The organism is Providencia sp. PROV255 (assembly GCF_028478065.1).
Classification (GTDB): Bacteria; Pseudomonadota; Gammaproteobacteria; order Enterobacterales; family Enterobacteriaceae; genus Providencia; species Providencia rettgeri.
The window spans coordinates 57,672-115,342 of sequence record NZ_JAMPMI010000003.1; the positions used below are offsets into that span (position 1 = coordinate 57,672).

The 57,671-nt window shown below is 39.5% G+C and carries 56 protein-coding genes (1 of these 56 only partly in view); 17 read left to right on the forward strand and 39 right to left on the reverse strand.

The annotated features are described in order from the left end of the window. From PR725_RS01690 to PR725_RS01720, 7 genes are all read right to left on the reverse strand, one after another. On the reverse strand, positions 1-515 hold the 5' portion of the coding sequence (locus PR725_RS01690; protein ID WP_004907996.1) for a fimbrial protein. It extends 19 nt beyond the left edge of the window; 515 of the gene's 534 nt are visible here — the first part of the coding sequence; its start codon is at positions 513-515; the stop codon falls past the left edge of the window. Positions 516-724: 209 nt separating this feature from the next. Further along, positions 725-1,027 carry a helix-turn-helix domain-containing protein gene (locus tag PR725_RS01695; RefSeq protein WP_109912636.1) on the reverse strand — a complete coding sequence of 101 codons (303 nt, stop codon included), beginning with the start codon at positions 1,025-1,027 and terminating at the stop codon, positions 725-727. 508 nt (positions 1,028-1,535) lie between these two features. Continuing rightward, complete coding sequence (locus PR725_RS01700) at positions 1,536-2,522, reverse strand: fimbrial protein (protein WP_272567305.1); 987 nt, start codon at positions 2,520-2,522, stop codon at positions 1,536-1,538. Further along, positions 2,523-3,257: a fimbrial biogenesis chaperone gene (locus tag PR725_RS01705; RefSeq protein ID WP_109912638.1), complete on the reverse strand. Its 735-nt coding sequence runs from the start codon at positions 3,255-3,257 to the stop codon at positions 2,523-2,525. It abuts the gene before it with no gap. Positions 3,258-3,280: 23 nt separating this feature from the next. Then, on the reverse strand, positions 3,281-5,755 hold the full coding sequence (locus PR725_RS01710) for a fimbria/pilus outer membrane usher protein (RefSeq protein WP_210850704.1): 2,475 nt from the start codon (positions 5,753-5,755) through the stop codon (positions 3,281-3,283). An 86-nt stretch (positions 5,756-5,841) separates the two neighbouring features. Continuing rightward, positions 5,842-6,372 (reverse strand): fimbrial protein, encoded by a 531-nt coding sequence (locus PR725_RS01715; protein WP_109912640.1) that lies wholly within the window; start codon positions 6,370-6,372, stop codon positions 5,842-5,844. A 674-nt stretch (positions 6,373-7,046) separates the two neighbouring features. Further along, entirely contained in the window at positions 7,047-8,618 is a 1,572-nt protein-coding gene (locus tag PR725_RS01720; RefSeq protein ID WP_238563408.1) for an AbgT family transporter, read from the reverse strand. Between the two features lie 457 nt (positions 8,619-9,075). On the opposite strand from PR725_RS01720, the gene PR725_RS01725 reads away from it, so the two are divergent. Together PR725_RS01725 and PR725_RS01730 are read left to right on the forward strand one after the other, a co-directional pair. Then, complete coding sequence (locus tag PR725_RS01725) at positions 9,076-9,456, forward strand: DUF1992 domain-containing protein (protein WP_004907989.1); 381 nt, start codon at positions 9,076-9,078, stop codon at positions 9,454-9,456. A 219-nt stretch (positions 9,457-9,675) separates the two neighbouring features. Continuing rightward, positions 9,676-10,083, forward strand: a complete 408-nt coding sequence (locus tag PR725_RS01730; RefSeq protein WP_115167987.1) for a DUF2628 domain-containing protein — start codon at positions 9,676-9,678, stop codon at positions 10,081-10,083. Positions 10,084-10,157: 74 nt separating this feature from the next. On the opposite strand, the gene PR725_RS01735 is transcribed toward PR725_RS01730, so the two are convergent. From PR725_RS01735 to PR725_RS01830, 20 genes are all read right to left on the reverse strand, one after another. Continuing rightward, positions 10,158-10,859, reverse strand: a complete 702-nt coding sequence (locus PR725_RS01735) for a helix-turn-helix domain-containing protein (protein ID WP_123382246.1) — start codon at positions 10,857-10,859, stop codon at positions 10,158-10,160. A gap of 80 nt (positions 10,860-10,939) precedes the next feature. Continuing rightward, positions 10,940-11,245 (reverse strand): type II toxin-antitoxin system RelE/ParE family toxin, encoded by a 306-nt coding sequence (locus tag PR725_RS01740; RefSeq protein ID WP_123382245.1) that lies wholly within the window; start codon positions 11,243-11,245, stop codon positions 10,940-10,942. Next, complete coding sequence (locus PR725_RS01745; protein ID WP_004907981.1) at positions 11,238-11,480, reverse strand: type II toxin-antitoxin system ParD family antitoxin; 243 nt, start codon at positions 11,478-11,480, stop codon at positions 11,238-11,240. The genes PR725_RS01740 and PR725_RS01745 overlap by 8 nt, the downstream gene beginning before the upstream one ends. Positions 11,481-11,554: 74 nt before the next feature. Then, the gene (locus tag PR725_RS01750) at positions 11,555-11,890 is read right to left on the reverse strand and encodes a tRNA-binding protein (protein WP_115167990.1); all 336 of its coding nucleotides are present in this window, start codon (positions 11,888-11,890) and stop codon (positions 11,555-11,557) included. A gap of 195 nt (positions 11,891-12,085) precedes the next feature. Then, on the reverse strand, positions 12,086-12,412 hold the full coding sequence (locus tag PR725_RS01755; RefSeq protein WP_004907976.1) for a DMT family transporter: 327 nt from the start codon (positions 12,410-12,412) through the stop codon (positions 12,086-12,088). Between the two features lie 20 nt (positions 12,413-12,432). Beyond that, positions 12,433-12,861 (reverse strand): DMT family transporter, encoded by a 429-nt coding sequence (locus PR725_RS01760; RefSeq protein ID WP_210850706.1) that lies wholly within the window; start codon positions 12,859-12,861, stop codon positions 12,433-12,435. A 61-nt stretch (positions 12,862-12,922) separates the two neighbouring features. Continuing rightward, positions 12,923-13,615 (reverse strand): hypothetical protein, encoded by a 693-nt coding sequence (locus PR725_RS01765; RefSeq protein ID WP_196719645.1) that lies wholly within the window; start codon positions 13,613-13,615, stop codon positions 12,923-12,925. A 14-nt stretch (positions 13,616-13,629) separates the two neighbouring features. Continuing rightward, entirely contained in the window at positions 13,630-14,274 is a 645-nt protein-coding gene (locus tag PR725_RS01770; RefSeq protein ID WP_004907971.1) for a phosphate propanoyltransferase, read from the reverse strand. After that, entirely contained in the window at positions 14,271-14,708 is a 438-nt protein-coding gene (locus PR725_RS01775) for a BMC domain-containing protein (RefSeq protein WP_004907968.1), read from the reverse strand. The genes PR725_RS01770 and PR725_RS01775 overlap by 4 nt, the downstream gene beginning before the upstream one ends. A gap of 13 nt (positions 14,709-14,721) precedes the next feature. Further along, the gene (gene cutD / locus PR725_RS01780) at positions 14,722-15,672 is read right to left on the reverse strand and encodes a choline TMA-lyase-activating enzyme (protein ID WP_042851506.1); all 951 of its coding nucleotides are present in this window, start codon (positions 15,670-15,672) and stop codon (positions 14,722-14,724) included. Positions 15,673-15,765: 93 nt separating this feature from the next. Further along, positions 15,766-19,197 carry a choline trimethylamine-lyase gene (gene cutC, locus PR725_RS01785; RefSeq protein WP_109912645.1) on the reverse strand — a complete coding sequence of 1,144 codons (3,432 nt, stop codon included), beginning with the start codon at positions 19,195-19,197 and terminating at the stop codon, positions 15,766-15,768. Between the two features lie 58 nt (positions 19,198-19,255). Next, positions 19,256-20,386 carry a 1-propanol dehydrogenase PduQ gene (locus PR725_RS01790; RefSeq protein ID WP_110731649.1) on the reverse strand — a complete coding sequence of 377 codons (1,131 nt, stop codon included), beginning with the start codon at positions 20,384-20,386 and terminating at the stop codon, positions 19,256-19,258. 7 nt (positions 20,387-20,393) lie between these two features. Further along, positions 20,394-20,651 (reverse strand): EutN/CcmL family microcompartment protein, encoded by a 258-nt coding sequence (locus tag PR725_RS01795; protein ID WP_004259057.1) that lies wholly within the window; start codon positions 20,649-20,651, stop codon positions 20,394-20,396. Positions 20,652-20,677: 26 nt separating this feature from the next. Beyond that, the gene (locus PR725_RS01800; RefSeq protein WP_004907960.1) at positions 20,678-22,312 is read right to left on the reverse strand and encodes an acetaldehyde dehydrogenase (acetylating); all 1,635 of its coding nucleotides are present in this window, start codon (positions 22,310-22,312) and stop codon (positions 20,678-20,680) included. Between the two features lie 70 nt (positions 22,313-22,382). Next, positions 22,383-22,661: a BMC domain-containing protein gene (locus PR725_RS01805; RefSeq protein ID WP_004259063.1), complete on the reverse strand. Its 279-nt coding sequence runs from the start codon at positions 22,659-22,661 to the stop codon at positions 22,383-22,385. Positions 22,662-22,676: 15 nt separating this feature from the next. Then, positions 22,677-22,961, reverse strand: a complete 285-nt coding sequence (locus tag PR725_RS01810) for a BMC domain-containing protein (RefSeq protein WP_004907958.1) — start codon at positions 22,959-22,961, stop codon at positions 22,677-22,679. Between the two features lie 20 nt (positions 22,962-22,981). Beyond that, complete coding sequence (locus PR725_RS01815; protein WP_004249182.1) at positions 22,982-23,260, reverse strand: BMC domain-containing protein; 279 nt, start codon at positions 23,258-23,260, stop codon at positions 22,982-22,984. A 714-nt stretch (positions 23,261-23,974) separates the two neighbouring features. After that, positions 23,975-24,493 (reverse strand): FidL-like protein, encoded by a 519-nt coding sequence (locus PR725_RS01820; protein ID WP_004907954.1) that lies wholly within the window; start codon positions 24,491-24,493, stop codon positions 23,975-23,977. Further along, a complete protein-coding gene (locus PR725_RS01825) occupies positions 24,490-25,332 on the reverse strand; it encodes a transcriptional regulator (protein ID WP_110731647.1) in 843 nt (280 codons plus the stop codon). The genes PR725_RS01820 and PR725_RS01825 overlap by 4 nt, the downstream gene beginning before the upstream one ends. 79 nt (positions 25,333-25,411) lie before the next feature. Then, positions 25,412-25,984 (reverse strand): TetR/AcrR family transcriptional regulator, encoded by a 573-nt coding sequence (locus tag PR725_RS01830; protein WP_109912693.1) that lies wholly within the window; start codon positions 25,982-25,984, stop codon positions 25,412-25,414. A gap of 302 nt (positions 25,985-26,286) precedes the next feature. On the opposite strand from PR725_RS01830, the gene PR725_RS01835 reads away from it, so the two are divergent. Next, entirely contained in the window at positions 26,287-26,844 is a 558-nt protein-coding gene (locus PR725_RS01835; protein ID WP_272513239.1) for an NADPH-dependent FMN reductase, read from the forward strand. A gap of 241 nt (positions 26,845-27,085) precedes the next feature. Here PR725_RS01835 and potD read toward each other — a convergent pair whose 3' ends face one another. The 4 genes from potD to potA form a co-directional block, all read right to left on the reverse strand. Continuing rightward, positions 27,086-28,135, reverse strand: coding sequence for a spermidine/putrescine ABC transporter substrate-binding protein PotD (gene potD / locus PR725_RS01840; protein WP_004907947.1), 1,050 nt, complete (start codon positions 28,133-28,135; stop codon positions 27,086-27,088). Between the two features lie 159 nt (positions 28,136-28,294). Next, positions 28,295-29,083: a spermidine/putrescine ABC transporter permease PotC gene (gene potC, locus PR725_RS01845; RefSeq protein ID WP_004907946.1), complete on the reverse strand. Its 789-nt coding sequence runs from the start codon at positions 29,081-29,083 to the stop codon at positions 28,295-28,297. Continuing rightward, on the reverse strand, positions 29,080-29,943 hold the full coding sequence (gene potB / locus PR725_RS01850; protein ID WP_004907944.1) for a spermidine/putrescine ABC transporter permease PotB: 864 nt from the start codon (positions 29,941-29,943) through the stop codon (positions 29,080-29,082). Before potB ends, potC begins: the two co-directional genes overlap by 4 nt. Continuing rightward, entirely contained in the window at positions 29,930-31,039 is a 1,110-nt protein-coding gene (potA, locus tag PR725_RS01855; RefSeq protein WP_004907942.1) for a spermidine/putrescine ABC transporter ATP-binding protein PotA, read from the reverse strand. Before potA ends, potB begins: the two co-directional genes overlap by 14 nt. A gap of 859 nt (positions 31,040-31,898) precedes the next feature. Between potA and PR725_RS01860 the strand changes: the two genes are divergently transcribed. Further along, positions 31,899-33,545 carry a fumarate hydratase gene (locus tag PR725_RS01860; protein WP_109912651.1) on the forward strand — a complete coding sequence of 549 codons (1,647 nt, stop codon included), beginning with the start codon at positions 31,899-31,901 and terminating at the stop codon, positions 33,543-33,545. Between the two features lie 141 nt (positions 33,546-33,686). On the opposite strand, the gene PR725_RS01865 is transcribed toward PR725_RS01860, so the two are convergent. The 6 genes from PR725_RS01865 to PR725_RS01890 form a co-directional block, all read right to left on the reverse strand. Then, positions 33,687-34,652 (reverse strand): fimbrial protein, encoded by a 966-nt coding sequence (locus PR725_RS01865; RefSeq protein ID WP_109912652.1) that lies wholly within the window; start codon positions 34,650-34,652, stop codon positions 33,687-33,689. 12 nt (positions 34,653-34,664) lie between these two features. After that, complete coding sequence (locus PR725_RS01870; RefSeq protein ID WP_004907936.1) at positions 34,665-35,141, reverse strand: fimbrial protein; 477 nt, start codon at positions 35,139-35,141, stop codon at positions 34,665-34,667. An 88-nt stretch (positions 35,142-35,229) separates the two neighbouring features. Continuing rightward, entirely contained in the window at positions 35,230-35,955 is a 726-nt protein-coding gene (locus tag PR725_RS01875; RefSeq protein WP_272567325.1) for a fimbrial biogenesis chaperone, read from the reverse strand. Between the two features lie 11 nt (positions 35,956-35,966). Continuing rightward, positions 35,967-38,462, reverse strand: a complete 2,496-nt coding sequence (locus tag PR725_RS01880) for a fimbria/pilus outer membrane usher protein (RefSeq protein ID WP_004907932.1) — start codon at positions 38,460-38,462, stop codon at positions 35,967-35,969. A gap of 77 nt (positions 38,463-38,539) precedes the next feature. After that, positions 38,540-39,097, reverse strand: a complete 558-nt coding sequence (locus PR725_RS01885; RefSeq protein WP_004907930.1) for a fimbrial protein — start codon at positions 39,095-39,097, stop codon at positions 38,540-38,542. Between the two features lie 239 nt (positions 39,098-39,336). Further along, complete coding sequence (locus PR725_RS01890) at positions 39,337-39,573, reverse strand: helix-turn-helix domain-containing protein (protein WP_004907928.1); 237 nt, start codon at positions 39,571-39,573, stop codon at positions 39,337-39,339. Positions 39,574-40,862: 1,289 nt separating this feature from the next. Between PR725_RS01890 and PR725_RS01895 the strand changes: the two genes are divergently transcribed. From PR725_RS01895 to PR725_RS01935, 9 genes are all read left to right on the forward strand, one after another. After that, a complete protein-coding gene (locus tag PR725_RS01895; RefSeq protein WP_272567616.1) occupies positions 40,863-41,858 on the forward strand; it encodes a nitrilase family protein in 996 nt (331 codons plus the stop codon). An 81-nt stretch (positions 41,859-41,939) separates the two neighbouring features. Continuing rightward, positions 41,940-42,845, forward strand: a complete 906-nt coding sequence (locus PR725_RS01900) for a LysR family transcriptional regulator (RefSeq protein ID WP_109912654.1) — start codon at positions 41,940-41,942, stop codon at positions 42,843-42,845. A 78-nt stretch (positions 42,846-42,923) separates the two neighbouring features. Then, positions 42,924-43,922, forward strand: a complete 999-nt coding sequence (locus PR725_RS01905; RefSeq protein ID WP_004907922.1) for a 3-oxoacyl-[acyl-carrier-protein] synthase III C-terminal domain-containing protein — start codon at positions 42,924-42,926, stop codon at positions 43,920-43,922. Next, positions 43,919-44,926 (forward strand): NAD-dependent epimerase/dehydratase family protein, encoded by a 1,008-nt coding sequence (locus tag PR725_RS01910; protein ID WP_115168003.1) that lies wholly within the window; start codon positions 43,919-43,921, stop codon positions 44,924-44,926. The genes PR725_RS01905 and PR725_RS01910 overlap by 4 nt, the downstream gene beginning before the upstream one ends. Continuing rightward, positions 44,920-45,723 (forward strand): MBL fold metallo-hydrolase, encoded by an 804-nt coding sequence (locus PR725_RS01915; protein WP_004907913.1) that lies wholly within the window; start codon positions 44,920-44,922, stop codon positions 45,721-45,723. The genes PR725_RS01910 and PR725_RS01915 overlap by 7 nt, the downstream gene beginning before the upstream one ends. Continuing rightward, the gene (locus tag PR725_RS01920) at positions 45,717-46,997 is read left to right on the forward strand and encodes a F390 synthetase-related protein (protein WP_204163275.1); all 1,281 of its coding nucleotides are present in this window, start codon (positions 45,717-45,719) and stop codon (positions 46,995-46,997) included. The genes PR725_RS01915 and PR725_RS01920 overlap by 7 nt, the downstream gene beginning before the upstream one ends. Then, positions 46,994-47,608 (forward strand): phosphatase PAP2 family protein, encoded by a 615-nt coding sequence (locus tag PR725_RS01925; protein WP_110731645.1) that lies wholly within the window; start codon positions 46,994-46,996, stop codon positions 47,606-47,608. Before PR725_RS01920 ends, PR725_RS01925 begins: the two co-directional genes overlap by 4 nt. Next, positions 47,601-48,725 carry a sterol desaturase family protein gene (locus tag PR725_RS01930; protein ID WP_109912659.1) on the forward strand — a complete coding sequence of 375 codons (1,125 nt, stop codon included), beginning with the start codon at positions 47,601-47,603 and terminating at the stop codon, positions 48,723-48,725. The genes PR725_RS01925 and PR725_RS01930 overlap by 8 nt, the downstream gene beginning before the upstream one ends. Beyond that, positions 48,715-49,818 (forward strand): fatty acid desaturase family protein, encoded by a 1,104-nt coding sequence (locus PR725_RS01935; protein ID WP_110731644.1) that lies wholly within the window; start codon positions 48,715-48,717, stop codon positions 49,816-49,818. The genes PR725_RS01930 and PR725_RS01935 overlap by 11 nt, the downstream gene beginning before the upstream one ends. A gap of 34 nt (positions 49,819-49,852) precedes the next feature. Here the strand turns inward: PR725_RS01935 and PR725_RS01940 are convergent, their stop codons facing one another. Continuing rightward, on the reverse strand, positions 49,853-51,172 hold the full coding sequence (locus PR725_RS01940; protein ID WP_004907902.1) for a polysaccharide deacetylase family protein: 1,320 nt from the start codon (positions 51,170-51,172) through the stop codon (positions 49,853-49,855). Between the two features lie 328 nt (positions 51,173-51,500). Between PR725_RS01940 and PR725_RS01945 the strand changes: the two genes are divergently transcribed. The 3 genes from PR725_RS01945 (at position 51,501) to PR725_RS01955 (ending at position 55,073) form a co-directional block, all read left to right on the forward strand. Next, positions 51,501-52,613, forward strand: a complete 1,113-nt coding sequence (locus PR725_RS01945; RefSeq protein WP_272567336.1) for a mandelate racemase/muconate lactonizing enzyme family protein — start codon at positions 51,501-51,503, stop codon at positions 52,611-52,613. Positions 52,614-52,862: 249 nt separating this feature from the next. After that, the gene (locus PR725_RS01950) at positions 52,863-54,173 is read left to right on the forward strand and encodes an MFS transporter (RefSeq protein WP_042851501.1); all 1,311 of its coding nucleotides are present in this window, start codon (positions 52,863-52,865) and stop codon (positions 54,171-54,173) included. Between the two features lie 165 nt (positions 54,174-54,338). Further along, positions 54,339-55,073 carry a Crp/Fnr family transcriptional regulator gene (locus PR725_RS01955; protein ID WP_227024198.1) on the forward strand — a complete coding sequence of 245 codons (735 nt, stop codon included), beginning with the start codon at positions 54,339-54,341 and terminating at the stop codon, positions 55,071-55,073. Here the strand turns inward: PR725_RS01955 and exuR are convergent, their stop codons facing one another. Continuing rightward, positions 55,074-55,835 (reverse strand): transcriptional regulator ExuR, encoded by a 762-nt coding sequence (gene exuR, locus PR725_RS01960; protein WP_004907894.1) that lies wholly within the window; start codon positions 55,833-55,835, stop codon positions 55,074-55,076. Positions 55,836-56,072: 237 nt separating this feature from the next. Between exuR and PR725_RS01965 the strand changes: the two genes are divergently transcribed. Next, on the forward strand, positions 56,073-57,566 hold the full coding sequence (locus PR725_RS01965; RefSeq protein ID WP_164529193.1) for a UxaA family hydrolase: 1,494 nt from the start codon (positions 56,073-56,075) through the stop codon (positions 57,564-57,566). Positions 57,567-57,671: the final 105 nt, after the last annotated feature.

Genomic DNA, 57,671 nt, shown 5'->3' on the forward strand with positions numbered 1-57,671 from the left:
TAAGCGACTGTAGATTTAACAGAACCGGCTGTAGCTGCACCTAATGCCTGCATACGAGCAGATAAATTAATAACATTTGTCCCTGCATTTAAGCTTTGCTCAACAGTATCATTTGTTTTTAAATTTGTTCCACTTGCATTTTGGAATAACACACCAACATTGGTAGCAGTACCAGTATTTGCCCATAAGGTGCCTGCAGCATCCATTTGGCCCGTGAATTTAACTGTTACCTTAGAATAATCAGTACCACTTGCAGTAGGGTCCAAAATACAATCTGTTAATTCTAATGTAAAATCAACATTTGGACCTTGTGAACCAGCTGTTTGTAATGATGCCGCTGGAACAGAACCTAATTGAACTTCTTTATTAACAGAAGAAGGTGCAATAGTACAAGCACCAGTATTCACTGTACCATTAAATTCAATAGTACCACTTCCTACATCCGCAGCGAATGAAGTTGATGCAGCAGTGAATGTTAATGCGATAATTGAAGATGCTAATAGCGTCTTTTTCATTTTAAACCCTTATTTCATGATATTATTAATATATACTAAGGAAATACCTTAGTTGGTACACAGCCATACCAATAGTATTATTGATATAACTAGAATTCAGTTAACTTTATTCATATCATTATTTTAATGACTTGAGATGTCCGATAACATGTGAAGTAATATAACTACTAACATGAACCGTAAATATAAGGAGATCCTTAAAACAAGCACTAACCTTCGTTTTTTTTATTTTTTGAATAAAAACCATGACTCAATAATGAATTATATTCAGAGGTCCAGCTATTTGATTGTTCTATATCTTCAAGGAAATAATGAACACTGACTTTAAGGAAGTCTGCAATCATAACTAATGAATCGATATCTATTCTGTTAATACCTCGTTCATAGCGAGAAAACTGTTGTTGACTAACATTCAAAGCCATTGCCACTTCAGTTCCCGTTAGCCCATACTCCCTTCTAAGCTTCTTTATTCTGCTCCCTACTATTTTGGCAATAGGATATCTAGCTGCCATTTTTATTTCCTTTCTGAAAAATACAAAGTAGATACTGAATAACATAAGAATAACTAACTGCGAGCAATACTAATTAAATAAAATAAAAATAACAAACTCACATACGAGTAATAAATAAAACCAAACATTAATTTTATTTATTAAAATCTCTGATTTTTGACTATTAATATATGATTTACCCTTAATATAAGTAAGGTTTATGAAACATTATCTAGCGAACTCGTCATTTTTCGGGTAAACACCATCACTAAATATAGTTACTTATCTCATATATTTTAAAAATACAGTTTTTTTATCTAAAAAATCTTCAATGTAAAATGTTATTAATTAACCTGACGTTAACATTTTCTTTTTAATGGAATTTTATATCCCCAAGATAGAGTGAAACATACATCTATAAAATAATAAGACTTAAAGCTATAAATGACTAAATTGATTGAAAGCATGAAAACAAAAAAGCCCATCATATTCAATATGATGAGCTTTCATGAAATAAAATGAGGTAACGTTAACGGTATGAAAATAATACATTTACAGTATTACTAAATTGTCCTGATTTAATTGGATCATTACTTTTATTCGATAATTCAGCAGTATATTGGTAGTTTCCAGGTCGTTGCTGAGAAATTTGACCTTTATAGTAATACTGGTCAAAGTTGATTTCCTGTCCTAAATTTTTATCCGTAATTGCAATTTGTAACCCATTGTCAAACATCAAATATTTTTTATTCACAACACCACTGTTACTTTGAAAAGCCACGCTAACTTCAAGTGCCGCTTCACAAGTAGAAATAGGCGTTAACGTGATATTAAAATTCTCTTTAACCGTTTTACCATTATTGAATTGCTCAGGAGTAAGCTCTTTAAAATCAACGACTTTATCGCTCATTGTTACTATCGGAGTGGGACAATAATTAACCAACTTCCCAACTAGACGGATAGTATATAAGTCTCCTATACGTTTCCCTACTCCATCTGTATGATAACCAATAACAAAATTTCCTGTATCAAAAGATTTTAGCTCACCATATCCTCTTTTTAGCGTAAACACATGCCATAACCCAATATTTTGCGTACCTACCCCCCAATAACCTACTTCTAAACGCGGTGTGTTCGGTGCCGTGATCTCAACAACCTTGCTAAGGCTATAAGAATGTTGATAAACCTGAATACCACTAGATAAGAGATATGCCTTAGTCTGGGCTGGCGTTTGGTTATAAAACCAAATCGTTCTATCAGCTACAGACCCCGAAAAATTACATTCCCATGCCATCATCGAGCGTCCACTGCCTAACTCAGTGCCTGTAGGAATAGGACCAGGAGTTGTATTCATATCAATCGATATCAAAGGTAGAGGAAACCAGGCATTCCCGCTGCCAGGTTTACAATTTACCCCCGCATAAGACGACACTCCTGAGAGTAATAATAAAGACCCTAATATGCCTTTAATCAGTCTTTTCTTGTGATCTTTTTTTGTATGATTAAAGCTTTTCATTTATTTTTTCGCCTGTGGCAATAACTGGCAAGATTGTGATGAATCACATTGGTATTTATTAAATTTTAATCCGCCAAAGTCATCAATATAAGCAACCTCAAAACTGTTTAAAGATGCGTTTTTTAATGTGACAACTGCATCACTGAAAGGCGCAACAACAGTTTCTGGAAATTGGTTATCCTTGCTTCTATCCACATTAATATTCGTAACAATAATATTAAATGGTGTTGGATTAGTTAATTTTAAGCTTCCCCCTTGCTTAGCGACTTTAAGATCCTGTTGAAAATCTTTATCGGCAGATAATGGGTAATTAATTCCTTTTGGGCGATAGAACAGTTTCAACCGTGATTGGATGGTAAACTGCACCACATTCGCTTCTTTGCCTTGTGGTGGGATTCCAAGAACATTGAAATATAATAAACTTTCTCTATCTTGCGGTAAGGTGTTCAGCCCTTCCATATGCGTAATTTTAATTTGTTTTTTCTGTAGCGGCCCTATTTTCTGTAAAAAGGGTAGTGCCACTAAAGAGTTTGTTAATTTATCGCCTTTGGCGGTTTCTATCCATGTCTGCGCTAAAAATGATGATGTTTTATCTTGGTTATCAACAACTACACTCGTACCGCCATCCGCTTGATTCAAAATAATACGAGTCCGGTCAAGCCCTAATACTGCGTGGGCTTGCGTCATTACGCCAGATAATAAAACAACCGAAATTACCTTTTTAAAGAATGTCATTTTTCACCCATTTTTTCGTTATTTTACTGATTGCACATGATGGCATCACTGCTTTTTACCAGAATACTGTCGGCAGAGAAGCTGCATGACTTTCCTTCTCCCCAGTTGATACTTAACTGGTCGCCCATATTTAACCCTGTTAAGTAAACAATACCGGATTCTGCAATGATCCCAGAAACTTTATTATTCGAGGTATTTGTCACCACTGCGCCTAGTGGTGGGTATTGGCCATTCGCCAATTTAATCCGTGAAATTAATGATTTGCCGATGTCAGCATCCATTTTGATATAACCAATAGCGCCATCCGTCAGTGCCGTTTCTAAAACGTTATCTTCAACGTTAACAGTATCCGGCAAGTTGTTAACATCCACTTTATATTCCATATTGTAATAAGTCGGTACATTACTGATGGTCGCTAACCCAAGGTCATTGGTGATGGCATGGCTATTTTCAATGATGACACCTTTCGCTTTAGGGACATCAACCACTAAGCGAGATTGGTCACGATATGTTAATCGATGCGCGGAAATACCATGTTGAGTCGCTGTGATTGAACCACTCACCATAATACTCGCTGAATTCATTGAGTCGGATAATGCCCCACTCATTTGCAACTGCCCTGTATCACCACTGTGTGAAATAAACGCATTCACACTTCCTTGAGATAAACCGTCTTGAGTTGATGCTGTCAGGTTATAGTTTGTATCTTTATTCACATAATTACTGTAGTTGACATTATTAGTATAGCGCTTATCTTGATCACTATAAGAAGCAAAGTAAGAGATTGAGGCATTTTGGCTTTCAGTCTGTAATGGCCGACTTACCGATAAATAAATTTGATTATCTGTTTTATCACGGGAGTTACGCGATTGATTTAAAGATAAAGAAACGCTCCCTCCTTTCATAATTCCTTCATCAAAGAATTTATTTAATCCAATGCTAAAATAGTTATTTTGTTTGCCGTTCCAATAGGTTTTGCGTGATGCTGTAATATTCGCACTCGCATTCATAAAATGTAATTGCTGTGCATATGACAGTGAAAATACATGTTTATCTTTATCCAATTCACCTTGCGAGTTATCACTAAAGTTCTTTTCAACAAAATTAGATAATGAATTAAATGTACGGTCAGCAAAGCGGTAACCAGTTAAAGTTAATTGCCCATCAATACTCGGTAAATTTTTAGCGTAATTAATACGATAGCTCTTTCCTGTTTCTCTTGTACCCACATCGGCATATGATTGAGTTACATCAATAGAAAGAGCACCTAAGAAACCTAAGTTTTGACCAACACCAAGGTTGATTGCTCGATATTGATTGTTTGATGTAGCAACCAAGCCACCAAACACTGAAGTGTTGTTGAGAACCCCGATAGAACTTTCAACTGTTATAAAATTCTTATCGATATTTTCATTATTTTCTGGCGAAAGTTGCCCTAAATTCATGGTATAGCGCACTTGGCCTTTACGGGTCAAAAATGGAATATTCGTGGTAGTGTATTGGAACCTGGTTTCTTTACCATTATCTTCAATCACAGTAACATCAATTGTACCCATCACAGACTGGCTCAAATCTTTAATAACAAAAGGCCCTGCGGGTACTTTAATTTGGCTAATAATTCGCCCATTTTGAGATAAAGTCACGGTCGCATTCGATGCTGCAACACCAGTTATTTGCGGTGCATACCCTCGGAGGTTAGGTGGCATCATACTTTCGTCAGTAAAGACACTGATCCCTTTAAAGCGTACACTATCAAACAAATCAGATTTAATATAAATCTCGCCGACAAATAATTTTGCCGATAAACTCGCCATATCTCTGAATGCATAAATTTGCTCCCATTCAAAGCGGCTTTTTTTATCATTACTGCTGTCAACTAGCTTATTTTCATATTGATAATTCGCACGTAAACGCCACTCAGCAAGGTTAGCACCCACATTACCAAATGCGCTGAGGTTATTACGATTACCAGAATCTTTTCGGTAAAAATTATTATCACTAACCGTATAATCTAAAATTAAACCAGCAATACCGTAGTCACGTAGCTCAGGACTAATCCAAGATGAATACACCGCTACAAGGTATTTTTGTGGAATAGAGATTGTCAGAACTTGATCGCTGTCATTAAAATCGACAGTGACATTTTTATCCAACGCACTAATATTGATACAATGGTCTTCTTCCGAAGATAGTAATATTTCTTTTGCATCTTCAGTTAATGGAAAGCGTTTAATAACACTCGCTGTAATACAAGGTTCAATTATTCCATCATGGCTAATAAATTTAATTTTTTCGCCACGTAAAATTCTCTTTCCATTTAAAACAATATCTGTTTCATACAAACCTTCACTAAAGTTATTTTTTTCAAAATAGCTTAAGTCAATATTATCATCAACAGATAAATTCAGTGCATTTATATTAAATGTTTCTGCATTAGAGTATCCACCACATACAAGAAGTGAAATGATATAACAAATATTTTTTTTCTTAAAATACATGATTTCACTCTTTTAATTAAAAAATGCAGAGAAAATGCTTTACGCCAAAACGGCGTAAAGCAATTAGCAAGTAAATAAAGATGATATTACTCGTAGCTTAATACATAGTTCGCAACAGAATTAATACTACCGGCTGTCGCTGCACCTGTTGATTCTACTTGGGCAGATAAAATAATTGTTGTTTCTGCTTCTTTTAATTTTTGCTCTAAAACATCACCAGGTTTGATTGCTTTTCCATCATTATTAAAGAATGCTACGGCAATATTATCTGCACTACCTGTATTTGCCCATAAAGTTGATTTAGTTGCATCTGGTTGTCCATTAAATGCAATTTTAACTTTAGAATAAGGCGTTCCTGGTGTACCTGAATCTAACTGGCAATCTTGTAATTTTAATTCAAAAGCATTTAGTGGACCTGTTTTACCTGCAGCTCCTAAGTTTGCAGCTGAAATACTACCTAATTGAACTTCTTTATTTATATCTGAAGGTGCGATAGTACATGCACCACTATTAACTGTACCTTTAAATGTAATTTTACCTGAACCAGCATCCGCAGCCATTGTAGAAATAGAAGTTGTTGTTAGTGCCAAGAAAACTGCGATTAATGTTTTATTCATCTTGCATACCTTATTAGTTAATAATTAATTTCTAGGGATTTATTTAATTTCTGAACGAGATGAATAATACTCAGCATTCGAGTTAAACGATACAACTGAAATGTGTATTTAACTTGTAGAGTGTAACCAAACATAACCACCATAACTAATTGAAATTTAATAAATAATGAATTTACCCCCTTCCAATTTAAAGTTAAAATCCTGATGGTCACATAAAAAAACACGAATAACCCAGAATTAAAAACTGAGAGATTAAAAATAAAAGGAATTAAATGTTGATATAAATAAAAACAAAAGAATTTAAATAAAAAAAAGAAAAAACACAAACTAAAACATCATAAATACTCTTAAAATGCACTTATAGAGACATTTATTTACATCCATTCAAGGTTCTGTTACCAATTCAATAAAAAATAAAGTATCAATCCATCCACATATAAATAAATCATTTATAAAACAATAAGCTAAATTATTATTAAATATTTCAATACACCCTCTTTTATAATTTACTTTAAGCTATTTTCGCAAAAAAACTCGTTCATCCTCTTTTTTATGTGAAAATAAAAGTAAAAAATCAATTAATAGAATGAGATACTGACATTTTATCTTAATCATAAAAAAAGCTGCCTTAATAAGCAGCTTTTTTAGTTTTATATAAAGAAAATAAACTGTACTTAACTTCCCGGCGTGAAATAAATTGGTGAGCCAGGGCCGACAGGGATGCCCAACACAAATACCCAGACAATAAAGAATAATGACCAGCCGATCAGGAAAATAATTGAATATGGCAACATTATTGAAACTAATGTTCCTATTCCTGCATCCTTCTTATATTTCACAACAATCGCCATAATTAAGCCAAAGTAACTCATCATCGGCGTAATAATGTTCGTGACCGAGTCACCGATACGATACGCGGCTTGAATAGTTTCTGGCGCGTAGCCCGCCAACATCAACATAGGTACGAAGATAGGTGCTGTGACAGCCCATTGTGCGGATGCAGAGCCAATCATTAAGTTAATAAATGCGCAGATAAGAATAAAGCCAATAAACAGTACACCACCATGAAGGTCAATACTATTTAAGAAGTTGGCACCTTTAACCGCAATAACTTGCCCGATGTTTGTCCAACCAAAGAAAGCCACAAATTGCGCAGCAAAGAAAATAATAACCAAATATAAGCCAAGCGTGCTCATTGCGCCAGCCATTGCATCCACGATATCCTTATCAGAGCGCATGGTTTTAGCAATATAGCCATACACAATACCGGGGACAGCAAAGAAGACAAAAATAAAGACCACTATCCCTTTTAAGAACGGCGAGTTACTCACTAACCCAGTGTCTTGGTTACGTAATATTCCATTTTCTGGTACTACCATTAACGCCAAAAGTGCTGCCAATCCCCAAAAAGTCACAGATGCCCAAAATAAGGCTTTTTTCTCTAACGGAGTGACATTTGCCGAGGCATAGAGGCTATTTTCATCATCATCTACTGCACCGCCGGTGTATGGGCCAAGTTGTGGCTCAACAATTTTTTCAGTGATCAAATAACCTAAAATAGTGATTAAAAACGTACTGGCAAACATAAAGTACCAGTTTGCTTCTGCACCCACGATATAAGTTGGATCAATGATTTGTGCGGCTTGTTGAGTGATACCCGACAATAACGGGTCAACCGTGCCTAATAATAAGTTTGCTGAATAACCTCCGGAAACACCAGCAAATGCCGCAGCAAGGCCGGCTAAAGGGTGACGACCTAATGAATGAAAAATGATAGCTGCGAGCGGAATAAGTACCACATAACCTAACTCTGCCGCGGTATTTGACATGATCCCAGCAAACACGATCGCCATTGTGGTTAATTTTCGAGGGGCTTTGGTGACAACCAAACGCATGGCAGCGGAAAGTAAACCTGCTCGTTCAGCAATCCCCACCCCTAATAATGCGACGAGTACCGTTCCTAACGGTGCAAAGCCTGTAAAATTAGTGACGACATTCGCAATAATTTTTCGGATCCCTTCGGCATCCAATAAACTCACAATATGAATAATACCATCTTCTGCGCGCCCTTTTGCACCTTCGGGACGAGGGTCTGGCACGCTGACACCGAAGTACTGACCAATTGCCGAGGAAACTAATAAAATCGCAATTAAAATAATAAATAAAATAACAGGATGTGGTAGAGCATTGCCTAGCCACTCAACCGTTCTTAAAAAACGGCTTCCCTCTTGCTTTTTTTGTTCCATATTTTCTCCTTATAAACAAGAAAAACGGACATTACACAATGTTTTTGCTTTTTGCTATTTACAAATAGATAATTCTAAATTAACAAAATACACACAAATCAGACATAAAATTCAACATAATTCGGACTAACTCCATTTTATCAGCTATTAATATTATTAATTTAGCTAAAGAAGATAATTACAACCAAAATAGTTTTAGTAAATTAATTTCGATAAGTGTGGTCAACATAACAATTTTCATATTATCTATGGCTTTTTTTCGTCATTTATCACTAATTAAATATCATTTTTTAGCGGTTTTATTTTATATAAATCGGAAAACCCTTATTTATCAATACTCGATAAAACCTTACTTATAACTCGAAATAACAAACCTAATAAAGCATAATATGCCAACTTTATTTACACTGTCATGGAAGGTTATAATGTCAGAAAATTAACTCATGGAGCCTCTATAATGTCAGTTATCGACCTTTGGGCTGAACGCCACATACAAGAAGCACTAAGCAGAGGAGAACTTACAAATTTAGCAGGGGAAGGTAAAGCTTTGCAGCTTGAAGATGATAGCCTGGTTCCGCCTGAACTCAGGGCTGGATATCGGATATTGAAAAATTCAGGTTATTTACCCGCAGAATTACAGCAAAGAAAAGATGCACTGACACTTAGCCACATGTTACAAAGCCTATCAGTGGATGACCCAAATTATACATCAATGAGTAAACAGCTGGCTTTGCTTGAATTAAAGCTCAAGCAAGCCAATGTCAATACCGATTTTTTACATGGTAATTATGCAGATTCAATTTCTGAACAAATAAATAATAAACCAAATAGCAAATAGCAAATAGCAAATAGCAAATAGCAAATAGCAAATAGCAAATAAACTTATGTCAAATAGTAACCGAGTAAATATACGAGTAATTTGCCATTTTCTATAGTTTCTTAACACTTTTTTAAGAAAGCTCCGCAATAATCATATTAAGACTATTTCCCCCTATATTTATGTGAACATCTCAGTATTATCAACCTCGACTTTATTATTAATAGACAAGGGATAAAGATGGAACAGAAACAATATTCTAGTAAATGGCAAAAACGTTTTGATTTCTTTGATAAGTATGGTGCACCTAATACACCTGAATTCAAAGCAGCGTTAAAAGCCGCCTCTTTCGGTGAGCGTATTCTCATTAACATGAACATTTTTGCTTTCTTCTTCGGTATTATTTATTTCCTGATTTTAGGACTTTGGAAAAAAGGGTTAGTGATGCTTGGTATCACTATTGGGGTTGGTCTGGTTTTGAATATTATTGATTTTATGATTGGTGGAACTATCCCAAATGCAGTTTATACCGGGGTATCTGTCGGTATGTCCGCAATGTGGGCAATGATTGCTAACTATGCTTATTATATTAAAGAAACCAAAGGATTGGATAATTGGAATCCGTTTGAAGGGATCCGAATGCTTTAAGTGACGATCAAATCAAAGTTGGCTGCTGGCAAGGCAGCTAATTTTTACCGTAAAATAAAATTTAGAATAAATAGCTACTCTAAATTAACACTCTGCAAACGATATTCATTCGGCGTTTTGCCATAAAATTGGCGAAATGCGTGACTAAATGAGGAATGTGAGTCATAACCCACTGCTAATGCAATTTGTTCTATTGATGTGTTGGTTAATAACAAGCTCCCTGCCGCTTCCATACGTTTTTGTAATAAAAATTGCATCGCTGTTAATTGTGCTTCTGCCTTTATTTTTCGTTGAAGCGTACTCACTGACATACAAAAAGCGGTCGCCATATCTTCACAACTAATAGGATGATGTAAACGCAGCTCCACCCATTGAGAAACTTCATCAATCCATTTTTTTTCAGGTTTTAACTGGGCCAATAACAAACGGGCAACAGTAAAATTATGTTCGGGAGCTTGTGGAAAACTTTGCAGCCAATTCAAAAAACCGACTGCGGCAGGTGTCAGAGTAAATTCCGTCATTTTTTCACTTAATGCCCATTGTGCTGTGGCTGGCATTTCTAATACATAATTTTGATTGCCGACCTGTCCACTAAAAGCGTGATTAACACTTGGCGGGATCACCATCCCCTTGCCTGCATTGAGTAAAAAATGCTGGCGATACATATTGATTTCCATTTGCCCAGATAACGACAGAATAACTTGCCACTGCCCATCATGTTGATGAGAAATGACTTCGTTCGAATATTGGCGAAAATGAAGCTCAGGCAATCGCAAAGGGTTATACTCCCACAGTCAATGAATAGTAAGAGTATAGGGCTATTGGCAGCAATATAGCTATAGAAGAAGTGACCAGCCTATTTAGCAAATTCATCAAAATAGAAGTGTTTCAGCGGTTCCATTTGCTGGTGAAGAACACGTATAACAAAGATATCGTTGGTTCTATGTCGATAAAAAATGACATGCTTAGAATGATTATAACGTCTAATTTCCACTGAAATTTCCGCACACTCCAGTCCTATCAAAGGATTGGAGCTAAGCATTTCTAATACGCAATGTAAACTTTTTGTATACTCATCCGCTTTCCTGACACCAAAATTGATTAAAGTATATTCAAATATTCCTTCAAAATCTTTAGCGGCTAAGTTAGAAAGTTTATACATTATGTGCATTCTTCACTTTCTTGGCGATATCGTGGAGTGTTAATGATGATTCACCGCTTTTTTCACCGGCATCAATTAGCATCTTTAATGCTGCCGTTTGTTTTTCTTGAGCTTCAAGTAAACGCAGTGCGGAGCGAACAACTTCACTTGTTGAGCCATACCTTCCAGACGAAATCAGTTGATTTACAAATTCATCTAATTGCGCTCCGATTGTCACACTTGTGGTACGAGCCATAGGATCACCTTTGTGTTAATTATTAACACAAATATTTTAGTGGGTTATCGCTATAAAATCAATCCATGTAGTCATTAGGCTAGAAGCGCACCATTCGGCAAAGGTAAGTTAAACTCTGCAAGAACAATAGCCCCTGTTTCATCGGGAGCCCCTGTAATTAATACTTCAGACTTGATCCCCGCGATTCGCTTAACCTCGAAGTTGCATACACATAGCACTCGCTTACCAATCAAATCTTCTGGCGTATAATTGACGGTGATCTGTGCGCTTGAGCACTTGATACCCAATTCACCTAGGTCGACTTCCATCACATAAGCTGGTTTTTTGGCTTTACTGTTAATTTGTGCACTAACAATGGTACCCACACGCATTTCAACACGAGTAAAATCATCCCATTCAATAATTTGCATAAATTTATTCCTGAATTAAATTGCTTATGTGTAATAAATTAACATATAACAGATTTAGCTTTTTATCGCCAAAACGTCATTTTATGTAGCCAGACCATCATGAGTTAAGAAGATAAGCAAAAAATAGCCCTCATTAGAAATTGAGGGCAAAAGATACAAGACAGGAAATAGGTTGAAATAAAAATTTCTTGTTAATTACATTGTTGAAAATGTATTCATAATGATCCCACCAGAGATAATTAATCCCATCGCAAATACCGCTGGAAAATCCGGTTTTTGTTTATATAAAATCATAGAAACTAAAGTTACACCGACAATACCAAACCCACACCACAGTGAATACGCAACACCGACTGGGATATAACCCATTGCACGAGTTAAGGCAAAATAGCATAAACAATAAGCAATAATAACTAATACCGATGGACCTAATTTGCTAAAGCTATTAGTCTTTTTAATCATTGAGGTGCCCGTTATTTCAGAGCCAATAGAAAGCGCTAACCATAAAAATCCAGTAAACATAATATTCCCCTTAGCGTGAATTAATGAGCAGTGTTATTTTTTGCGGATATTAATGAAGACTCAGTTTCATCTTTCGATAATTCTGTTTCTTCCGGATCATCTGAGCCCATCTTAGAGAATAGATTCATGATCACAATACCACTTGCAATCACCACCATTCCAATTATGGCCGCAGTATCTGGATGTTGACCATAAAACAACATGCCCAGCGTAGAAACCATTAAAATTCCTGTACCTGACCATGTAGCATAAGCTAAACCAACTGGAATATATTTTACTGCGCGAGAGAGTGAGTAGTAACAAATAACATACAACACAACGATTAATGCCAATAATAATGATTTGGTCATGCCTTCACTGTTATCAAACATTTTTAAGGTCGATGTGGCTGAGGTTTCAGAAATAATAACCGCCAGCATCCAAAGCCATGACTTTGCTTTAGGGGACATAGATAATACTCCTACGATAAATAGAAAGATTAAAATTAATTTTTAATTTGATTAAATAGCTTTATTTTTTAAGAGACTTTAAATAATCGATTGCTGAATCCGTTAATTTATTTTCATTCGCACAGTACCCCCTAGGGTTATTCATTACTTCTTTTAAAGTAATATAGCGACTTGGGTGTTCATTATTTATTTCAGGTTTTAAACATTCAGAAAGTTCATTCGTTGATATTTTCTTTTCTATTTCATTTAATGAATCGAAATGAATACCTAACTTGATAGCCTTACTAATATTTTCTTTAATCAGACGATTATAATTTTCATTTTTATTTAAACCTAAAACCTGACTTAATTCACTTTCAGGGCAGCAATGGTATTTCAATGCCAATATAGGCATGTTTTGTGATAAGGCACACAAGACTAATTCACTTTCTTCACTGGCAAACAAACCATTGGCTATCTCACCAACTACTTTTGCATCAATAAAAGGTAAAAACAGGCTGTCATAATGACTTAACCCATTTATTGATAAGGTGTGTTTATTTATAACACTTCCCAGTTCAGCCCATTTTTCAACTTGGGAAGACTGAAGCATGGATGCGGTGGCATAAAAGGAAAAAGCCACAGACTCTAGCTGTGCCAGCCTTTGGTAAATGGCTTGCTGGTACCCCTCAACTGGCGATAGCACAACCAAAACTTGTCGCTTTAACTGACGTAAAACTTGCTGCACAATTTGTTCAATCAGTTTTTCGTTCATTTTGCCACCATCCCTTAACCCGCGATGAATACGCTATCGTTATTACGTAATCCCGCAGCATTCGCCTCATCAGTATCGATATGAAACTCAAGGGAAAATCGCTCATCAACCCTCACGACAACCTCATCGAACACCAAGCGACGCTCACCTTCTGTACGGATATTCACTTTTTGCCCATTCACCACATTTAAGGCTCTCGCATCCATCACACTCATATGAATATGGCGCTGAGCACAAATGACTTGTGATTCAAGATTGACATGCCCTGCGGGGCCAATCAGTAAAGCATTGCCTGAACCTGCCATGTCACCAGACTCTCTTACCGGCGCTTTTATACCAAGGGCAAAGCAGTCGGCCTTAGACACTTCGAGCTGCGTTTTTGGGCGAACGGGTCCCAATACTCTGACTTTGCTAATCGACCCTTTTGGCCCCACCACCATGACGCATTCTTTCGCAGCAAATTGCCCCGGCTGTTTTAAATCTTTGAATGGCGTTAGCTGATAACCTTGGCCAAACAAGGCTTCAACGTCCTGCTGTGAAAGATGAACATGGCGGTTAGATATTCCGACAGGGATAGCAATGTTAGCGACACCTGCTTGTGCTGGTGTGTAAGCTGAAAGCCGAGCCAGTATTTTCCCCATCAATTGCTCATTCATCATGATTTTTTCCCTTTACGCGGGTCATTTTTGACGTCTTTCGCATTGATGTCGGTTTTGACTTCAGCCACTGGTGCTTCCGTTTTAGTTTCAACGACCACTTTTTCCACTAGTTTTTCGGCTTTCACTTCCGGCTGAATACTTTTCTCTAATTCGCCTTTTTTGCTTTTCACGGTAAGCAGTTTGCTGATAACACTTTCTTCTGGGCGAGCAATGACTAATGAGCCGACTAATAGTTGGCTATTCGCGATGACCTCAATGCCGTGGTCAACCGCAGTACGAACCGCACTGATTTCCCCTTGAAAACAAACGGATACCAGTCCAGAACCTATTTTTCGATAACCTACAATTTCTACGCTGGCTGCTTTGCATGCCGCATCTGCAGCCTGTATAGCGGATGTCAGTCCCCGAGTTTCAATTACGCCTAAACTTTTCATCTGTCTCTCCTACTTAGTGACGAACCAGTCGAATATCGAAATCAAATTGTTTGAAGAATGCTTCAAGTTGGTCTAATTCTTCTGCACTATAGGTTGGGTCTTGCTTAACGGGATAAATCATATCCAGCTTGTCGTATTTACCACGCCCCAACTGGTGATAAGGCAGAATATCGATGCGTTTTACATTGCCGCGTTTGGACAATTCCATCGCATAGTGAATCGCCCCCGTGATGGCATCAAAGGAGTCGTTATAACCACGAACGAGTGGCATTCTGACGACGACGTTCGCACCGAGATCAACCAGTCTTTCGAGGTTGCGGCGAACATTTTCATTACCAATGCCGAATAGGTTTTTATGCTGAACAGTATCAATGTGCTTAATGTCATAGAGGAACAGGTCGACAACTTCAGATAACTTTTCATAATTTTCTAATGATGTCGTCCCTTGGGTTTCTATCGCCGTATTGATCATCATTTTTTTACACTCCCGCAGCAGCGCGACGGCAAAATCGGTTTGTAGGCTCATTTCGCCACCACCGATTGTTACGCCACCACCAGAAGAAATATAAAAATCATAATCTTGCATAATGATGTCCATCATTTCAGCTACCGTGACATCTTTCCCCATGATGTCTAACGCGCCACCAATACACACCTCTTCGCATTTACGACAACCAATGCAGTCAATACTGCGATTCACACGGTGAATTTGTTCACCTTGGTCATTAATGGTTTTGTAGTGGATCCCTGTAGGGCAGACATCAACACATTTCCCACAATTGACGCATTTATCGTGGGAAAACATCACTTGGAACTGGCTGCTTAACCCTTCAGGGTTAGCACACCACGGGCAACGAATATTGCACCCTTTTAAGAAAATCAGCGTCCGAATACCGTCGCCATCATAAATCGAGTATTTTTGGATATTAAATATCCGACCTTTAATTTCTGCCGCGCTCATCATTGCACCTCTAAAATCAGTTCAAAATTTATTATTGTTGTTATTAAATAGCCGGTATGACATGGCAGGTATGAAGCCATACCTGCCAGCGTTGATTTAGAACTTCTCAATCACAGTACGGCTAATAATTTCATCTTGAACTTCTTTACAAAGTTCGACGAAGTAGGCACTGTAACCTGCAACACGAACGATTAAATCACGATATTTTTCAGGCTCTTGCTGGGCTTTTTTCAGCATTTCGTTATCGACATAGCTGAACTGCATTTGGCCATTGCCTAAGATAGACGCGGTTCTCAACAAGGTGATTAAACCGTGACGACCTTCTGGTGTGTCCAATAAGCCTTTTAAGAACTTAAAGTTATGCACCATGCCAATGTTCATCGTTTCAACATTCATTTTACTGATTGATTTAATGATGGCAGTTGGGCCTTGTTTATCCGCACCTTGTGTCGGGCTGATACCATCTGATAACGGCATCCAAGCCAAGCGACCGTTGGCACTCGCGGCGGTTAACTCACCAATCGGCGTGTTGTTAGAGATGGATAAGGTTCCGTGGCTCAGTGTTGAATACAACATGTCGTACTTCCGGCACTCACGCTCTGTCCACTCCGTAATATCCAGCGCATATTGGTCAACGTAGTCATCATCGTTACCAAATTTAGGTGCATTTAAGCAGTCACGGCGTAGTTCGTCGTAGCCTTCAAAGTTTGCTAATAAGCCATCACGAATTTGCTCAAGTGTGTAGCGGCCATCTTCGTAAACCAATTTGCGAATAGCGACAATCGAGTCAACATAGGTCGCCAGACCAGAGAAAATCAGCCCTGGGCCGTGGTTGATCATCGCCCCACCTGCCGCAACGTCCTTGCCTTTTTCCATACAGCCTTCCACCAGCAAGGACATTAATGGTTTTGGTGCCACATCACGGTGAACACGTTGGCTGATGACGGTACCGATAGCTGATAAGCGAACAATATGAGCTATCTGCGCTTTCACAGCATTATCAAAGTCTTCGAATGTTTTTAGCTCACGTAAGTCACCGGTATCTAAACCTTGATAGCTATCGAATAACACCATGCGGCCACGGTTTAATACGAATTCAATCGCAATTGGCCATTGGGTGTAACCCGTTGAAGTCCATTGATAAATACGGCCAGATTTCTGTGGCTCTACACAGCCCATCAAGCAGTAATCACGCGCATCTTCAAAGTCAAAACCTTTACGCAGCATCATTTTGATGTGGGAATCATCGAAGTGACAGGCAGGGAAGCCCATACCGGCTTTCACCACATCAACGATTTTTTCCATGTATTTCTGTGGTGATTGGTTATGAATACGGCAAGCCAGAGATGGCTGATACACTTTAACAAAGCGAACCGCATCCATAATTAAGTAGGTTAAGTCGTTACATGCATCGCCACCTGAACGTTTTTGTCCACCCACTGTTAAGTTGATAAATGGCTGATAACCTGCGAAATATTTCGCGCCTAATTCGCTCGACATCCACATTAATTCCGCACATTTGATAATAAATGCCTGCATCATTTCTAATGCTTGGTCTTGGGTTAAGCGGCCTGTTTTGATGTCGTTTTCGTACATTGGTAAGCAATATTGGTCAAGACGTCCCAAAGAAAGGCCAGTTTGGTTTTCTTCGATTTCAAACAGTGACTCAACTGTCCAAATGCTTTGTAATGCTTCTTGTAACGTCACCGGCGGATTCGCTGGCACGTTTTCGTTGACTTGTGCGATAGTCAGCAATTCTTCACGGCGTTTTTGGTCTGACTCCAGCACCGCTAATTCGCGAGCATGGGCAGCAATGCGGTGTGAATACGCAATCACCCCTTCACAGGTTTCAATTGACGCTTTATAGAAATAAATGCGATCAATATCATCAGGGTTTTCCATGCTTAATTCAGCCAGTTTCGCCTGAGCATCTGCTTTGATGCCATTCATTCCTTTGGTGAATAACAACACGTCATAACCGGGGCAAGTATCCCCACCGCCATTGATTTGGTGATAAGACAAGTCACTGACGAAAGTTTCACCACTGAATTCCCAGACTCCCGCTTCACGGTATTGAGCTTCACAAATTTCATCCAGTGAACGGCCTTCCCAGAATGGAGCGATTTCCTCGCGGATCACTTTTTTATCTTCTTCAGAGATAACAAACGGATCTTGTGGACGTGTGCTCATTGTATCGAGTTCTTCGACTACCCAGCGCCATGCGATATCCGGTGAGAATGCACCTGCGCGGGCTTTACCACATGGATGCCCCACAATCAGCTCTTCAGGTTGAATTAAGATTGGTGCAGTTTCACAAGCACGGCGGAATGCTTTCGCACGCAATAAAATTGGCGGTAAACCTGGGTTATTTTTGACAACTTCAGTAAAAGCGAGTGCGCGGTAGATAGACACGCTTGGACGCGCTTCTAAGTAACGGTTACGCAAGCGCTGTAAGCGAGGCGTTAAACCTTCCATGACTTTGAATTCAGTTTCAGCTTGAGCTGCCGGCGCAACATAGCTGGCATTTGGTGCTGCATATTGCGGCTGAACGCTATTTTTTCCACAATATAAACGGACTTTCAATCCATTATTGATAGCGCTGATGTTTTCATGTGCGGATAACATCATGGCTGATAATTCGTTAAGGCATACGCGTGGGTCATTCAGATAAATGCCGTCTTTCAATGCATCAAACATTGGGTAGCCATCAACTTGCTTGGTTGAGCGAACTTCAGAGAGTTCAGCCAGTTTCAACCATAAGCTTTCTACAATTTCATAAGCTTGTGCTTGGGTCAAACGGCCTTGTTCAATATCACGTTGGTAGAATGGATAGACCGCTTTATCGAATCCCATTGGGTTAACGGCATAGCTACCATTTTCTAAATGCAGGATTAATTGAAGTAAGTAGAAAGCTTGGCACGCTTCTTTAAAAGTTTGCGCCGGTTTTGCCGGTACATTGCGTAAAATCGCTGCACTTTCTTGTAATTCTGCACGACGGTATTGATTAGATTCTGCCGCTGCCATGCTCTCTGCTTTAGAAGCTAAAGCTTGTGCAAAATGAATGGCCGCATCACATGCGTAAATTGCCGAACGGCAGTTATTTGCCTCATCAATACTATTGCGACTGACCGCACTACCAATGTTTCTAACTTTGTTCTCTAACTGTGCTTTGATAGCTAAAAAGCCGATGTTTAATACCGCTAAGTAATCTGGCGCATCGATGGTGCTATCGCCAGCTAAAAAGGTATAAATACTGTGGCTATTGATTTCATTTTCAGTATGAAAAATCGCTCCGCGAGGGGTCGATGATTGGCTACCAATAATCAGCTCATCTTGAGCAATAAATGCCGGAAAATGACGGATAAATTCATAAAAACGTTGGGCAGGTTTAATCGCCTGCGGTGCGCCAGACAGTTGGTTGCCAAGCGCTTCTAAAATATTGGCACGTTCAGTAATAATTGAGCTGTTGCGGGCACTTAAGCGTTCAGCCAGCATTTTTACGCGTGGGGTCAAAGCATATTTATTCATGTTAGCCTATCCTGATGTTCTTTCTAGTTTGTTGTTCATCACATAAAAGCGTTAACTGTTAAAAAGACTGTCTATACAGCACTTCCAGTTGCACCTTGCTCACATCCCGTGGATTGGTCGGAGTGCAACTATCGCGCAGTGCTTGCCCAACCATTTCCCCTAAACGGGCGTTAAAATCGAATTCATTAGTGCCGGTTGCTTGAATGCCTTTTGGCATATTCATTTCATCTTTCAATACGTTGATTGCCACAATTAGGCTTTCAACACCTTCACGTATTGTTGAGGCAGGTAAACTTAAATTTTTTGCGAGATGGGCATAACGTTTTGCAGCTTCGTTATCGCATCGCCCTTCTAAATCCGCATTGAAAGCCACGACTTGCGCCATCAACAACGCATTGGCACGGCCATGAGGAATATGGAATACGCCGCCTAATGCATGGGCTAAGCTATGCGTTATTCCCAATGAGGCATTGGTAAAAGCCATTCCCGCAATACATGACGCGTTATGCATTTTTTCGCGAGCCACTAAGTTGCTACCATCGCGATAGCAGTCAATTAAATGGCCGAACACTAATTGCACCGCTTTTTCAGCTAAGGCATCAGAAAAGTCAGATGCAGTGCGAGAAACATAGGCTTCTAGCGCGTGGCATAGCACGTCCATACCTGTGTCTGCCGTAATAGAAGCGGGTACTGACTTCACCAGTGCAGGGTCTAAGATAGCCACATCTGGCAGCATGAACTCATCAACCAAAACCAGTTTTTCAGACTGGGATTTGATCACTGAAAACGACGTCACTTCTGAGCCCGTCCCACTGGTAGTTGGGATGGCAATAAACTGTGGTTTAACGCGGCTGACGTCTTTTTTTGTGTGCCAGAGGGAGTAAATAACAGCTTTCGCAGCATCAATAACCGACCCACCACCGAGTGCAATCACCACATCTGGATATTGCATATCCATGATTTTCATACCGTTAACAATGGCTGAAATATCAGGATCTGGCTTAACATCATCGTAAATTGAAAATGTGATGCCACTTTGGGTTAACCTGCGAGTGACTTCATCGGCTAAGCCAAACTTCACCATCGCTTTGTCAGTGACGATAAAGGCATGGTGAGCACTCATGTGTGAGATAAAGTCCAATGCATTCGCACCGAATTGAACTTTAGGTTTAATCAAAAACTGGTTCATGCTGTTTTTACTCCTTGGTATAAACCTTCTCAACAATGGCAACCACTGACATGGCTTTGTAATTGTCTTTATTCAAAGCGAAGTAAGCTTCAGCTAAAACAATGTCGTTAATACCTGCGCCAACACTGTCGACTGCCACATACGTTTTGTTTTTCAACGGTTCAAGGTCATCCCCTAGCTTGGTTACCATCAATAAGTTACTGCCGCTAAGTTCTTGGCATTTCTGCGTTGCAACAACATGTCCAACTACCTTTGCGAGGATCATGGTTTATACCGCCTTATTCCAATAAGTTACTTATTTAGGCGTCCGAGAACGGCCTTGATGATTTGCTCAACATTTTCTTCAGTAATATCACCTTGAGAAACCACTGCCTCAGCAATCGCAGCCGTCGTTGCCGTACTGCCAAATCGGTCGTCGCCTGTTGGGTTAGCAGTCACCGCTGACGTTGTCGCTGCAACAGGGTTACGGAAGCGGTTATCATCAAAAATGCTGACTTGCGGTTGATTGCCGGCTGCTGATACCGCTGGCTGGGCAGAAGTACAAGACTGGGCGGGCTGTCTTAAATCATCAATGGAACGTACGCCATAACCGACTTTACGGATGTTCAGCAAGTTCATCGGGCCGACGTTATCGGAGCTAGAGCCACCACCTACTGCGCCACAACCCAGTGTTAACGCTGGCGTGATATTGGTCGTTGCGCCGATCCCACCCAATGCAGCTGGTGTATTAATCAAAATGCGATTAACGGGTTTTTCCAGAGAAAATTGACGAATAACATCTTCGTTTTGTGTGTGAATAACCAAAGTATGGCCGAGACCTTCATTGGTCAGTAAGTCAACTACACGGTGACAAGCTGACTGCCAGTCTTCCTCGATATACATCCCTAAAATTGGGCATAATTTTTCCCGGGAGTATGGGTTTTTCGGTGATACCGTGTCTTGCAGAGCAATCAACACACGCGTATTAGCTGGAACAGTGAAACCTGCACGCTGGCTTAATGTGATGGCATCTTTACCCACCACTTCTGGGTTGATAGTGCCATTCGCTCTTAGCAGCATGGATGCCATGCGTTTCGCTTCGTCTTCATTCATGAAGTAAGCGCCTTGAGCGAGTAGTTCACGATGAACTTCGTTGTAAATGCAACGTTCTACAATGATGGATTGTTCTGAAGCGCAAATGACACCGTTATCAAAAGTTTTACTGGTGATGATGTCACTCACCGCTTGTTTGATATTGGCGCTACGTTCAATAAATGCAGGGCCATTACCTGGACCGCCACTAATGGTTGGTGTACCGGATGCGTAAGCTGCGCGTACCATGCCTTCACCTCCCGTTGCCAAAATTAAAGAAACGTCTTTGCTGTGCATCAGTTCTTTCGTTGCTTCAAGAGTCAACATCGTGACGCCATCCACAATACCCGCTGGTGCCCCTGCTTCTAATGCGGCTTTTTTGACAATTTCTAATGTACGAAAACTACAGGCTTTCGCATTTGGGTGAGGGGAAAAGACAATGGCATTACCTGCCTTCAAGGCAATCAACGTTTTGTAGATGATGGTAGATGTTGGGTTAGTAGAAGGTACTAACGCCGTAATCACACCAAGAGGGACACCCACATCCATAACTTTGTTGATTTTGTCATCATTAATGATGCCAACGGTTTTGAGATCTTTAATGTGTTCATAAACACGTATTGAAGCAAAAGTGTTCTTCAGGACTTTATCTTGCCACTTACCGAACCCTGTTTCTTCATTGGCCATTTTTGCCAGCTCTTCTGCATGAAGTGCCGACTCAATCGCGATGTGCTTAACAATACTGTCGATTTTTTCCTGCGAAAATGTCGCAAATTCTTTCTGTGCTTGTTTCGCGTTTCTAACCAGCTCTCTTGCTAGTTGTCTGGATTGCAGATCTTTATCTAATGCAACCATGTCTTCCCCCGTATCGGAGTCAAAAATTAACTCATTAACTTGTGGTTTTATTTACTAATCAGCCAACAACTTAGGCTTTGTGTTGCTGTGCAATTTTGCCAATATCGTTGTGTGGTCTTGCAATAACACGTGAAGTCACCACAGTTCCGATACGTTTTGCCGCCTCAACACCAGACTCAACAGCAGCGTTAACGGCACCGACATCACCTTTAACCATTGCTGTTACTAGCCCTGAACCCACATTTTCATAACCAATTAGCTCAACATTCGCGGCTTTACACATGGCATCAGCAGCTTCAATACACGCCACTAAACCTTTGGTTTCAATTAGACCAAGTGCTTCTTTCATAAGTAATTTCCTGTTTTATTCCGTGACTTTATACTGGGAGACGATTTTTTGGATATCGTTATGAGGACGTGCGATAACCAAAGATGTCACGACGGTGCCAACGCGAGAGGCAGATTCAACACCTGAATCTACGGCAGCTTTCACTGCGCCCACATCGCCCTTGACCATGGCGGTAACTAAACCTGACCCAACATTTTCATAACCAATCAGCACAACGTTTGCGGCTTTGCACATCGAGTCCGCAGCTTCAATACAAGCCACTAACCCTTGAGTTTCAATAAGACCTAATGCGTCACCCATGTTTTTTCCTCCGGAAAAAGTTATGCCTTATGTTTAATAACGATTTTGTTGATATCGTTGTGTGGACGCGCAATGACCAGTGAAGTCACGACTTCGCCAACACGTTGAGCTGACTCAACGCCTGAATCGACAGCCGCTTTGACTGCACCCACATCGCCTTTGACCATCGCAGTCACGAGGCCTGAACCGACATTTTCATAGCCAATTAGCTCAACATTCGCCGCTTTGCACATGGCATCCGCCGCTTCAATACAAGCCACCAGACCTTTAGTTTCAATAAGACCTAATGCATCACCCATTGTTGTTTCCTCCGAAAAGCCTTCTTTGTTTTTCTTTACCGCTGATGCTTCAAGTTGATGTGTCCGAGTACATGTCCCTTGAAGAATCTGGGTAATCATTTACGCCAATGGTGTCTGCGCGGTGATTTATTGAACGCAGCCTTTGGCTTCAAACTCACTATAGAGCTGAAAAATAAAAACAAAATATAAATCCACGCATTCATTATAATTAGTTTTTTACTCTGAAAATTAGAATGATTTAGTAGTCGATTCATATAACCATGCTAAAAAAAATAAAAATTCACGTATCTATCTGGAGAGTGAAAATGGATAAAAAACAGAATTGATGTTAATCAATGGAATTGTTAACAAGATATTATCGAGCTGATAAGTGGGGGTAATTTAGAGAGTAATAACTGTGGGACGGCTCACCTGCTTATAAGCTTTGCTAAGCCGTTGTTGATAGAATAGTTGATTCTCTGTTGCAGGATATCAGAATAAAGCACATAAATGCGGTTGGGCTAATGACGGTAAAAAATGTAACACACATCTAGGTGACAAGAGTAAATTAGCGCCGTCAGTCGTAGTACAATTTGATGTATCGTGCAAATATACAAGGCGGCTAAAGCTGTATCGTGTCACAATAATTTAAGTTCATGGAGGAAGGTAAATAGCCTAGATAACTCAGGAAGGGATCAATAAAATACCTCGTCTCGCCTTTTAATCATCCTGCGATTAATCAAACTTACTGCCCGGCTTGAGTGTACAAATATAAAGAGGGGAATTGATTGAGCTTAGTAATAAGGCTTTGTCATTGAGCTTTTGCGCATTCAGAAACAAACCGTCATGGCTATCTGACATTTCTCGCATAAAGTAATCAAATATTACATCGGGAGATTCATCAATAGAAGAAGCACTCGCTTCCCATTGGCTAATATTATAGTGTCGTTCAGTAGGCGAAATGCGCTTTGTCGTATAGTTAAATTTCACATAGCGTTGTAAATACAACCATCCCGCTTTGGAGTCGGTATAACCTTCTACTACAATTGATCCTTTTCCATTCGCGCCAAAATTGAAGTGAATATTGCCATTAACGTTTTCATCTTTCATGTTTTCAAAACGCATGATGCCTTTCGTGGAACACACCATTAAACCATCTTGTTTATTTGAAAATAAAACCGATTGAGTGTAAATCACTACAATAATAAATAGTAAAAAGCTCAGTAAGCATAATACTTTTCCTGATATCTTCATGATGGTTTCCAAGAATAGTAAAAGTAATTATCGCAATAGCTAAAGGGATTGTCTTCATTGACTGCGCAATGCGCTAGGAACACTCGCCCCAGTCCATTTGTTTGCAGTTTATCGCCATAGAAAAAAACAAATCGTTCTTTCTCAACACATTCTAGATTTAAGTTATCTCTTACTTTATCAAAGTTTTGTACATAGTTTAGTGCTACGGTGTTATTGATCATTTTTTCATTCGATAACACATCACAATTAGTATGCTCAAGTACCGTCATGTTAATCGGCACTGACGGTTGGTTTGATAAATAAGCCATCGTCGCGAGTAAAACAGAACACAATAAAAAAGCACCACTAGCGAGATACCAACAAATTTCTTTTTTTTCTGGCGTCAATGTTGATTCTATTCTTTGGGGATCTTTAGGGACAGAAATGGGTTTGGGAATTGGAGATAAAACAACCGCTGCTGCTTCTATTTCACTTAAGCTAGTTATTAATTCAGTTTGAGGAATTTTAATATCATCAATTAATTCAAGGGAAACATCGGAATTAAATTCTAATCGCCCACGAGCAACTGTCACAATAATATTTTCAATACCATATGGGCGAAATGCTTTTCTTAATATACTTAGGTATTGGTTTAAATTACTGTTCGATGAAACTAATCCATTATCATCCCATACCGCTTTTAATACCTCATCTCGAGAAACAACGCCTCTGTGTTGAATAAAATAAAATAATAATGCATTGGCAGTTATCGACAGCTGTGTATCCACCTCATCTTCTTTTAAAGATAAAGTGCCATCAACTGCATCATATAGAATGAAAGCATTGATTTTATATTTCACTGTCGCCTCATGTGCTTATTTTATGAATAAAATTGCACTACCGTTATTATTACTATTTTTACTTATGTACTGTTTTTACTTATGGAATTTTTTCAAATGATATTGCCGTTAGCCGACTAACAATCGCATCACGTTCTTGCTGTGATAATGTTTCTCCCTCAGTCAATGACGAAAGCCATAACCCATCAGCCGCATAACGTACTAACGCCCCTAAATAACTGTTATCAAACTCATCGCCCTTCGCTAAATGGCTGGCTACCCAATCTCGCCAACACTGGCGTAATACAGGCTCAGTTGGCATCGCTAAGGACAGTAAGGCAAGTTGAAAACTTTCATCTGACTCTTTTAACTCACCGATGTAATGCAAATACGCACGAGAAAAGCGTCCATAAGTGTTTTGGTCATTCTCCATAATGATATTTATCCGCTCATCCATAATTTCCAGCAATTGAAGGAAAAGGGCATGAATAAGCTCTTGCTTCGAGGGAAAATGGTGCATCAATCCACCTTTACTGACACCCGCTTCTCTTGCTACTGCATTGAGAGATAACGAAGAAATCCCTTCTCTACCCGCAATAATACGAGCAGCTTTCAGTAGCTCCACTTGAAGCTTGATTGGGTCTTTTTTTCTATGCTGCGCGGATTTGTTCATGCGATGAATGATACCGACCAGTCGGTATGTTTCATTTTGACTAAAATCAAGTAACCCTGATTTGTTCATGGGTAAATCTAAATAGTGGAAGAGGACTCACAATATCGAATTATGAGCTGTTGTATCCCCATAGTTAATTTTAAAATATCAATTTTTTTTGATGCTCATTGACTTAATTAATTTAACTTAGTTTTGCACACATTCAGATTATGATGTTTAATGATAACAACGAAATAAAATTCTGAAGAAGTAATATCGGTTTGCAATATTCCTAATTAACTATCCGTGAAAGAGGTTTTATCATGTCAAATCAATACAATATTGGCGTTATTGTTGGTAGCTTACGTGCTGATTCTTACAATTTAGTTGTCGCTAAAGCCATAACTAAATTATTCCCCGCGAATTTCACGTTTAACTTTATCAATATTGGTGAACTACCTCTCTACAACCAAGATGCAGACCAAAATGTGCCCTCAGTTGTGGCCAATTTTAAATCTCAAATTAAAGCTTGTGATGGCATTATTTTTGCCACCCCTGAATATAACCGTTCAATGCCTGGCGTATTGAAAAATGCAATAGACCAAGGTTCTCGTCCATGGGGAGATAACTCGTGGGATGCTATTCCAGCAGGCGTTTTAGGTGTTTCTATTGGTAATATCAGCACAGCAATTGCCCAACAGCACTTACGCAACAGCCTGGCATTTTTAAATATGCCGACCATGAACCAGCCTGAGTGTTTCCTAAAATGGTATGACGGTATGGTCGATGAACAAGGTAACATCTCACCAAAAAGTAAAGATTTCCTACAACCGTGGGTAGATACCTTTGTGAAATTTGTTGGCCATAATGCCAAACATTAGCCTTTAAAAAAGCATCACGATTGTGATGCTTTCAGACTGCTGCCAAACCTATTATGTTTGGCAGTAAGTCTAATAGGTTTTGAAAATAAATTAGGAAAATCAATTTATTGATTTTCAGCTGATAACACAAAGCGGGAAAAACCACGCTTTTATCGCGCTTTGTCAACAACCTCAAGGCATCACGATTGTGATGCCTTTGTTTTATCTTCAAACACTATTTGGCTTACTACTAAAACAGCAATTAACGCCCTGCTTTGAGCTTTTGGAAATACTCTTCATACAGGATATTGGTATTCCCCACGTCGCTTTGCCATTCGCCTTTTTGCAGAACTTCTTCACTTGGATAAAGTGATGGGTCATTGGCAATCTCAGCAGGTAATAATTTTTTAGCGGCTAAATTTGGTGTTGGGTAACCAATAGATTCAGCCACTTGAGCCGCAATTTCTGGACGCAATAAGAAATTAATTAGCTTATGAGCCCCTTCCACATTTTTTGCATTGGCGGGAATCGCTAAGCTATCCATCCAAAAAATTCCGCCTTCTTTTGGCCATACCACTTCAATTGGTAAGCCTGCTTGCCGTGCAACGAACGCAGAGCCATTCCATAACATACCGACATCCACTTCACCTTCAATAAATGGTGTCGCTGGGTTGTCAGAGTTAAAGGCTAAAATATTTGGACGTAGTTTTTGTAGCTCTTTATAAGCTTCTTCAATTTGTTTCGGGTCAGTAGTATTACCTGAATAACCTAACTTGGTGAGCGCAACTTGGAAAACTTCCCGTGCATCATCCATCATCAGCAGGCTATTTTTATATTCAGGCTTCCAAAAATCTGCCCATGAGGTGATAGATTGTGGGTCAACCGCTTCACCGTTAATACCAATCCCCGTAGCTCCCCAAATATAAGGTACAGAATAATCATTATTCGGGTCGAATTCTTTATGAATTAAGTTTGGATCAAGATTTTTAAAATTGGTCAGTTTGCTTTGATCAATTTTTTGTAGCATCCCTTCTTTACTCATTTTGGCAATAAAATAAGTCGAAGGTACCACCAAGTCATAAGCCCCTTCTTTATAGGTCTTTAACTTGGTATACATACTTTCGTTTGATTCATAGGTGGAGTAAATCACCTTGATGCCAGTTTCTTTGGTGAATTGCTCTAATAAACCGGGGGGAACATATTCTGTCCAGTTATAGAAATACAGTACGTCTTTGTTATCGTCAGCGGCAGTTGCCGTGCCAATACTTGCAGCCATTAACCCTGCTGCCAGTAGGTAGGACCATTTTTTCATTACTGAGTTTCCCTCAACAAAGTGTTTTTTATCCCTATATACATCAAGTAACCACTTGAGTTATTTAGGGCATATATCTTATAGGCTAAATGAAGCCCACCCTCTCGCCGCATGGCATCAAAAAGGCGCTGTTATAGAAAAACCAGCGCTACCAATCGTTTATGATCTCGCTTTTTTCGAGTATTTATCCCGCATCACCCATTGACTTAAACAAACAAGTAGCAAGGACATAATCAACAACACTGTCGCCAAAGCATTTACTTCTGGGGAAACCCCAACTTTTACCATTGAATATATTTTCAGTGGCAAAATTTCATAGCTTGGCCCCGTGACAAATGACGAAACCACCACATCGTCCATCGACAATGTAAAGCTCAGTAACCATCCTGCCACAACCGCGGGTAGCGCTAATGGCAAAATGATTTTTCTTAAAATAGTAAACTCACCCGCACCAAGGTCACGTGCTGCTTCTAGCATTTTTACATCAAAATCCTTTAACCTTGCATACACTGTCACCACCACAAAGGGTAAACAAAATGTAATATGGGAAAAAAGTAATGACCAAAAGCCTAACGAGACCCCAAGGATCATAAATAGAACCAATAACGAAATCGCCATAACGATATCAGGGGACATCATTACCACAAATAACATACCACCGACGAATGGTTTCCCTCTAAAACGATAACGAAATAATGCGACAGCCGTTAGTGTACCAATAGCTGTTGCGAAGGTCGCAGACAAAACAGCCATGGTTAATGAATGCCCTGCGGCTTCTAATAAGCTATCGTTATTACTTAGTAGCTCATACCATTTGGTTGAAAACCCTTGCCACTGAATACCAAAACGCGATTCATTAAAGGAATTAACAATCAAAATGATGATTGGAATATAAAGATAAGCGTAGATGATGGCCATAAAGCCACCACGCAGAGTACGTCCGATCATTCTTCATATGCCTTTTTATTCAGAAGCTTAGCTGCTCGGTAATACACATACAGCAATAATCCCATCATCGCCGTGAGGAAAATGCTTGTTGCTGCCCCGAATGGCCAATCTCGAATATTTAAGAACTGGCTCTTAATCACGTTACCAATCAGTAGATTTTTCGCACCACCCATTAAATCCGCCACATAGAACAGCCCCATTGCAGGTAATAAAACCAGCAAGCAACCTGCAATAATTCCTGGCATCGTTAAAGGAATGATGATTTTCACGAACCGTTGAAATTTATTCGCTCCGAGATCCTTTGCAGCTTCTATATATGACTTATCCAACTTTTCAATACTTGAATACAGTGGCATCACCATAAACGGCAACAATATATAGATAAGGCCTAATATTACGGCCTCAGGTGTATACATAATTTTCAATGGTTTATCGATAACACCAACCCACAGTAAAAAGTCATTTAAGTACCCTTTGGTACTAAGAAAAACTTTTAACCCGTAAATACGAATCAATGAATTGGTCCAAAATGGCACAATTAACAAAAATAGCATCAACGGTTGTATCCGTTTCGGTAACCTTGCCAATATAAAGGCAAATGGATAGCCGATAACCAAACAGAAAAAGGTTGCTATCACCGCCATATTGAGCGAGTGCAACATGACCTCTGCATACATCGGGTCAGACAAGCGAATGTAGTTATCCCATGTAAAAACTAAGTCAACTAAGTTGGTGTCACTGCGCGTCAAAAAGCTAGTGCCAATAATCATAATATTAGGCAAAAAGACGAACAGCAGCAGCCAGGCGACCACCCCGGTGATAATAACGTTCTGCAAAATTTTATGCTTACGAATGATCATCCAGAACTACCTCCCAACTTTCAACCCAAGTTACAGCAACTTTTTGGTTAAGGGAGTGGTCGACATCGGGGTCATCTTCATTGAAGAATTCGCTTACCATGACAATTTTGCCATCTTCCATTTCAACCACTGAATCTAACGTCATGCCTTTATAGTTACGCTCACGAACGTAGCCAATCAGCCCCGGATAGTTATCTGCATCATTCACCTCTTCAACACGTAAGTCTTCAGGACGTAATAACACACTAACGTGCTGCCCTTCTTTGACAGAGAGCTCGGTAAAAATATCGCATTCGTGGCCTTCAACATTGGCACGAATACGTTTATCATCAATGCGATACAATACTTTCGCATCAAAAATATTAATTTCACCAATAAATTGAGCAACAAACAGGTTTTTTGGTTCCTCATAGATTTCACGAGGTGTTCCGTCTTGCTCAATTTTCCCTTCACGCATCACAATGATTCGATCAGACATGGCTAAGGCTTCTTCTTGATCGTGAGTCACAAAAATAAACGTGATCCCCAGTTTTCGTTGAAGCGCTTTTAGCTCATTTTGCATTTGTTTGCGCAGTTTGTAATCAAGCGCAGACAATGATTCATCCAGTAATAGGACTTTCGGGCGATTCACTACCGCACGGGCTATCGCCACACGCTGTTGTTGACCACCAGACAGTTGGTTGGGTCTACGCTCAGCAAAATCTTCTAGCTGCACCATACGTAAGGCTTGATCGACACGTTTTTGGATTTCAGCCGCAGGCGTTTTTTGCATGCGTAGGCCAAATGCCACGTTGTCGAAGACTGTCATATGAGGAAATAAAGCGTAGCTTTGGAATACGGTATTTACAAAGCGGTTTTCCGCTGGAATATCCGTAATATCTTGACCATCAAGAATAATTTGACCATCATCGACATCTTCCAGCCCAGCAATAAGACGTAAAACCGTCGTTTTACCGCAACCAGAAGGCCCCAGAATGGTCAAAAACTCACCGTTCTGAATGGTTAAGTCAAGCTCAGAAATAATTTGTTTGCCATCAAAACCTTTACTTAAAGATTTTAATTCAATGAGTGGTGTCAGAGAGGTTGTCTCAGTCATTTATTATACACTCTATCCCTAGGAATAATGCAGATAGAACCGCCACCGTTAAAGACTGTATAAGCTTGTCGGAGGTTTACTCTGTCGACTTAAGTAACATGAGTAACTAATTTTCCCCAGCAAAGCCCAAAACCAGTAGCGCCATTTAAACTTCATAAGGCATGCATGATAAACACTGTTTTTGCAAATTGAAAGCCATTTTCACAACTTCGTTTGCCTTTCATTATGAATTATCAATAAATAAAACAGATTTTTTAGAAAAATAAGCGACATAGCGATCTATAGAATCAGTCTGTCTATATCTATAGATTTACATGAAAAATCGGAAGGCAAAACTTAAGTCAAATCCAATGAAATTCATAGAGTTAAAATGATTCATAATAAAAATAATAATAATTATGGAATTAATAGTTTTTATTAATTTTAAATTTTTAATTCATATATTGAATGATATAAGCTTTAATTCAATTTTTTATGATGATTATATCTGCTAGATATATATCGTGATTACACATGAAAAAAGCTAATAACTGGCAACATCTATAACAAATAATTAAAGTCGCAGTTAATAATATTATTATGTGATTTAAATCTAATTTTTATTAATCCTTGTTTTTTATCTCAATAAATTTAACCAACATCATATTATCCTTTGCATCCCTTTGAATATAATAATCAAATTGATATAATTTCAAGCTAAACTGTAACTTTTAGTGACTTATTTTGTAATTTTTGTTTCATTATTACACCTATAAATTTTACTTTGTATCTTTCGAGTTAAACTAATTAAAGAATAAGCATAAACCTACGGGTGATTATTTTTGGAAATTCCACTGAAATTAATATGTGAGTGAGCAAAATGGCCAATAAAGCGTTTTTTTACCAAGAACCTTATCCATTATCTGAGGATAAAACCGAGTATTTCCAAGTCTCTGATAAATATGTTTCTGTAGAACAATTTGCAGGCAAGCAAATTTTAAAGATTGAACCTGAAGCATTAACCCTCCTTGCGGAACATGCAATTTATGAATCCCAGTTTTTTTTAAGGGCTGCGCACCAAAAACAAGTCGCTGCTATCTTACAAGACCCAGAAGCCAGCGAAAACGACAAATATGTGGCATTGCAATTACTTCGCAATGCTGAAATTTCTGCAAAAGGTATTTTGCCAAACTGCCAAGATACCGGCACCGTTGCGGTTGTTGGGAAAAAAGGCCAACAAGTTTGGACAGACTGTGATGACGAAGAGTACCTGTCACGAGGGATTTACAACGTCTTCCAACACGAAAACCTGCGTTTTTCGCAAAATGCACCGCTAGATATGTTTAATGAAGTCAATACAGGTACAAACCTGCCAGCACAGTTTGACATTTTTGCGACCACAGGTGATGAGTATCACTTCCTGTTTGTCAATAAAGGCGGCGGTTCTGCAAATAAATCAGCACTTTATCAAGAAACAAAAGCAACCTTAACACCAGCTAAGTTAAAAAATTTCTTAATTGAAAAAATGAGAAATTTAGGAACAACAGCTTGTCCACCTTATCATATTGCTTTCGTTATCGGTGGCACCTCTGCGGAAACAACACTGAAAACAGCCAAACTCGCCTCAGCGAAATACTACGACAATCTGCCAACCACGGGTAATGAATATGGCCGAGCTTTCCGTGATATTGAGCTAGAAAATGAGTTATTAGAAGCGTCACGTCATCTTGGCTTTGGCGCCCAATTTGGTGGTAAATATTTTGCTCACGATGTGCGTGTTATTCGTTTACCTCGTCATGGCGCCTCTTGCCCAATCGGTTTAGCCATTTCTTGCTCGGCTGACCGAAATATTAAGGCTAAAATCACCAAAAGCGGTTTATGGCTTGAAAAAATGGAGCATAACCCAGCCCAATACATTCCTGAATCTATGCGTCACCAAGCTGAAGGAAAAGTGGTGCATATCGACCTCAACCGTCCAATGAAAGATATTTTGGCTGAGCTAAGTAAACACCCTGTATCGACCCGTGTTTCCCTCAGTGGCCCACTGATCATCGCTCGAGATATTGCGCATACCAAGCTTAAAGAACGTTTAGATAACGGCGAAGAATTACCACAATACTTTAAAGACCACATGGTCTATTACGCAGGGCCAGCCAAAAAACCGGAAGATATGGTTTCTGGTTCTTTAGGCCCAACAACGGGTAACCGAATGGACCCCTACGTTGACCTGTTCCAATCCCACGGTGGTAGCATGATAATGTTGGCGAAAGGCAACCGAACTCAAGCGGTAACCGATGCATGTAAGAAACACGGCGGTTTCTACTTAGGTAGTATTGGTGGTTCAGCAGCAATACTGGCGCAAGAATATGTGAAAAGCTTAAATTGCCTTGAGTACCCAGAATTAGGCATGGAAGCAATTTGGAAAATGGAAGTTGAAGGGCTGCCAGCATTCATTCTCGTTGATGACAAGGGCAATAACTTCTTTGAACAAGTCCAAAATGAGACTTGCAGTAAATGCGTTAAGTAATATTTGCCACTCTAGCGCAATGGAATGCGCTAACTTTCGTTAGCCTGTATGACTATGTAACATAATCATACAGTTACATAGTAAAAGAGCAGGCCAAAAACCCGCTCTTTTATTATCACTCACATCAATGCATAACTAACATCAATAATAGTTAATTCGAACAATGGTTGAGGCGTTAAATCCTCCCGTTTTCACCGTTCCCGCCTTTTTAATGGTTGCACTATAATCACGCGTTACTGATGTGCTTCCTTGCGGTAAACTGCCGAAAAATTGGAAGTAATTGAATTTTATCTGATTACTTTTATCATCCATAATTGTCAAATTGGTTCCATTTTTCAAATCAATCGCATATTCGCCATTTAATGGATCGGTTGTTTCAAAATTGATATTCATCGAGAAGTTATCAAGACAACCTCTTTTCACTGCTTGAACTTGAAAATCTTTTTTAAATTCTTTCCCTTGATTCAATTCTGTGATCATTAACTGGCCAAAATCAATTTGCTGTGATTCTGGGAAAACTTTAATATCCGCACCACATTTTAAGAAACGAATCCCTCGTAACCCAGATATCGAATAGCGTAAGTTTTTCGCTCCCGGTGTCGTATTGATCCCCCCGCTCCCATCAAATTGGAAAACCGTAAATTGGTTATCACCTTCATAATTCCCAGACGGCGGGACCGTACCTGTTACCTTAATATATAAATTAAATGTGACAGTCACAGTAACGCTTTGCTTGCCACTAATTGGCGGTGTTCCCAAGCTGACTTTTTGTTTATCACGCTCAAGTTGTTCACCTTGGTAGTTAGCTCCAAGTAGTAATCCTGTCCCTAATTTTTGTGATGTCGGGTTAAAATACATATGAACAACGTCAACCATATTACCGAGTACGTTATCGCAATAAACAGTGACTGTTAATGGGTCAGATTGCCAAATAACCGTTCCCGCAGGTGTATCTGAAGGAATCGCTAATTGCCCAACCGGTACCGCAGGTTTAATGACGACTCCAGTCCCAGCTTCAACACAATCTAAAGCAAATGTTTTTGGGCTAATAAAAACGAACAGAAATAAAATATAAAAACCATATTTTTGAATAAACGTGTGTATCATGATTTATACACCTTATATGTAAGTAATATTTAAGGTAATTTGCGTTTTAATATTACCCACTGTTAATTCATTTCTTGGCAGATAACTCTCTAGCATGGAATAAATCGTAATTTGCTGGTTATCATCAAAATAGATGGGATAACTGCGGTATTCTCCATTAGGAACAATATTGCCATCTTTATCCATCAAACGAATGCCATAGCCATTTAGAATGGTTTTACCACCAAATAAATTGCGGTCTGTACTTTCAGTTGGCTCTGAAATAAACATGATCCGGACAACCGGATCTCTATCATCGCGATCACGTTTTGGAAAAATGCAGTCATCAAATTTCAATTTGATTTCATGCTTAGGGCTTCTGTCCCCAATTTCATTAAAGTAATTCAGAGATATTGGCCCTAATTCAATATTTTGATCTATCGAGTAAAATGAAATCTTACAAGGCAATGCCACCACATTTCCCGTAAAATTAAGATCACCTCTCATCATGCTACTATCTGCATAAGCTTGGCTGGTGCATAGCGATAGCATAAAAAGACATATTGAAAAGTAGCAATTTCTCATATCTAAAATCCTATTAGCTCTCTTTTGACAACTGGCAGGTTGATGCAGCGCATTGGTAAGTCAACATTTTCATACCACCGTAATCATCCATATACCCGGTATATAACTGATTAAAACTGCTTGATGGCACGGGGACACTTTCTTTAGAAAACGGGGCTATCATGACACTTTCAAAACCAGGAAAGTTTTTCTGGTTGGTATTACTCAGGTAACCAAGAGTCACGTAATATTTAGTTGGATTTTCAATTAATAATTGCCCACCTGTATGTGTATATTTCAGCTCTTTAGCCCATACTTTGTCGCTATTATTTTCGATTTGAGGTGGCCGATAAAACATTTTTAGACGGCTTTGAATCGCAATCTGAACAACATTTTCTTTATCTGCAACAGGAGGAATTTCGCGCACATTTAAATAGAACAGCGATTCTCTATCTTGTGGAAGAGCGTCAATTCCCTCTGTTTTAATAATTTTTATCTGGTTTTTAGCATTCGGTTCGACACGTTGCATTGGAGGTAAAACAGTAAAAGGTTCAGAAATCTTATTCCCCTTTTCGTCTTCCATCCAAGATTGAGCTAAATAGGGCATTGTTTTACTTTGGTTATTAATAACCAAACTTATTGATTTATCTTTGCCTGGAAAAATAATCCGTGTACGGTCGATATTAATCGCAGCAGACGCAACTTGCATGCCGACAAAAACTAATGAAAATCCTAAAGCTACTACATACTTTTTACTCATACATCATTCCTTTATTGGCAAGGGATCAGGACTTTACCCTGATTTTTTTCGGCAATATTAGGTAAATTCAAACTACATTGGTTTGCGCCAGCGGCCCATTTCACTATGTAGCTTTCTTCTGGAACCACACCCGTTAAATAAGCAACGCCACTATCAGCAATAATTCCGACTTCTCTTCCTGTGCCTACTTCAATCACACTGGTACCAAGCGGTGGATAATTTCCATTATTCAAACGGATAATTGCTAGAATACGTTTTCCTTGGTTCGCTTTTATTCTCTGATAACCAATTGAGCCCTCAGTCAATGTTTTACCAATAATGTTGTCATTGACATCCACATCATCAGGTAATGTATTCATATCAATGTAAACATCTGAATTAGAAAAACTATTTAAACTTGTCGCAACACCAATACCAAATCGGTTCGTGACAGATTCTCCATTATCAATAGAAATTCCTGCGACATTATCACTATCAATCATTACCCGAGGTTCGTTGTTAGTCCCGTTACGGTGCATGGCCGCACCGTATTTTGTTGCAGTCATGGAGCCATACCAACTACCGCCGACAGCGCGATATGAATTCACATTCTCTGTCGCATTAACATTTAACACGCCATAAGGCGATGAATATTGATAACTACCGCTGATATTAGGTTCTGCACGCCCAAGTTTGTGCTGGTCACCGCCCACACGCATACTCCAGTAGTTGTTATTCTCATTTGCACTGTAATAACCCACTGACTGGCCAAAGCTATGGTCACTATCTGCATATTGGGCGTCATAACTCACTGAAGCCCCGTTTTCGAGTGGCACGGAGAAAGACAGATAAATTTGGTTATCATCCGTCTCTTCATATTTAATTTTATTAAGAGATAATGTGCCGGAAATATTTTTAATTTGCCCAATACTGAATAACTTACTAAAGCTCATCCCAAAGTTTGTTGTCGATTCGCTATTCCAAAATTGACGATGAGAGGCATTAAAATAAACCGTTAAATCCAATGGGCTAATGTATTGATTAAAAGACGCGGTATAGACGTTTTTGTCACGCCTAAAATCAAGCACACCATTAGCTGCATCAATGTATTGAGGCATTGTTAAGAATTCTTTTTCAGAAAACTTATAGCCTGCAAATGTCACCTGCGAATTGGTAGATTCAAAACGTTTAGAATAATTTAAACGGTAGCTGTTACCTGAATAAGAGCCAAAATTATCTAAATTTGCATGGGTACGAGTAATATCAAGGGAAATAGCACCAAACATATTCATGTTTTGCCCTATTCCCAAGTTCATCGCTTGATAATTGTTATTATCGACCGTGGCAATTAACCCGCCGAAAATTGATGTGTTACCAAATAAACCATAGGAGACTTCCCCGACAATAAATTTAGGGTCAATTTTCTGTGAGCGGCCAAATGGGTCAGATTGCCCCATGGTAAATTTATAAAGCAGCTGCCCCTGACGGGTTAAAAACGGCAACGATGCTGCTGTTACTTGATAAGTGGTTTTTGAACCGTCTTCTTCCTCAATGGTGACATCTAAAGTACCTTGTACTGCTTCAGTAATATCTTGAACATTAAATGGCCCGGGAGCGACTTTAACTTGCTTAATCACACGCCCATTCTGTGAAATAATCACCATCGCATTTGTTTTAGCGATACCCGTAACCTGAGGCGCATAACCACGTAGTGAAGGCGGAAGCATCCGATTATCACTAAAAATAGACGCCCCTATAAAGCGAAAACTATCAAATAAATCAGTCTTCAAATAAGACTCACCAAGTAAAACCTTTGCCCCCATTTGAGGTAAGGCACGAAAGGCATATAACTGAGTCCAATCAAACCGTTCATTCGTTTTACCTTGAGAACGATTATATTGATATTGATAGTCCGCACGGAAACGCCAAGCACCTAAGTTAACGCCAGCGGTACCGTTACTACTACCACTGAATGTTTCACTGTTATTTTTAGGCGCAGAATAATTAGCAAACAGGTTATAGTCGAGAAATGCTCCCATAATCCCATTTTCCCATTGGGAAGGTGGAACCCAATACGGATCATCGTATTCAAGCCAAGCTTGAGGAATAGAAAATAAGATATTTTGATTCGCTTTATCAAAGCGATAACTAATATCTAAATTTTTAGATAGTTCAACACACTGGCCATTATTATTTTGCAGAAGCTCTTCCTTTATCTTCTTTTTTAATGCAAAAATATTTACCATCTCTGGTGTAACACAGAGTGTTGAAGTATCTTTACTCTCTTCAATGAACTTAATTAAATACTGCCCTGATAGTTTTCTACCATTTAATGTAATATCCGTTAGATATTCGCCGGCAGGAATAAAGTCAGGGTTTGAAAATTGACTCAAATCAATATTATCTCTGTCCTTAGCATCAATAATATTCATATTAAATTCCACTGCATTTGATATTCCCGAAACGGAAAATGCCAACGCAATCGAAAATAATATTTTATTTATTTTAAACTGAGGCAATAGAGACATGATGTTCCCTGTCAAAAAATAAAAGCTAAGAAAGGAAAATAACAGGCAAATATATGCCTGTTATTTTAAATAAAAAATTACAGGTAGTTTAAAGCATAAGTTGCTTGAGAAATGATGCTACCAGTTTCAACTTTACTACCATTTGCTTCAACACGTGCACTGAATGCTAATTTATTTGGACCATCCGCTAATGGCAGCTCAACACTGGTGTCACCAACTTTCATTGTTGCACCATCAGCGTTGATTAAACGAACACCAACACCTTTAGAAGTACCAGTGTTTGCCAGTAATTCTTTAGCTGTAGTATCTGGAGTACCCGTGAAAGTTACTTTAACTTTGCTAACTGCAGGGAAGACAACTACATCGCTAGAATCTTTAACTTCACCTAAATCACAGTTTTCTAACTGGATATTGTATTGAACGCTTTGGCTATATTTGTTACCAGTTTCTAATACTTTATTTGCAACTTGGCCAAGGTCAACGTTAATTGTACCGTCACCTGGGATTGAGCAAGGTGCATTAATAACTTTACCAGTAAAATTGATGATACCACTTCCTTGATCTACAGGTGCTGCGTTTGCAATACCGAATGAAGAAGCGATAATTGTAGCTAATGCAATTTTAGTTAATTTCATTTATATTTTCCTATAAAAAGACGACATACGTACCAATCACCTAATAATCAATAAATTATTAAGTTGATATCTATTTGCTGAGAATTTAATGATAAAAAACATAAAGATTAGGTTTTTATTAAGAAAAATAAAAACGCTATATCTTTATTAGATTAGATGTTTTATTAATTTTAAAACATATTATTTATAATTATCTTATTAATTTCGATTTATAATTAGATTATTCTTAATATTTTAAATTAATTATTTTCTTTATTGATAAAAACATCATCGATAAAAAAACAAATCATTTCAGTTTCTAACGCATTAGCAAGCACGTGCAAATTTTCAATATTGATATTGCACTCACCTCTTTCATAGCGTGATATTTGTTGCTGACTTACACCAACAAGATTCGCTAATTCAATACCAGAAAGCCCTAAGTGCTTTCTTCTTTTTCTAATCTCTCTACCTACTATCCGATTTACATTTATCATCAACAATAGCCCAAAATAACCTAAAATATTAAATGGCTAAATTATATTACAGATCAAAACCTTTAACATAATGAACAGCACTGCTTATATAACCAAATCAAAGTAGAACAAACCAATTAAAACACGAAATTTGAGTTAATTATAGTTTTCAATATATAAAAGTAAAACTGTTTATAACGATCAATCGAATAAATTAAAGCCATTGAAACCTATCAATATTTCATTATTTTAGTTTTAATTATCTTATAGGATAAAAAACACATTATTCTTATTAGTTACTATTTTAATGAAAATGATTAAATATAACATAACAAATTGATTTTAAAGAAAAATAATTTATTACCATTAACAGTGGTAATAAACAAAAATATGGCGAGGATTTAATTTATAATATAACTAAGACATTTATCATAAATTTATTATGGTATTCATTGATTACTAAGTATTTTTATATACTTATTTTTTATATATTAATTTATTTTTTACATTTTTAATGTTTGCTTCAAAAAAACAACTGCCAATGTTTTTTTTATTTTTATTATTTATTTTAATTAAATTAACAGAGGTTTTTGCTTACTCGCAATAAGAGTTTAGAATATAAAAAATGGTGATTTTTTTTTAATGGCCACGATCTACTCATAAGTAAAACAAATTATCCGTAATAAGAGTAATATCAATATTGATAACCTTCAATAACCCACATATTGAGTAAAAACCAACAGTCTACAACAAAAATAACTCTTAAATAACAATGCGTTACATTTATTTCCAATTGTAACAAATCACAAAAGTATATTGCAAACTTATAGGATAAAAATGAAATATAACAAAAATAAAACATAATAATTATAGCTTCAGGCATAATAAAACGAGTAAAACAAGTGTTTTACCTCGCCTTTTCCCAAGAAAATAGTCAAAACGACAAGAAGGAGGCATATGAATATTGTATTTTGCTCATATAGCTTAGGTTAAATTTATGCTTTTAATTCGGAGAATAAGGACTACTTGCATACCTAATTCACTAAATAAGAGTATTTATTGAGGAATAATTAACCAATCACTCTTTAAATAAAGTAGATAATATAAGAATATCACGCTTAATGTGAGGTTTTATTTCGTATAATATAATGCAAATCTATCTTTTTACGTTAATTTACGTATAAAAAAACTATTTTTAAGTGTTCTTAAAGCTTTATTCAATAACTAACCGTTATTGAATAAGAAAATAACTCATTATTTTTTGTTTGAACAACATGGTTTGATCTCCTTAAACCAAGGAGATCAAAATGATGCCAACACAATCACAGCTTCGTGTTGCAACTGTACAGTTCCAACACCGCCCTAGCGACAAACCCTATAATTTAGAACGTATCCATGACTTTATTACTCAAGCTGCACAACAAAAAGTGAAAATACTGGTGTTACCTGAAATGTGTATCACTGGTTATTGGCACGTGCCGAAGCTACCAGATGACGCCGTTTATGCATTGAGTGAAACCTTGCACGATAGCCCATCATTAGCATTGTTCCGCCAGCGTGCGATTGAATTAGACATGATTATTGGTGTTGGATTGATTGAAAAAGGGTTAGATGGCAAATGCTACAATACTTGGGTCGCTTGCATGCCAAATGGACAATACCATGCTCACCGTAAATTGCATGCGTTTGAGCACCCAACCATTCATAGTGGAGATAGTTACACGGTATTCGATACACCATGGGGGGTAAAAGTTGGTATTTTAATTTGTTGGGATAATAACTTAATTGAAAACCCACGCATAAACGCACTACTTGGCGCAGATATTATTCTTGCTCCCCACCAAACCGGTGGAACTCATTCGAGTAGCCCTTATGGAATGAAACCACTCAACCTTAGTCTCTGGGAAAATAGAAAACAGAACCCCCAAGCACTATTGGAGGCATGCCAAGGTGAAAATGGGCGAGGATGGCTAATGCGCTGGTTACCTTCAAGAGCTCACGATAATGGCGTTTTTTATCTGTTTAGTAATGGCGTTGGCCTAGATGATGATGAAATTCGCACAGGTAATGCAATGGTGATAGACCCCTATGGCCGAATTGTCAAAGAGAGTTTATTGGTTGAGGATGATGTGGTCATTGCAGATCTTGACCTTAGTTTGCTTCCAACCTCGAATGGGCGGCGTTGGCTTACAGGTAGAAGACCTGAATTATACCGCATTATGACTGAAACTCTGGGCTATGAAACCGATATTCGTAGTGTTCGCTTTGCGGAGCAGAATTCCCCTTATCATAAAGAAAAGCCATAATAGCTAAAGTCAATGACACGCCATAGCATTCATAATACAAATACTATGGCGTCTTCTACTATTAGGAACTGGCTAACCATCATGGATACTCGACTACTCCGCGCATTTATCGTTCTTGCAGAAACAAAAAATTATCGCGAAGCTTCATCACGTTTATATATTAGCCAGCCAGCCTTAACGAAACAAATTCAATTACTTGAAAAACAATTAGAGATGACTCTGTTTGAGCGTGGACGTCATGGCGCTGTATTGACTCCACACGGTAAAATACTATTTCCCTATGCACAGCAAGTGCTTGCTCACACTACTGAGCTTTTACGTCAATCCGCAATACTTCGAGAACAACCTCCTGTAAAACTAACTGTCGGATTTGGCATATCAACATTTCACGAAGCGTCCTTATTTGTTGCACGGCTGCGTGAAAAACTCCCTGATATTCCAATTCAGCTGGATGACATGCCTTCTCACGAAATGGAGAAACAGCTACAAACTCATGAATTGCATATTGCTTTTACTCGCCAATTTGCATTTAAAAACACAGATAGCTTAGTGAGCAAAGCATTAAAATTTGAAGTACTTGCTTTAGCCGTCGCACAAAAATCGGCGTCTCGATTATCAGTTAAGGAATATCTAACTCATTTTCCTTTATTATTGTTACGCGCAGAACGTGGCTCAAAGCTTCATCAACAAATTCAGCGCTACCTAAAATATGAAAGCTTATTAATTACGCCTTCTCAGGAAGCAAATGATATTCAAACATTAATTGCACTCGTCGCCGCTGAGGTTGGTGTGAGCCTCTTACCCTATAGTGCAAAAAATATCAGCTCAAAAGACATACGTTTTATTCCGATTCAACATTGTGAACATGCCCAATGGCGGATTGATGTGGTATGGCAGGCTTCATTACCTAAATTATGGCAAAACACCATCCATGAATTAATTGATGAAGTTTATGGAGCATTCTCAAGAGAGAGTGAATCAGAATAACTCCGTAATTCCTATATATTAAACATTTGAACTCTGATATTTATTATCATTATCATCGTAAGATAGGCACATATTGATATGTCTGGTAACCAGTCAATAACTCCCCTTAAAATTATCGCTTCTGGTGTGGCACTTCCTGAGCATAAAATTCTCTCGTCCATGTTGGATGAAAAGTTAAATAAATCAAAAGGGTTTGTCGAAAAGCATTCAGGTATCGAATATCGCTTCCATGCAAGTCATACCGATTCACAAGCCCTTTTAGCCGCCCAGGCGATTCAAAATGCATTGCAGGCGAACCATATCCCACCAAACAGTATTGATATGTTGATTAATGCCTCTGCTATCCCAGTGCAAGCGCTACCGTGTTCAGCAGCGCATATCCTTGAGCAATCGAATTTAAACCAAGGAATTGCCTGCTTTGATGTCAATTCAAGTTGTATCAGCTTTATCACTGCGTTACAGATTGCAGCGGGGCTATTAGCCACCAGCGCTTATCAACGCATTGTGATTGTTTCTGCGGATATCGCCTCGCGCGGTATTGACTGGCGGGATAAAGAGTCATCACTGATTTTTGGGGACGGTGCTGCTTGTGTTGTCGTGGAAAAAGGAGATGGAAATAGCGGAATTATTTCTTATACCCACACCACACATACTGCAGGCATTGATTTTTGTGAAATTCGCGCAGGTGGTACAAGATGCAATCCGCGCTCGGGTATGACCGATGATGACTTCCTGTTCCACATGCAAGGGAAAAAATTGTTTCGCCTCGCGTCTTCTTTGATTGAAGATTTTATGCAACAGGTTTTCAGTGAATCGGGTTTACAGCTTAAGCAAATTGGTACCGTGATCCCACACCAAGCGAGTCACCTTTCTTTAGAGCATATGCGCCAACGTGTCGGGGTAACAACGGAGCAATTAGTCGATATCTATAAACATCGAGGGAATCAGGTTGCGGCCTCCATCCCTTCTGCATTACATGAAGCCATTATTACAGAACGTTTCTATGAAAAACCCAGTGCCATGTTAATCGGTACTGCTGCTGGGTTAGCGCTGTGCGCCATGGTATTAGTGCCATGAAAATATTGGTAACAGGCGCAACAAGTGGCCTGGGACGCAATGCTAGTGAGTACTTACTTGAAAGAGGCATTGATGTGGTCGCTTGTGGGCGAAACCAACAAGCAGGAGAACAACTAAGTCAATTAGGTGCAACATTTATTGCTGTTGAATTAGCTGAACTCACCGTTGAAGAAGCGAAAATGCTCATGGCGGGTTGTGATGCTATTTGGCATTGCGCCGCCCTTTCTTCGCCTTGGGGAAAACGCCAAGATTTTGAAAAAACAAATGTTCACGCCACTCAAATATTGGCTATCGCAGCAGGGGAAGCAAAAATCTCACGCTTTATCCATATTTCCACCCCTGCCATTTATTTTAATTTCACCCACCAGCAAAATATTCATGAGTCCACGGTTAATAAACATTTCGCTAACCAATATGCCAGAACAAAGTATTTAGCCGAAACCATGATCGAGCAATGCGTTAGTCAATTTCCGGCAACTCGTTATACTATTTTGCGCCCTCGTGGCTTATTTGGTCCTCATGATCGTGTTTTGCTACCGCGTTTGCTCACCCAAATAAAATCACGCAAGGGAAAACTGGTGTTACCTAATGGGGGAAATAACCATTTTGACCTCACCTATGTGGGAAATGTGGTTCACAGCATGCAGCTGGCGACGTTCAAAGAAACACTCCCTAACGGAGCCATTTACAATATTACCAACCAACAGCCACAAGCACTAAAAAAGACATTAAATCAATTGTTTAATGAACTTAATTTAGAGTGCGAAATTCGTTCAGCCCCTTACCCTTTGCTGTATGCTATTGCCAGTCTATTAGAAGTCATTGGCCGTTTAACGGGAAAAGAGCCATTACTCACACGCTATAGCCTCGGTGCAGCCTATTTCACCATGACATTAGATAACCAAAAGGCACAGCAAGAGCTGGGCTACTATCCTTTATATAGTATGCAACAAGGTGTTCATTTGACCGCAAAATGGCTGAAAAAACAGGAGAACCCATGCTAACTATTCATCAATATGAAGTGGGTTATTGCACACATCCGGGCTGTGTCGCGTTAAAAGGCGCCAGTTTTAAATCTTGTAAATTTCCAGCAAGGGCATGGCTGATAGAGGATGAACACCAGCGTTGGCTGTTTGATACCGGGTATGCCACTCATTTTTATGATCATACGCGCCATGGCATTATGCGGCTATATCGAGCAGTCACTCCAGTGTATTTCGAAAGCAAAGATGCCCTTGTCAATCAATTGGCTAATGATGGCCTAAAACCTAATGATATCAATGGTGTGATTTTATCTCATTTCCATGGTGACCATATCGCGGGGCTACGTGACTTCCCTAATATCCCCATTATTTGTTCAGGAGATGGCTGGGCTAAAACACGCCCTTTGACTGGGTTTGCTGCATTGAAAAATGCCTTTGTCAGTGGACTATTACCAGATGACTTCGAACAACGCACTGTATTTTATGAAGGTTTCCCCAAGGTGGCGCTACCAAATGAATTGCAAATTTTAGGCGAAGGCTATGCAGTTAATCAGCAGAAGACGTTATTGATTGTGCCGCTCCCTGGGCATGCCGCAGGGCATATTGGTTTGTGTGTACTAACTGACTCAGGCTGGATATTGCTCGCAGGTGATGCAGCTTGGTCACCCACTAATTACCGCGAATTGCGTGGCCCCATGGCAATTGCCAATATTATTATGGATGATAAGCAGGCTTATTATGAAACACTGAATAAATTACATGAAATTGATAAGCGCAATGTGGTTATCCAACTGTGCCACGAAGGGGATTTATTGTGATCCTCTCGATGCTTTGGCATTACTGGCGAGCTCGTCATTTGACGTTTCGTAACCGTGGTGAACTGGAAGCTTATCAACAAAAACGTTTAGCGCATTTTAAACACAAAGTATTAGCGAAAAGCCCCTATTTTCAGCGGTATATCAATCAGCCATTATCTAATTTTCCCATAATGAATAAACAAATCATGATGGATAATTTTGATGAGATGAATACCGCCGGGCTGTTAAGCCAAACACTTCTAGAATGTGCGCAAAAAAGTGAACAATCTCGGGATTTTGCCCCTAAAGTGGGGCGCTACAGTGTCGGGCTATCCTCTGGAACTTCGGGCCGTCGAGGCCTTTTCGTTGTCAGCCCAGAAGAACAAAATGTCTGGTCTGGCAGTATGTTAGCTAAAATGTTACCCCAAGGCCTGTTTAATGGTGAGCGTGTTGCTCTGTTTTTACGCGCCAATAATAACCTGTATGAAAGTGTCAATAACCGTTGGATTTCACTGCGGTTTTATGACCTTTTCGCGGATTTTGATCTGCAACTTAGCGCTCTTGAACAATATCAGCCTTCGATTATCGTTGCGCCAGCCCAAGTGTTATGTACGATTGCTGACGCCATCAACCAGCAGAAAATTCAATTAAATGTACAAAAAGTAATTTCCGTCGCTGAAGTACTAGAACCTCATGACAAACAAAAATTACAGGGTTGTTTTTCCCATGTAGGGGAAGTCTACCAAGCAACGGAAGGGTTTTTAGGCTGCACTTGTTCTCATGGTACTATGCATTTAAATGAAGCTTTTGTGCATATTGAGCCTAATTGGCTTGATAATGACCGTTTTTCACCCATTATCACGGACTTTACGCGCAAAACACAGCCTATCATACGTTATCAACTCGATGATGTTTTAGTGGTGAAAAATACACCTTGCCCTTGTGGCTCTCCTGAAATGGCGATTGAACGTATTGAGGGTCGCTGTGATGATTTGCTTCAACTTCCGGGCTATAACGGCAAAATGGTGACTATTTTTGCAGATCCCTGTGCGCGGGTGATTGTGAATCACTTGCCTGTTACTGCTGACTTTCGCTTAACCCAGCAAGGCAACGCATTATATTTACAGGCTGAATGTTCTCCTACAGAGCTATCTCTCTGCCAGCAACAGCTAACACGCTATTTTACAAACCAACATGTTGATATTTCTCAATTAGATTGGCAATTATCCACTGCCACTATTACACAAACACTCTCCGTTAAAAAGCGACGTATAACCCGTAAGGAAGCGAAATGAATAGCAGAGAATTATTCACTCGCTTTATCTATTGCCTACTCGGTTGGGGAACCGTTGGCATTGTTTATCAATATACCGGGCAAGTGACTGGGCAAGCTCATGTTTTATCACCCAGTGAGCTGGATAATGCCGTCCCATTTTCACCCGATGCCATCTGGCTTTATCTCTCCTTTTTTCTGTTTATCCCACTTGGGTATTTTCTCAGCCCTCTAAAAAAAGCTTACTCACTCATGTATGCCATGCAGCTCTGTGCGCTGGTTTCTGGGGCGGTCTATTTGTGGTACCCCACGACTATGCTGTACCACGACTACGATTTATTGGCCTTATCTGGGCAGGCTTTGTCTGCTTTGATTAATATTGATAGCCCACAAAATTTATTACCTTCTCTACATGTCTCATTGACTCTCATCGTGCTCAATGCATTATGGTCAACACAACAAAAATTTCGCACGGTTTTAGCCGTTATTTGGGCGATTGCTATTTGTACCTCGGTATTGGTGCTAAAGCGCCATTTAGTTATTGATGTGGTTACTGGTGCACTCACCGCTTGTGGTGCATTACTGATTGTTCACACAGCGAAATTTGTCTTAAAGAGAAACACTGATGAATGAATTAACCTTTCCGATTGTTTTCATGTTAGCGGTCGTGGTCGCAGAAGGTTTAGTGATCGCCAAAACGCAAAAAGGAACCGTTAGCTGGCAAGAATTGGTGTTCAACCTGAACTCTGGCCATATTATGTTGTGGTTATTTAGAGGGTTAGAAATTTTTTGTTACGGCTTTGTCGTGACCCACTACTCATTCAACCTCGTTGAAAACTGGCCAACCGCACTGGTGTGGGTGTTTGCGATTTTTGCTTGGGACTTTGGTTTTTACTGGCTACACCGCTTGCACCATACCTACCGTGTTCTATGGGCCGTTCATGTGGTTCATCACCAAGGGGAGCACTATAACCTATCATTAGGAGTGCGTAATTCGTGGTATTCATCACTGACATCAATCCCATTCTTTATGCTACTGGCACTAATGGGGATTCCCTTAGAGGTGTTTATCACCGTTTCAATATTGCACTATACTATTCAATTCTTTAACCACAGTGCGCTGATCCCGCGTTTGGGTTGGTTGGAGAAATTTATGGTAACGCCACAGCACCATAGAGTTCACCATGTGAAAGAAGGGCATTATTCCAATCGTAATTTCGGGGGCAGTTTTATTTTTTGGGACAAACTGTTTGGCACATTTTCCAAGTTACCTGAAACTGAACACCATTTTGGTATCAAAGGCGCTCCCGCTTCTGAAAACCCGTTTATTGACAGTAACTTACCTTTTTGGCGTATCATTAAACGCCGTAGCCAACCCAAAGCAAAACCCGCACCATTATTTCGCGTAAACCAAATCGCATTAGTAATGGGAACACTTCTCCTATTTAGCTTGGTTATTGGTTACGTCTATATTTATGGTTATGGTTATCAAGGTACAACCCAACAGCAAGTGGTTTTATTTATCTTATTAGCCTTAGGTACCGTAGCTCTATCGGGTATTTCAGATGGACGTAAAATTGGCCTGATGAGCTGGTTTTTCATCGCTTGCTTGCTACTAATTTGTATTTTATTTATTTGGCAATGGACAACCCCGTTTTGGGTTATTTTTACCAGTGCACTATGGCTGCATAGTTTGTTAATGTTACTTGGTATAGGCCGAAAACCCATACAGGTGCGAGATGTTCCCTGAGCCGCTAAGGCCACTAGGCTACCAACACCGCCATGACCAAGCGTTCCAAAAAGCATTGAACATGGCCGCTAAACACTATTTACAACAGCGTGCTGATCATCGGTTCGCTGACTTACGTTTTTATTTAAAAAGTCTAGTTTTAATTTTGTGCTGCCTAGGCAGTTACGGCATAGCATTATGCGCTAACACGTCTTGGGCATTTTTTATTTTTTACCCTCTGTTTATCTGTTTCGCATTATTATTAGCCATTAATCTCGTTCACGATGCTTCCCATAATGCAATTTTCAAGCAGGCCAAAGCCAACTATTGGCTCAATTTTTGGGTCACTATTCCGTTGGGCTTAGATCCTGAATGCTGGCGCGTCAGGCATATTATTTTTCACCACGCTCACACCAATATTCGCCATTATGATTTAGATATCGAAGAAAATTTTGTCTTACGGCAAACGCCTTATCAGCGCTGGTACCCGTTTATGCGAGCTCAGCATCTGTATTGGCCATTAATTGCCGCAATGACTTTCCCTGCACTCATTTGGTTCTTTGATTGGATGGATAGATTTCATTTGACGCGCGTCGCCCCTCATATGCGCCATCAAGGCCGTCGTGGTATTGGAGCATTTTTATTGGCTAAGTTACTGCATTTGATTGTGGCGATAGTCATACCCGCTTTTGTTATCACTGATATCAGTTTAGCGATCTTGCTACTCACTTACTTATTTAGCCAAATGTTAGCCTCTCTTATATTTGTTGTATTGATACTTGGCACCCATTGGGCGAAAGCGACTTTTTATACGCCCCCCAAAGAAGGCAATATGCCGCATGGTTTTTATACTCACACTTTTTCAACCACTTATGATTGGCAAACTACACCTCGTTGGTTAACTTATTGGTTAGGTGGATTAAACTTACATCTTACACACCATTTATTTCCCAATTGGAACCACCGCCATTACCCTGCCCTTGCTAAAATCATTGAGCAAACTGCCAAGCAGTTTTCGATGGATTATCATTGTATTAGCGCGAAAGAATTGTTTATTTACCAACAGAAGTTTTTAAAAGAAATGGGAAAGGGTAAGCAAGCGGATGAGCACTGAGCCAAACACCCCAGTGCTTACTTCGCTATATTGATTATCTATCGATAATAATATTTTGATTTATGACGCTTTTTTCACTATTTCCAACCATCTGAGCAAATTTCTCTAATGGGTCAGTCCGAAAAGCATACAAACGTTTGAGGGCAAATGGGTTATCCCCTAATTTGACTTTTCCTTGAATGGTTGTCAGTGCTAAATGTAAGCCAGCTTTCCCCCCCGCGTCCATCGCTGCGGAGTTATATCCACCAAAAGGATAGGCTAAATAGCGTTGTTCCGGTTCGAAGCGACTCAAAATTTTCATCGACCGTTTAAAGTCCAACATAATGGTATGTTCTTTCCGGCTAAATAAAATTGGTGAGTTATGGTTATCTAAACGATGCAAAAAGTGAGTATGAGATTGGATGTTAAAAACGTCTCGGCTATCTTTAATTTCTTGCTTACTCATAAATTGTAAGCCATCCGCTGACCATTTTTGTGGCTGCGTTTTAATCCGGGAAGAAATAATAAACAGCGTTGCTTGCTGGCGGTTATGCCTTAAAATCGGTAATGCATAGCGATAAACTGACTTTAAACCGTCGTCAAATGTCAACACAACAGCCTTACCCGGTAGATTTGCAGATTTATTTAAATAATCTTCCACATCAGCAAGCGAAAGGGTTTGGTAGCCCGCTTGTTTTAAATAATTCATTTGTTCGCGAAATGCTTCCACCGATGTCGTGGTGGATGTTTCACGAAAATGCTTATTTTCATTGTCTTTGAGAATATGGTGATAAGTTAAAATCGGAATGCCTTTATCCAACGAAACATCATCTAAACGCACATAGCCTAGCCTATCACCAATACGAATGGTTAACCATGCCGTTTTTTCACCTGTTTTATCCGTTTTAATCATTCGCGCTAACACAGGATAACGCAGGTTTTCCCATAAAGAGGCTATTTGCTTACGATTACTTTGAGTTGAGTTGTATACCGCTGTTTTTTGGTGTGTGACTAAATAATCATAAATGGGATTTTGTAAGTCATTTAGCCTATCTACTTCAGGTACATAGCGTGGCTTTTTGTTAGAAAATGATATCGTTTTCACAAATGCGTAGTCATTGCCAAACTGCATAGCACAATAATCCCCTGAGGGAGAATAAGCGTAAAACCCGTGTTCTGCGTTCAGTTCTGCGACAGCGCGCATTTCTCCAGCAATCATCGCAAAAATAATTTCAGGCTGTTTTGTTTGAATTAGCTTGGGGGGGATGTCTGCCAACTGCCAATCATCTGTATCATTGACGATTTCAGAAGCCATAGATTGAGAGAGATAATTCGTAAATAAAATACACAGTAATAAAAGTAATCGTTTAGACATTTTTCATCCGCTATAACGCTGGGTTTCCGCAATTATTCTAAACCTACTCTAGATTGAACCCCATACCCCAATAAAAATTTTTATTGTCCCACTCTCATTATTATCACGAAAAATAATACTTAAAATGTATGGTTGTTATCTTAACCCCTTAAGTTGTTATACCAATTTAGATATTCCATCGTGATCTATCATACAAAATAAAGAGATCTAGCTCATATTTATCAGTAAAAGGCGCCATCAAGGCACAATCTGTAAATCATTTGACAGTTTAATCCATTTCACACTGCTAGATTGGCATTCAACCACCTTACAACACCTGGGAACAACAATGAAAATAAAAGAAATTAGTACTTTTATCATGCACGTACCTGTCACTAATGACCTAATTGGTGACTCAACTCACAGTATTACCCATTGGGGAATGCCGGGTGTCATGATCAAAACAGAATGTGGGTTAGTCGGCTATGGCCACACCGGAACACACGCCGATATCACTACCGACCGGTTAATCACCACCATTATTGAAGATGTTTTCGGTCCAATGTTACTCGGTGAAGACCCAACAGAAGTACGTTATTTGCATCGAAAACTCACTCGCAGCTCAACCAATATTTGGGTTGGTCGCGGTGGTTTAATGCAAATGGCAATTTCTGCCATCGACATCGCCCTTTGGGATCTCAAAGCTAAAGCCGCAGATCAGCCGTTATGGCAACTGTTTGGCGGTTCAAAACACAATAAAGTTAACGCCTATAACACCGACTGCGGTTGGTTAGTGCGTAGCCAAGAAGACTTAGTCGATGATTGTAAAAAAATGATCTTCGAAGAAGGCTTCAAAGCAATAAAAATGAAGATTGGCAAACCAGACCCACGCGAAGATCTACAACGTATTAAAGCGGTTCGCCACGCAATTGGCGATGATATCGACTTAATGGTAGATGCGAATGGTAAGTGGGATATCAGTATAGCCAAGCAATATGGCCACCGTTTAAATGATTTTAATATTAAGTGGTTTGAAGAGCCGTTGTGGCATGATGATGTCGCCAGCCATAAACAACTTGCCGCTTATATGGACACACCTATCGCATTAGGTGAATTACTTTATCACAATGATTCGTTTAAGGAATTTGTCTTGGCAGGTGCCGTTGATTACTTACAACCTGACGCCACACGCTGTGGTGGTTTAACAGCAGTATGGGAAATTGCTGATTTAGGTATGGCCTTTAATTTACCGGTGACACCACACCATGGCGATATGATGCAGGCACAATTGCATCTGGTCATGGCGCATCCAGCCTGCTCTTTACTAGAATTCATTCCTTGGACACTGGACTGCTTTGTTGACCCGGTCGAAGTTATTGATGGTGTTTATACCACACCAACCGCGCCTGGGGCAGGTACAACGTTAAAACCTGAAGCATTAGCTAAATTTAACGTGAAATAATGATCATTCCCTTTTTCAATATTTCATTTCTAACAACATGAAAAAGGGAAATTAATAACAAGAATTATTCATTTTAAATTACTTATTTACACTCTAAATAATTCATGATGCGGTCAACAACACTGCAACTTGAAGTATGGCGAGTATTTTAGCTCTATACTCTACTCTGCTGGTTATTCAGCGGCGGGCTAAACACATAATAAAAATGAATAGATAACATTACTATCTTACAAAAAACTGGGGTGAACCATGTCCACCAATACGGATCATTTATCATCGGCTACCAGCAAAGCAATACGAAAAATAATACCAATGGTGGTATTAATGTTCATATTGGCTTATTTAGATCGTTCTAATATTGGTTTCGCAAAACAAGAGTTTCAGTTAACAACTGGGTTAAGTGACGCTGCATACGCATTTGGCGCAGGGATCTTTTTTATCGGCTACGCACTGTTTGAAGTGCCAAGTAATATTCTACTGTACCGCATTGGTGCTCGAGTATGGCTATCGCGCATTATGGTCACATGGGGGCTAGTCTCTGCCGCCATGATGTTTGCCCATGATGAAACCACCTTTATTGTGCTGCGCTTCTTGCTTGGTGTCAGTGAAGCTGGCTTCTTTCCGGGGGTTATTTTGTATTTAACCTTCTGGTTCCCACAAAATATCCGGGCACGGGTGACAGGCTACTTCTTATTTGGTGCACCACTGGCATTTATCATTGGGGGCCCATTATCAGGCTCACTCCTGTCACTAGAAGGAACTTCATTTGCCTTCGGTTTATACGGCTGGCAGTTAATGTTTGTCGTAGAAGGCTTATTGGCATCTATTGTCGGGATTTGGGTATTCTTTTACCTTGATGACCGCCCAGAAAAAGCCAAATGGCTGACGGCTGAGGAAAAAAATGCACTTTCCGCTAAATTAGCTTTGGAAGAAGACGCCAAAGCAGGTCATAGCCCGAAAGGTGCCCTGAGAGCATTATTAGATATGCGTGTTCTCTACCTGTGTCTGATTTGGTTTACCGTTCAAGTCTGTGGTTACGGTATTTATTTCTTCTTACCAACCCAAATTGGTACATTATTAGGCAGTAAAGTCGGCATACTAGTAGGCTTTGTCACCGCCATACCACCACTGTGTGCAGCCATTGCAGTTTACTACGTTCCTCGTATTTCAGAACGTCTAAAAGAACGCCGTAAAGTTGCTGCCATTACCTTTATGTTAGGGGCTGCTGGGATCGCTGTTTCTGGTTTATTCGATAGCATTCCAGTTATTGCCATTATTGCGTTATGTGTCGCAGCAGCAGGCCACTTAGCCATGCAACCTCTGTATTGGAGCTTCCCATCTGCATACTTAGGCGGTACCGCTGCGGCATCAGGAATCGCCCTGATTAACTCTGTGGGTAACTTAGGTGGCTTTGTGGCACCAAACTTAAGAGTGTGGGCAGAAACCACCTTTGAGTCTGCCCGTGCAGGGCTCTATTTTATCGCTTTAGTCGCCTTTATCGGTGGTCTGTTGATTCTGACATTAAGAAGATTAGGTATTGAAAAACGATTTGAAGATTAATTAATGATCTTTTGAATCCCTCCCGAGCCGCAATAAATGGCTCGGGTTTTCTATTACTCTATTTCTTATTTGTGAGGTTTACTCGAATATTACGGCGGTTCATGATTGAACATAACCCTACCAAATGTCATGATAAAGTTAGCTAATCATGCAGGGAGCATTCAGATGAACATTGCGGTACAAAACAGTCAATTAGTTCTAACGCATGAAAATATTCTTGAAATATTAAAAACAAATAGTTGGTTTAGTAACTTACCCGATTATTTAATTTCCATCTTAATGACATGCGCCACATTACGCTTCTATCCTGATGGTGAAATGGTTCACTATCAAGGTGACCCTGCACGTGGTTTATATGCGGTGATTCAAGGCTCAGTAAAAGTGAGTTCGATATCCTCAGATGGCCGTGAATGTGTATTTCGCTATCTTTCACCTGGCAATTGGTTTGGCGAAATTGCCATGCTAGATAAGTCAGCGCGCACCCATGATGCTAAAGCAATCAGCCCAACCATTTTACTGACGATATCACCGAAAGATTTAGCCATGATCTTGGAAAAGCACCCCGTTTTTTACCAATTTCTGAATATTTTGCTCTGCAAAGTGATTCGTAACGCCTTTACCATTATCAATGACAGCGCCTTATTGTCTGTTTCCGCCCGGCTGGCCAAGCGCTTATTGAGCTTAGCGGAAGGTTATGGTGAACCTCATGAAAAGGGGATTCAATTGAGCCTATACCTGACACAAGATGATTTGGCGACCATCATTAATACCACACGGCAAACTATCAATAAGCGTTTAGTTGCATGGGAAAAACTCGGTTGGATTGATGCAAAATACGGGAAAATTATTTTAGTTAATCTCCCCGCGCTGAAGCAGATCTCTGAGGATGATGAAGAATAACTAGCTGTTATCATCCATCGTTGGGCTATCTGCGAAGAAGTAGCGATCCATAGTGAATTCAAAGTCATCACTGGTCGCATTGAACAACATTTTTTTGGTATTTTCCAAATGTTGCCACATGGCTTGCCGCGCCCCTTTCGGGTCTCGACGCGCTAACGCCTGTAAAATTTGGTCGTGCTCATCACACCAGCTCTCAATCGAACGGTTATCAATGTGCTCATGAAGCTTGAGCCAGTAAGGATTACGTAAGCGTTGGCTCCACATTTGCTCAACAATTACCACCATCGCACTGTTATGGGTCGACGCGGCAATTTGCATGTGAAAGGCAAGATCCCATGTTGAGTCGCGAAAACGATCCTCTTTACGAGCATGCTTTTGAATATCAACCAATTTTAAAATATCTTCTTTCGTGGCTTGGCTTGCGGCAAATTCGGCGATGTGGCTTTCAATCAGTTGCCTTGCTTGTAATAGCTCAAATGGCCCACAACGACTAAATTCTAATCCGGTTTCTGTATTGACTGAGTTATTAGACCGATTACTGATGACGTGTATGCCAGATCCTTTGCGTACATCCACATATCCTTCCACTTCTAACATAATGATAGCTTCGCGGATCACCGTACGGCTCACCTTCATTTCATCAGCAAGTAACCGTTCTGCAGGCAATTTAGTGCCAATTGGGTATTCATCATTTTCGATGCGTTCTTTGACCAAAGCCGCAACTTGTTGGTATAGGCGCGGTTCACTCTCTTGTGAGCTCATTATTTTCTCCTTTCATATAACAACCCGACTCATTGGCCACTAATGCCTCACAGTATAACGAAATTTTATGGTGATGGGTGAAATAGAAGTGCTCCCATAAATAAATCACAATAAATTGGTATAATACCTTTAAAAGTTATAAACCGGATCGTATAATATTTGAAATTTAGACAACCCAAAAATCGACACTAAGTGGCCGATCGCACTGAATCCGATTTTCAACCCAGAGAATGCAATATGATAAAAGATATAATAAAAATACATCCGAATGACAATGTCGCCATTACCTTAATCGATAGACTCTCGGGTGATACTGTCAGCGTTGATGGCCAATCCGTGACATTAAAGCAGGACATCGGTCGCGGCCATAAAATTGCCCTAGATACGATTGAAGCGGGTGAAAATGTCATGAAGTATGGTGCGCCTATCGGCCACGCAACAACGAAAATAACCGTTGGCGAGCATATTCATACACATAATACAGCGACTAATTTAAGTGCCTTAAATGAATATGAATACCACCCTGAACACAACATAATTACCGCTACACGGCCGGATCCAGATGTGCAAATCTATCGTCGAGCAAACGGTGATGTCGCGATCCGCAATGAAATTTGGGTGATCCCAACCGTTGGCTGCGTGAATGCACTCGCTAGAAAAATGATCGAGCGCTTTAATAAACAACATCATGGTGCTTCTGATATTGATGGCGTTTATCTGTATAACCATACTTTAGGATGTTCCCAGCTCGGTGATGACCATTTAACAACGCGTACTATTTTACAAGATATGGTTAAGCACCCTAACGCAGGTGGTGTTCTAGTCATTGGTTTAGGCTGTGAAAACAATCAAGTAGCCGCCTTTAAAGAAACATTAGGTGACTATGATGATGAACGTGTAAAATTCATGGTATGCCAACAATTAGATGATGAAATTGAAGCCGGTGTCGAGCACCTTAATACGCTTTATCAATTCGTACAGCAGGACAAACGTGAAGCAGGCAAACTGAGTGAAGTGAAATTTGGCCTTGAATGTGGTGGATCTGATGGGCTTTCAGGCATCACCGCTAACCCACTGTTGGGCTGTTTTTCTGATTTTTTAGTCAGCCATAACGGAACCACGGTGTTAACGGAAGTCCCTGAAATGTTTGGCGCGGAACAAATTCTAATGAACCACTGCCATGATGAACCGACGTTTGAGAAAACGGTCAATATGATCAATGACTTCAAACAATATTTTATTGCCCATGACCAGCCAATTTATGAAAACCCATCTCCAGGGAATAAAGCAGGCGGTATTTCGACACTCGAAGAAAAATCCCTCGGCTGCACACAAAAAGCAGGCACTAGCCAAGTAATGGATGTTTTAAAATACGGAGAGCGCCTGACAACCCCAGGGTTCAACTTGTTAAGTGCACCGGGTAATGATGCCATTGCGACCAGTGCCTTAGGTGCAGCAGGCTGTCATATGGTGTTATTTACAACCGGTCGCGGTACACCATACGGTGGCTTTGTTCCCACCATGAAAATTGCGACTAATAATGAGTTAGCCGCCAAAAAACCCCATTGGATTGACTTCAATGCGGGCGCCCTATTAACAGGAAAATCTATGGATCATTTATTAGATGACTTCATTCAGCTTGTTGTGAAAACCGTTAATGGTGAGCACACCAAAAATGAAATCAATGACTTTCGTGAATTAGCAATTTTCAAAATGGGCGTCACACTTTAAAAACAAACTATTCCCTATTGCTTAGGCCATCGTTAAGCAATAGGGATATAACTAACTACTTATATTTATTAATTTTCCCTACAGACCTGACTTTCTATCCTGAGC

Excerpts from the sequence above, each read along its gene's own strand:
- PR725_RS01725 (WP_004907989.1), top strand. The coding sequence starts at position 9,076 with ATGTCAGTTATCGACCTTTGGGCTGAACGCCACATACAAGAAGCACTA.
- PR725_RS01830 (WP_109912693.1), bottom strand. The coding sequence starts at position 25,984 with ATGAACAAATCCGCGCAGCATAGAAAAAAAGACCCAATCAAGCTTCAA.
- PR725_RS01940 (WP_004907902.1), bottom strand. The coding sequence starts at position 51,172 with ATGTCTAAACGATTACTTTTATTACTGTGTATTTTATTTACGAATTAT.
- cutD (WP_042851506.1), bottom strand. The coding sequence starts at position 15,672 with ATGATGAGCGCGGCAGAAATTAAAGGTCGGATATTTAATATCCAAAAA.
- PR725_RS01795 (WP_004259057.1), bottom strand. The coding sequence starts at position 20,651 with ATGATCCTCGCAAAGGTAGTTGGACATGTTGTTGCAACGCAGAAATGC.
- PR725_RS01820 (WP_004907954.1), bottom strand. The coding sequence starts at position 24,493 with ATGAAGATATCAGGAAAAGTATTATGCTTACTGAGCTTTTTACTATTT.
- PR725_RS01895 (WP_272567616.1), top strand. The coding sequence starts at position 40,863 with ATGCCAACACAATCACAGCTTCGTGTTGCAACTGTACAGTTCCAACAC.
- PR725_RS01955 (WP_227024198.1), top strand. The coding sequence starts at position 54,339 with ATGAACATTGCGGTACAAAACAGTCAATTAGTTCTAACGCATGAAAAT.
- PR725_RS01745 (WP_004907981.1), bottom strand. The coding sequence starts at position 11,480 with ATGGCTCGTACCACAAGTGTGACAATCGGAGCGCAATTAGATGAATTT.
- PR725_RS01945 (WP_272567336.1), top strand. The coding sequence starts at position 51,501 with ATGAAAATAAAAGAAATTAGTACTTTTATCATGCACGTACCTGTCACT.
- potA (WP_004907942.1), bottom strand. The coding sequence starts at position 31,039 with ATGACTGAGACAACCTCTCTGACACCACTCATTGAATTAAAATCTTTA.
- PR725_RS01740 (WP_123382245.1), bottom strand. The coding sequence starts at position 11,245 with ATGTATAAACTTTCTAACTTAGCCGCTAAAGATTTTGAAGGAATATTT.
- cutC (WP_109912645.1), bottom strand. The coding sequence starts at position 19,197 with ATGAATAAATATGCTTTGACCCCACGCGTAAAAATGCTGGCTGAACGC.
- PR725_RS01885 (WP_004907930.1), bottom strand. The coding sequence starts at position 39,097 with ATGAAATTAACTAAAATTGCATTAGCTACAATTATCGCTTCTTCATTC.
- PR725_RS01860 (WP_109912651.1), top strand. The coding sequence starts at position 31,899 with ATGGCCAATAAAGCGTTTTTTTACCAAGAACCTTATCCATTATCTGAG.
- PR725_RS01750 (WP_115167990.1), bottom strand. The coding sequence starts at position 11,890 with ATGCAAATTATTGAATGGGATGATTTTACTCGTGTTGAAATGCGTGTG.
- PR725_RS01950 (WP_042851501.1), top strand. The coding sequence starts at position 52,863 with ATGTCCACCAATACGGATCATTTATCATCGGCTACCAGCAAAGCAATA.
- potC (WP_004907946.1), bottom strand. The coding sequence starts at position 29,083 with ATGATCGGACGTACTCTGCGTGGTGGCTTTATGGCCATCATCTACGCT.
- PR725_RS01815 (WP_004249182.1), bottom strand. The coding sequence starts at position 23,260 with ATGGGTGATGCATTAGGTCTTATTGAAACTAAAGGTCTGGTGGCTTGT.
- PR725_RS01730 (WP_115167987.1), top strand. The coding sequence starts at position 9,676 with ATGGAACAGAAACAATATTCTAGTAAATGGCAAAAACGTTTTGATTTC.
- PR725_RS01800 (WP_004907960.1), bottom strand. The coding sequence starts at position 22,312 with ATGGTTGCATTAGATAAAGATCTGCAATCCAGACAACTAGCAAGAGAG.
- PR725_RS01910 (WP_115168003.1), top strand. The coding sequence starts at position 43,919 with ATGAAAATATTGGTAACAGGCGCAACAAGTGGCCTGGGACGCAATGCT.
- PR725_RS01925 (WP_110731645.1), top strand. The coding sequence starts at position 46,994 with ATGAATAGCAGAGAATTATTCACTCGCTTTATCTATTGCCTACTCGGT.
- PR725_RS01755 (WP_004907976.1), bottom strand. The coding sequence starts at position 12,412 with ATGTTTACTGGATTTTTATGGTTAGCGCTTTCTATTGGCTCTGAAATA.
- PR725_RS01905 (WP_004907922.1), top strand. The coding sequence starts at position 42,924 with ATGTCTGGTAACCAGTCAATAACTCCCCTTAAAATTATCGCTTCTGGT.
- PR725_RS01875 (WP_272567325.1), bottom strand. The coding sequence starts at position 35,955 with ATGAGTAAAAAGTATGTAGTAGCTTTAGGATTTTCATTAGTTTTTGTC.
- PR725_RS01760 (WP_210850706.1), bottom strand. The coding sequence starts at position 12,861 with ATGTCCCCTAAAGCAAAGTCATGGCTTTGGATGCTGGCGGTTATTATT.
- PR725_RS01770 (WP_004907971.1), bottom strand. The coding sequence starts at position 14,274 with ATGATGAATGAGCAATTGATGGGGAAAATACTGGCTCGGCTTTCAGCT.
- PR725_RS01715 (WP_109912640.1), bottom strand. The coding sequence starts at position 6,372 with ATGAATAAAACATTAATCGCAGTTTTCTTGGCACTAACAACAACTTCT.
- PR725_RS01765 (WP_196719645.1), bottom strand. The coding sequence starts at position 13,615 with ATGAACGAAAAACTGATTGAACAAATTGTGCAGCAAGTTTTACGTCAG.
- PR725_RS01915 (WP_004907913.1), top strand. The coding sequence starts at position 44,920 with ATGCTAACTATTCATCAATATGAAGTGGGTTATTGCACACATCCGGGC.
- exuR (WP_004907894.1), bottom strand. The coding sequence starts at position 55,835 with ATGAGCTCACAAGAGAGTGAACCGCGCCTATACCAACAAGTTGCGGCT.
- PR725_RS01965 (WP_164529193.1), top strand. The coding sequence starts at position 56,073 with ATGATAAAAGATATAATAAAAATACATCCGAATGACAATGTCGCCATT.
- PR725_RS01930 (WP_109912659.1), top strand. The coding sequence starts at position 47,601 with ATGAATGAATTAACCTTTCCGATTGTTTTCATGTTAGCGGTCGTGGTC.
- potB (WP_004907944.1), bottom strand. The coding sequence starts at position 29,943 with ATGATCATTCGTAAGCATAAAATTTTGCAGAACGTTATTATCACCGGG.
- PR725_RS01775 (WP_004907968.1), bottom strand. The coding sequence starts at position 14,708 with ATGAAAAGTTTAGGCGTAATTGAAACTCGGGGACTGACATCCGCTATA.
- PR725_RS01865 (WP_109912652.1), bottom strand. The coding sequence starts at position 34,652 with ATGATACACACGTTTATTCAAAAATATGGTTTTTATATTTTATTTCTG.
- PR725_RS01805 (WP_004259063.1), bottom strand. The coding sequence starts at position 22,661 with ATGAAAGAAGCACTTGGTCTAATTGAAACCAAAGGTTTAGTGGCGTGT.
- potD (WP_004907947.1), bottom strand. The coding sequence starts at position 28,135 with ATGAAAAAATGGTCCTACCTACTGGCAGCAGGGTTAATGGCTGCAAGT.
- PR725_RS01700 (WP_272567305.1), bottom strand. The coding sequence starts at position 2,522 with ATGAAAAGCTTTAATCATACAAAAAAAGATCACAAGAAAAGACTGATT.
- PR725_RS01705 (WP_109912638.1), bottom strand. The coding sequence starts at position 3,257 with ATGACATTCTTTAAAAAGGTAATTTCGGTTGTTTTATTATCTGGCGTA.
- PR725_RS01890 (WP_004907928.1), bottom strand. The coding sequence starts at position 39,573 with ATGATAAATGTAAATCGGATAGTAGGTAGAGAGATTAGAAAAAGAAGA.
- PR725_RS01720 (WP_238563408.1), bottom strand. The coding sequence starts at position 8,618 with ATGGAACAAAAAAAGCAAGAGGGAAGCCGTTTTTTAAGAACGGTTGAG.
- PR725_RS01900 (WP_109912654.1), top strand. The coding sequence starts at position 41,940 with ATGGATACTCGACTACTCCGCGCATTTATCGTTCTTGCAGAAACAAAA.
- PR725_RS01810 (WP_004907958.1), bottom strand. The coding sequence starts at position 22,961 with ATGGGTGACGCATTAGGTCTTATTGAAACTCAAGGGTTAGTGGCTTGT.
- PR725_RS01835 (WP_272513239.1), top strand. The coding sequence starts at position 26,287 with ATGTCAAATCAATACAATATTGGCGTTATTGTTGGTAGCTTACGTGCT.
- PR725_RS01935 (WP_110731644.1), top strand. The coding sequence starts at position 48,715 with ATGTTCCCTGAGCCGCTAAGGCCACTAGGCTACCAACACCGCCATGAC.
- PR725_RS01710 (WP_210850704.1), bottom strand. The coding sequence starts at position 5,755 with ATGTATTTTAAGAAAAAAAATATTTGTTATATCATTTCACTTCTTGTA.
- PR725_RS01695 (WP_109912636.1), bottom strand. The coding sequence starts at position 1,027 with ATGGCAGCTAGATATCCTATTGCCAAAATAGTAGGGAGCAGAATAAAG.
- PR725_RS01790 (WP_110731649.1), bottom strand. The coding sequence starts at position 20,386 with ATGAACCAGTTTTTGATTAAACCTAAAGTTCAATTCGGTGCGAATGCA.
- PR725_RS01870 (WP_004907936.1), bottom strand. The coding sequence starts at position 35,141 with ATGATGAGAGGTGATCTTAATTTTACGGGAAATGTGGTGGCATTGCCT.
- PR725_RS01880 (WP_004907932.1), bottom strand. The coding sequence starts at position 38,462 with ATGTCTCTATTGCCTCAGTTTAAAATAAATAAAATATTATTTTCGATT.